The 54,946-nt window shown below is 67.5% G+C and carries 56 protein-coding genes (2 of these 56 cut by a window edge); 28 read left to right on the plus strand and 28 right to left on the minus strand.

Annotation, left to right across the window (positions count from 1 at the left end):
* Positions 1–38, minus strand: partial view of an MBL fold metallo-hydrolase gene (locus K3A84_RS08960; RefSeq protein WP_225009001.1) — the start only. It extends 1,561 nt beyond the left edge of the window; the window shows 38 of its 1,599 coding nt (coding positions 1–38); its start codon is at positions 36–38; the stop codon falls past the left edge of the window.
* Between the two features lie 159 nt (positions 39–197).
* Between K3A84_RS08960 and K3A84_RS08965 the strand changes: the two genes are divergently transcribed.
* Genes K3A84_RS08965 through K3A84_RS08990 form a run of 6 tightly spaced genes read left to right on the plus strand, consistent with a single transcriptional unit; the run spans position 198 to position 7,757 of the window.
* Complete coding sequence (locus tag K3A84_RS08965; RefSeq protein WP_225009002.1) at positions 198–875, plus strand: winged helix-turn-helix domain-containing protein; 678 nt, start codon at positions 198–200, stop codon at positions 873–875.
* Entirely contained in the window at positions 872–1,888 is a 1,017-nt protein-coding gene (locus K3A84_RS08970) for a sensor histidine kinase (protein ID WP_225009003.1), read from the plus strand. Before K3A84_RS08965 ends, K3A84_RS08970 begins: the two co-directional genes overlap by 4 nt.
* 55 nt (positions 1,889–1,943) lie before the next feature.
* Complete coding sequence (locus K3A84_RS08975; RefSeq protein ID WP_225009004.1) at positions 1,944–3,050, plus strand: efflux RND transporter periplasmic adaptor subunit; 1,107 nt, start codon at positions 1,944–1,946, stop codon at positions 3,048–3,050.
* Between the two features lie 10 nt (positions 3,051–3,060).
* Positions 3,061–6,162 carry an efflux RND transporter permease subunit gene (locus K3A84_RS08980; RefSeq protein WP_225009005.1) on the plus strand — a complete coding sequence of 1,034 codons (3,102 nt, stop codon included), beginning with the start codon at positions 3,061–3,063 and terminating at the stop codon, positions 6,160–6,162.
* The gene (locus tag K3A84_RS08985) at positions 6,155–7,402 is read left to right on the plus strand and encodes a TolC family protein (protein ID WP_225009006.1); all 1,248 of its coding nucleotides are present in this window, start codon (positions 6,155–6,157) and stop codon (positions 7,400–7,402) included. The genes K3A84_RS08980 and K3A84_RS08985 overlap by 8 nt, the downstream gene beginning before the upstream one ends.
* Positions 7,389–7,757, plus strand: a complete 369-nt coding sequence (locus K3A84_RS08990; RefSeq protein ID WP_225009007.1) for a hypothetical protein — start codon at positions 7,389–7,391, stop codon at positions 7,755–7,757. Before K3A84_RS08985 ends, K3A84_RS08990 begins: the two co-directional genes overlap by 14 nt.
* 262 nt (positions 7,758–8,019) lie before the next feature.
* Here the strand turns inward: K3A84_RS08990 and K3A84_RS08995 are convergent, their stop codons facing one another.
* The 5 genes from K3A84_RS08995 to K3A84_RS09015 all read right to left on the minus strand — a co-directional run bounded on the left by K3A84_RS08995 (position 8,020) and on the right by K3A84_RS09015 (position 14,041).
* A complete protein-coding gene (locus K3A84_RS08995) occupies positions 8,020–8,703 on the minus strand; it encodes a response regulator transcription factor (RefSeq protein WP_225009008.1) in 684 nt (227 codons plus the stop codon).
* The gene (locus K3A84_RS09000; RefSeq protein ID WP_225009009.1) at positions 8,700–10,133 is read right to left on the minus strand and encodes a sensor histidine kinase; all 1,434 of its coding nucleotides are present in this window, start codon (positions 10,131–10,133) and stop codon (positions 8,700–8,702) included. The genes K3A84_RS08995 and K3A84_RS09000 overlap by 4 nt, the downstream gene beginning before the upstream one ends.
* Positions 10,134–10,140: 7 nt before the next feature.
* Positions 10,141–12,060: a potassium transporter Kup gene (locus K3A84_RS09005; protein WP_225009010.1), complete on the minus strand. Its 1,920-nt coding sequence runs from the start codon at positions 12,058–12,060 to the stop codon at positions 10,141–10,143.
* Between the two features lie 125 nt (positions 12,061–12,185).
* Positions 12,186–13,181 carry an aldo/keto reductase gene (locus K3A84_RS09010; RefSeq protein ID WP_225009011.1) on the minus strand — a complete coding sequence of 332 codons (996 nt, stop codon included), beginning with the start codon at positions 13,179–13,181 and terminating at the stop codon, positions 12,186–12,188.
* 23 nt (positions 13,182–13,204) lie between these two features.
* Positions 13,205–14,041, minus strand: coding sequence for an SDR family oxidoreductase (locus tag K3A84_RS09015; RefSeq protein ID WP_225009012.1), 837 nt, complete (start codon positions 14,039–14,041; stop codon positions 13,205–13,207).
* A gap of 98 nt (positions 14,042–14,139) precedes the next feature.
* On the opposite strand from K3A84_RS09015, the gene K3A84_RS09020 reads away from it, so the two are divergent.
* A complete protein-coding gene (locus K3A84_RS09020) occupies positions 14,140–15,057 on the plus strand; it encodes a LysR family transcriptional regulator (RefSeq protein ID WP_225009013.1) in 918 nt (305 codons plus the stop codon).
* Here the strand turns inward: K3A84_RS09020 and K3A84_RS09025 are convergent.
* Positions 15,039–16,409, minus strand: coding sequence for a S8 family serine peptidase (locus tag K3A84_RS09025; RefSeq protein WP_225009014.1), 1,371 nt, complete (start codon positions 16,407–16,409; stop codon positions 15,039–15,041). The genes K3A84_RS09020 and K3A84_RS09025 overlap by 19 nt on opposite strands.
* A gap of 138 nt (positions 16,410–16,547) precedes the next feature.
* Here K3A84_RS09025 and K3A84_RS09030 point away from each other — a divergent pair, with 138 nt between their 5' ends.
* Positions 16,548–17,072: an RNA polymerase sigma factor gene (locus tag K3A84_RS09030; protein ID WP_225009015.1), complete on the plus strand. Its 525-nt coding sequence runs from the start codon at positions 16,548–16,550 to the stop codon at positions 17,070–17,072.
* The gene (locus tag K3A84_RS09035; protein WP_225009016.1) at positions 17,069–17,761 is read left to right on the plus strand and encodes a hypothetical protein; all 693 of its coding nucleotides are present in this window, start codon (positions 17,069–17,071) and stop codon (positions 17,759–17,761) included. Before K3A84_RS09030 ends, K3A84_RS09035 begins: the two co-directional genes overlap by 4 nt.
* Positions 17,762–17,771: 10 nt before the next feature.
* Here K3A84_RS09035 and K3A84_RS09040 read toward each other — a convergent pair whose 3' ends face one another.
* The 8 genes from K3A84_RS09040 to K3A84_RS09075 form a co-directional block, all read right to left on the minus strand.
* The gene (locus K3A84_RS09040) at positions 17,772–18,914 is read right to left on the minus strand and encodes a hypothetical protein (protein WP_225009017.1); all 1,143 of its coding nucleotides are present in this window, start codon (positions 18,912–18,914) and stop codon (positions 17,772–17,774) included.
* Positions 18,915–18,995: 81 nt separating this feature from the next.
* Positions 18,996–21,053, minus strand: a complete 2,058-nt coding sequence (locus tag K3A84_RS09045; protein WP_225009018.1) for a protein-disulfide reductase DsbD family protein — start codon at positions 21,051–21,053, stop codon at positions 18,996–18,998.
* On the minus strand, positions 21,038–21,901 hold the full coding sequence (locus K3A84_RS09050) for an FAD:protein FMN transferase (protein ID WP_225009019.1): 864 nt from the start codon (positions 21,899–21,901) through the stop codon (positions 21,038–21,040). The genes K3A84_RS09045 and K3A84_RS09050 overlap by 16 nt, the downstream gene beginning before the upstream one ends.
* Before the next feature lie 10 nt (positions 21,902–21,911).
* The gene (locus K3A84_RS09055; RefSeq protein ID WP_225009020.1) at positions 21,912–23,261 is read right to left on the minus strand and encodes a DUF3570 domain-containing protein; all 1,350 of its coding nucleotides are present in this window, start codon (positions 23,259–23,261) and stop codon (positions 21,912–21,914) included.
* Positions 23,252–23,500: a DUF4266 domain-containing protein gene (locus K3A84_RS09060; protein WP_225009021.1), complete on the minus strand. Its 249-nt coding sequence runs from the start codon at positions 23,498–23,500 to the stop codon at positions 23,252–23,254. The genes K3A84_RS09055 and K3A84_RS09060 overlap by 10 nt, the downstream gene beginning before the upstream one ends.
* Positions 23,501–23,524: 24 nt before the next feature.
* Positions 23,525–23,989, minus strand: coding sequence for a TlpA disulfide reductase family protein (locus K3A84_RS09065; RefSeq protein WP_225009022.1), 465 nt, complete (start codon positions 23,987–23,989; stop codon positions 23,525–23,527).
* 14 nt (positions 23,990–24,003) lie between these two features.
* A complete protein-coding gene (locus tag K3A84_RS09070) occupies positions 24,004–25,062 on the minus strand; it encodes a calcium-binding protein (protein ID WP_225009023.1) in 1,059 nt (352 codons plus the stop codon).
* A gap of 386 nt (positions 25,063–25,448) precedes the next feature.
* Entirely contained in the window at positions 25,449–26,114 is a 666-nt protein-coding gene (locus K3A84_RS09075) for a TetR/AcrR family transcriptional regulator (protein WP_225009024.1), read from the minus strand.
* Positions 26,115–26,285: 171 nt separating this feature from the next.
* Between K3A84_RS09075 and K3A84_RS09080 the strand changes: the two genes are divergently transcribed.
* The 4 genes from K3A84_RS09080 (at position 26,286) to K3A84_RS09095 (ending at position 31,779) form a co-directional block, all read left to right on the plus strand.
* Positions 26,286–28,667: a TonB-dependent receptor gene (locus tag K3A84_RS09080; RefSeq protein WP_225009025.1), complete on the plus strand. Its 2,382-nt coding sequence runs from the start codon at positions 26,286–26,288 to the stop codon at positions 28,665–28,667.
* Between the two features lie 62 nt (positions 28,668–28,729).
* A complete protein-coding gene (locus K3A84_RS09085) occupies positions 28,730–29,788 on the plus strand; it encodes a nuclear transport factor 2 family protein (RefSeq protein ID WP_225009026.1) in 1,059 nt (352 codons plus the stop codon).
* 22 nt (positions 29,789–29,810) lie between these two features.
* Positions 29,811–31,010, plus strand: coding sequence for a cytochrome P450 (locus K3A84_RS09090; RefSeq protein ID WP_225009027.1), 1,200 nt, complete (start codon positions 29,811–29,813; stop codon positions 31,008–31,010).
* 28 nt (positions 31,011–31,038) lie between these two features.
* Positions 31,039–31,779 carry an SDR family oxidoreductase gene (locus tag K3A84_RS09095; protein WP_225009028.1) on the plus strand — a complete coding sequence of 247 codons (741 nt, stop codon included), beginning with the start codon at positions 31,039–31,041 and terminating at the stop codon, positions 31,777–31,779.
* A 79-nt stretch (positions 31,780–31,858) separates the two neighbouring features.
* Here the strand turns inward: K3A84_RS09095 and K3A84_RS09100 are convergent, their stop codons facing one another.
* From K3A84_RS09100 to K3A84_RS09105, 3 genes are all read right to left on the minus strand, one after another.
* Positions 31,859–34,174, minus strand: coding sequence for an O-linked N-acetylglucosamine transferase, SPINDLY family protein (locus tag K3A84_RS09100; RefSeq protein ID WP_225009423.1), 2,316 nt, complete (start codon positions 34,172–34,174; stop codon positions 31,859–31,861).
* A gap of 93 nt (positions 34,175–34,267) precedes the next feature.
* Entirely contained in the window at positions 34,268–34,399 is a 132-nt protein-coding gene (locus K3A84_RS20365) for a hypothetical protein (protein WP_263626224.1), read from the minus strand.
* Positions 34,392–34,910 (minus strand): helix-turn-helix domain-containing protein, encoded by a 519-nt coding sequence (locus K3A84_RS09105; protein WP_225009029.1) that lies wholly within the window; start codon positions 34,908–34,910, stop codon positions 34,392–34,394. Before K3A84_RS09105 ends, K3A84_RS20365 begins: the two co-directional genes overlap by 8 nt.
* Positions 34,911–35,343: 433 nt before the next feature.
* On the opposite strand from K3A84_RS09105, the gene K3A84_RS09110 reads away from it, so the two are divergent.
* A complete protein-coding gene (locus K3A84_RS09110) occupies positions 35,344–35,514 on the plus strand; it encodes a hypothetical protein (RefSeq protein WP_225009030.1) in 171 nt (56 codons plus the stop codon).
* 17 nt (positions 35,515–35,531) lie between these two features.
* On the opposite strand, the gene K3A84_RS09115 is transcribed toward K3A84_RS09110, so the two are convergent.
* Entirely contained in the window at positions 35,532–36,113 is a 582-nt protein-coding gene (locus tag K3A84_RS09115; protein WP_318248296.1) for a TlpA family protein disulfide reductase, read from the minus strand.
* A 19-nt stretch (positions 36,114–36,132) separates the two neighbouring features.
* On the opposite strand from K3A84_RS09115, the gene argH reads away from it, so the two are divergent.
* Genes argH through K3A84_RS09135 form a run of 4 tightly spaced genes read left to right on the plus strand, consistent with a single transcriptional unit; the run spans position 36,133 to position 39,844 of the window.
* A complete protein-coding gene (gene argH / locus K3A84_RS09120; protein ID WP_225009031.1) occupies positions 36,133–37,536 on the plus strand; it encodes an argininosuccinate lyase in 1,404 nt (467 codons plus the stop codon).
* A gap of 4 nt (positions 37,537–37,540) precedes the next feature.
* Positions 37,541–37,792, plus strand: coding sequence for a hypothetical protein (locus K3A84_RS09125; protein ID WP_225009032.1), 252 nt, complete (start codon positions 37,541–37,543; stop codon positions 37,790–37,792).
* 19 nt (positions 37,793–37,811) lie between these two features.
* Positions 37,812–39,071, plus strand: a complete 1,260-nt coding sequence (lysA, locus tag K3A84_RS09130; protein ID WP_225009033.1) for a diaminopimelate decarboxylase — start codon at positions 37,812–37,814, stop codon at positions 39,069–39,071.
* Positions 39,071–39,844, plus strand: a complete 774-nt coding sequence (locus K3A84_RS09135) for a precorrin-2 dehydrogenase/sirohydrochlorin ferrochelatase family protein (RefSeq protein ID WP_225009034.1) — start codon at positions 39,071–39,073, stop codon at positions 39,842–39,844. The genes lysA and K3A84_RS09135 overlap by 1 nt, the downstream gene beginning before the upstream one ends.
* A 90-nt stretch (positions 39,845–39,934) precedes the next feature.
* Here the strand turns inward: K3A84_RS09135 and K3A84_RS09140 are convergent, their stop codons facing one another.
* The 9 genes from K3A84_RS09140 to pyrE form a co-directional block, all read right to left on the minus strand.
* A complete protein-coding gene (locus K3A84_RS09140) occupies positions 39,935–40,345 on the minus strand; it encodes a PaaI family thioesterase (RefSeq protein ID WP_225009035.1) in 411 nt (136 codons plus the stop codon).
* Positions 40,345–40,836, minus strand: a complete 492-nt coding sequence (locus K3A84_RS09145) for a PaaI family thioesterase (RefSeq protein WP_225009036.1) — start codon at positions 40,834–40,836, stop codon at positions 40,345–40,347. The genes K3A84_RS09140 and K3A84_RS09145 overlap by 1 nt, the downstream gene beginning before the upstream one ends.
* Positions 40,837–40,897: 61 nt before the next feature.
* A complete protein-coding gene (gene ruvX / locus K3A84_RS09150; protein ID WP_225009037.1) occupies positions 40,898–41,365 on the minus strand; it encodes a Holliday junction resolvase RuvX in 468 nt (155 codons plus the stop codon).
* Positions 41,362–42,492: a DUF3089 domain-containing protein gene (locus tag K3A84_RS09155; protein ID WP_225009038.1), complete on the minus strand. Its 1,131-nt coding sequence runs from the start codon at positions 42,490–42,492 to the stop codon at positions 41,362–41,364. Before K3A84_RS09155 ends, ruvX begins: the two co-directional genes overlap by 4 nt.
* A gap of 4 nt (positions 42,493–42,496) precedes the next feature.
* Positions 42,497–43,561: an AI-2E family transporter gene (locus tag K3A84_RS09160; RefSeq protein WP_225009039.1), complete on the minus strand. Its 1,065-nt coding sequence runs from the start codon at positions 43,559–43,561 to the stop codon at positions 42,497–42,499.
* A 16-nt stretch (positions 43,562–43,577) separates the two neighbouring features.
* Entirely contained in the window at positions 43,578–44,480 is a 903-nt protein-coding gene (gene lepB / locus K3A84_RS09165) for a signal peptidase I (protein ID WP_404823132.1), read from the minus strand.
* Complete coding sequence (gene acpS, locus K3A84_RS09170) at positions 44,477–44,890, minus strand: holo-ACP synthase (protein WP_225009040.1); 414 nt, start codon at positions 44,888–44,890, stop codon at positions 44,477–44,479. Before acpS ends, lepB begins: the two co-directional genes overlap by 4 nt.
* Before the next feature lie 16 nt (positions 44,891–44,906).
* Positions 44,907–45,650, minus strand: coding sequence for a pyridoxine 5'-phosphate synthase (locus K3A84_RS09175; RefSeq protein WP_225009041.1), 744 nt, complete (start codon positions 45,648–45,650; stop codon positions 44,907–44,909).
* Positions 45,651–45,666: 16 nt separating this feature from the next.
* A complete protein-coding gene (gene pyrE, locus K3A84_RS09180) occupies positions 45,667–46,251 on the minus strand; it encodes an orotate phosphoribosyltransferase (protein WP_225009426.1) in 585 nt (194 codons plus the stop codon).
* Between the two features lie 242 nt (positions 46,252–46,493).
* On the opposite strand from pyrE, the gene coxB reads away from it, so the two are divergent.
* The 10 genes from coxB to thrC form a co-directional block, all read left to right on the plus strand.
* The gene (coxB, locus tag K3A84_RS09185) at positions 46,494–47,567 is read left to right on the plus strand and encodes a cytochrome c oxidase subunit II (RefSeq protein WP_225009042.1); all 1,074 of its coding nucleotides are present in this window, start codon (positions 46,494–46,496) and stop codon (positions 47,565–47,567) included.
* A 27-nt stretch (positions 47,568–47,594) separates the two neighbouring features.
* A complete protein-coding gene (gene ctaD, locus K3A84_RS09190; protein WP_225009043.1) occupies positions 47,595–49,280 on the plus strand; it encodes a cytochrome c oxidase subunit I in 1,686 nt (561 codons plus the stop codon).
* A gap of 131 nt (positions 49,281–49,411) precedes the next feature.
* Entirely contained in the window at positions 49,412–50,377 is a 966-nt protein-coding gene (locus K3A84_RS09195; protein ID WP_225009044.1) for an alpha/beta fold hydrolase, read from the plus strand.
* Positions 50,378–50,451: 74 nt separating this feature from the next.
* Positions 50,452–51,366 carry a heme o synthase gene (locus tag K3A84_RS09200; protein WP_225009045.1) on the plus strand — a complete coding sequence of 305 codons (915 nt, stop codon included), beginning with the start codon at positions 50,452–50,454 and terminating at the stop codon, positions 51,364–51,366.
* Positions 51,363–51,521 (plus strand): cytochrome oxidase small assembly protein, encoded by a 159-nt coding sequence (locus K3A84_RS09205; RefSeq protein ID WP_404823133.1) that lies wholly within the window; start codon positions 51,363–51,365, stop codon positions 51,519–51,521. Before K3A84_RS09200 ends, K3A84_RS09205 begins: the two co-directional genes overlap by 4 nt.
* On the plus strand, positions 51,521–52,150 hold the full coding sequence (locus K3A84_RS09210) for a cytochrome c oxidase assembly protein (protein WP_225009046.1): 630 nt from the start codon (positions 51,521–51,523) through the stop codon (positions 52,148–52,150). The genes K3A84_RS09205 and K3A84_RS09210 overlap by 1 nt, the downstream gene beginning before the upstream one ends.
* A 70-nt stretch (positions 52,151–52,220) precedes the next feature.
* The gene (locus K3A84_RS09215) at positions 52,221–53,045 is read left to right on the plus strand and encodes a cytochrome c oxidase subunit 3 (protein WP_225009047.1); all 825 of its coding nucleotides are present in this window, start codon (positions 52,221–52,223) and stop codon (positions 53,043–53,045) included.
* Between the two features lie 110 nt (positions 53,046–53,155).
* Positions 53,156–53,416 carry a DUF983 domain-containing protein gene (locus K3A84_RS09220; protein ID WP_225009048.1) on the plus strand — a complete coding sequence of 87 codons (261 nt, stop codon included), beginning with the start codon at positions 53,156–53,158 and terminating at the stop codon, positions 53,414–53,416.
* Positions 53,413–54,021, plus strand: coding sequence for an SURF1 family cytochrome oxidase biogenesis protein (locus tag K3A84_RS09225; RefSeq protein WP_225009049.1), 609 nt, complete (start codon positions 53,413–53,415; stop codon positions 54,019–54,021). The genes K3A84_RS09220 and K3A84_RS09225 overlap by 4 nt, the downstream gene beginning before the upstream one ends.
* A gap of 28 nt (positions 54,022–54,049) precedes the next feature.
* On the plus strand, positions 54,050–54,946 hold the 5' portion of the coding sequence (thrC, locus tag K3A84_RS09230) for a threonine synthase (RefSeq protein WP_225009050.1). The gene runs 510 nt beyond the window's last position; the window shows 897 of its 1,407 coding nt (coding positions 1–897); its start codon is at positions 54,050–54,052; the stop codon falls past the right edge of the window.

Here is a 54,946-nt window from a genome sequence, read left to right on the forward strand (position 1 = left end):
GTCTGCGCCGCCCCATGAATCGTCAGCGAAAGCGACATCGACCGTTCCTCTCCTGCGCGCTTGGAGCATGGATCATCGGCCAAGCGCGGTCGTTGCGCCAGCGCAAAGGTCGGTGCGCGGCGCTTCGTCTTTGCCGTCAGGACAGCGTCAGGTATCACCGGCATGTCGGATGGTCATGGCAGGGGATGGGAAGACCGATGCGGCTGCTGATCGTCGAGGACAATGCGCGGTTGGCCGAACTTGTCGCCGAGGCGATGGGGCGGCGGGGCATGGCCTGCGACGTGGCGCCGACGCTGGCCTTCGCCGACGACGCGCTCGCCTGCGCGGCCTATGATGCGGTGCTGCTCGACCTGGGCCTGCCCGATGGCGACGGGCGGCAGTGGTTGCAGCGTCAGCGCGTTCGCGGCCTCGACGTGCCGGTGCTGATGTTGACGGCGCGCAGCGCGCTCGACGATCGTATCGGCGGGCTGGACGCCGGGGCCGACGACTATCTGGTCAAGCCTGCCGAAACCGAGGAAATCGCCGCGCGGCTGCGCGCGCTGCTGCGCCGACCGGGGCCGCGGGCGCACCCGGTGATCGAGGTGGGAGCGGTGCGCTTCGATACCGGCAGCCAGCGCACGACGGTGAACGGCACCGCCATCGACCTGACCCGGCGCGAGACCGCGCTGCTCGAACTGCTCATGCGGCACGCCGGGTCGGTCGTGCGTCGGCAGCAGATCGAGAACTCGCTCTATGGTTTCGACGACGAGGTTTCGGCAAACGCGGTTGATGCGATCGTTTCGCGCTTGCGGCGGCGGCTGGTGGAAGCGGGCGCGCCGCAGATCCTGCATACGATCCGCGGGCTGGGCTACCTGTTCGAGGAACGCGCGGCATGACGCACTCGCGTTCGGTCACGCGCCGGATCGCGCTGGGGCTGGCGGCCATCGCGGTGTTCGCGACCGTGACGCTGTGCGCGGCGGTGATGGCCGAATACGGCTTTTCGCTGGCCGATCTGGTGCACGAGGCCACCTGGCAGGCCGCCGGGCAGGAGATCATGGACCACGTGGGGTTGCCGATCCTGGTGGTGCTGGGACCGACGGTGCTGGCCACCAATGTCCTGCTGCATCGCGCGTTCCGGCCGCTGCGACAGGCGGCGGCCAAGATCGAGGCGACCCCACCGGGGCGCGGGGTGCGCGTGGGCGGCGCGGACCTGCCCGAAGAAGCCGCCCCCTTCGTCGAGGCGGTCAATCGCCTGTTGGGCCGACTGGACGCAACCGCCGAGCAGCAGGAGGCGTTCGCCTCGGACGTGGCGCATGAACTGCGCACGCCGCTGACCATCCTGTCGATGGAACTGGAACGCCCCGACCCGCTCGACCGCGCGCAATTGCAGGACGAGGTCCTGGCGATGCGGCGGCTGGTGGACCAGCTGCTGCTGCTGGCACAGGTCAACGCCGCCGCGACTGCGCCGCTGCCCCCGGCGCGGTTCCGGCTGTCCGACGTGGCCGAGGACGTCACGGCACGCCTTGCGCCGCAGGTCATCGCCGATGGCCGGATGATCGAGATCGAGGTGCTGGACCCGGCAGCTTCGGTCGAAGGCCATCGCGAGGCGGTCGCGGCGGCGCTGCGCAACCTCGTCGAGAACGGCGCGCGCGTCTCGCCGCCGGGCGGGACGGTCACGGTGCTGTGCGGGCCGGGGCCCGCACTGCGCGTGCGCGACGAAGGGCCGGGGCTTGCTCCCGACCAGCTCGCCCGGCTGGTGCGGCGGCATGAGCGGGCCGACCACGCCAGCCTGAACGGCGCGGGGCTTGGCCTCGCCATTGCCGACCGGATCATGGCCGCACACGGCGGGCGGCTGGCGACCGATCCCGCCGCGCGCGAGATCGCCATGGCCTTCCCGTCCGCACACTGAAAAGGGCGGCGCGCCGTCAGGTCCATGTCAGGTGCTCTCCTTAGGGCGAGCCTTCATGAGCAGACATCGCCTTATCCTTGCCATCGGCGCGGCCACAGCGGTTGCGGTGAGCAGCTACTACGGCCTTGCCGACCGATCCGCGCCAGAAGTGACGCCGGGCCCGCAGGCGGCGGCGCCTGCGTCCGACCTGATCGCGGTCGATGCGGCGAAGGCCGAAGCGCTGGGCCTCACGCTCGCGCCCGCAACGCCTGCCACGCAGGCGCCGCTCGCCGATCTTCCCGCGACGATCGCGCCGCCGCCCAATGCGCGCGTGGCCGTGCCCGCGACGCTGCCCGGCGTGGTGCTGCGCACGTTCGTGGTCGAAGGCGATCAGGTCGTGCGCGGGCAACCGCTGGCGCAAGTGGCGAGCCGTGACGTGCTGACGCTGGGCGCCGATCTTTCGCGGGCCAGCGCCCGGCTGGGCGTGGCGCAATCGGGCGCGGCGCGGTTGGGGCAGTTGAGCCGCGAAGGCATCATCGCAGGCGCACGCGCCGACGAAGCGCGGGCGCTGGCGGCCGAAGCCCGCGCCGACGTATCCGAAAAGAGCCGCATCCTGCGCATGGTCGGCGGCCATGCGGCGAGCGGCAGCTACACGATCTCCGCGCCGATCGCGGGCCGGGTGACCAAGGCCGAGATCCTCGCCGGAAGCCCGGTAGATGGTGCCAGCGCGCCGTTCGTGATCGACGCGGACGGTCGCTACGAAGTGACGGCGCAAGTGCCCGAACGCCTGCTCGGCACGATCCGCCCGGGCATGACGGTGCGCATCGGCGAGGCCAGCGGCACGGTGACCTCGGTCGGCACCGCGCTTGACCCCATGACCCGTTCCGCGCTGCTCAAGGCCCAACTCCCCGCAGGGCCGGGCATGATCGCGGGACGGGCGGCGACGGTGACCGTCCTTGGCCCTGCCCCGGCCGGGGCGGTCACCGCGCCAACCGGAGCGGTGACGCGCCTCGATGGCGCCGACGTGGTGTTCGTGGCCGCTCAGGGTGGCTTCAAGGTGCGCAAGGTGCGGCTTGCCACGGGTTCGGGTGGCGCTCCGGTGATCCTGTCGGGCCTCGCGGTGGGTGAGCGCGTGGTCGTTTCGGGCACCAGCGCGCTCAAGGCGCTGGCGCTGGCGAAGTAAGGGCGGAGCGATGCTGAACAAGCTCGTCGCGCAGGCGCTGGCCTACCGCATGATGGTGCTGGCTCTGGCGCTGGTCGTCGCAGGCCTTGGCGCATGGGCGTTCGTGCGCCTGCCGGTCGATGCCTATCCCAACATCGTCCAGACCCAGGTCAAGATCATCCTCAAGGCCCCCGGCATGACGCCCGAGGAGGTCGAAAGCCGGGTGATCGCGCCGATCGAGATGGAGATGCTCGGCATTCCGGGGCAGGCGGTGCTGCGCTCGACCGCCAAGTACGCCATCGCCGACGTGACCATCGATTTTCAGGATGGCACGGACCTCTACTGGGCGCGCAACCAGGTGGCCGAACGCCTGACCGGCGTGCTGGCCGATATGCCCGCCACGGTCAGCGGCGGCCTTGCGCCCATTTCGACGCCGCTGTCCGATGTCTACATGTTCACCATCGAGGGGCCGCTGTCGCTTCAGGAGAAGCGCGAGCTGCTCGACTGGACGATCCGTCCGGCGCTGCGCACGGTGCCGGGCGTGGCCGACGTCAACGCGCTGGGCGGCTTCGTGCGCACCTTCGAGGTGCGGCCCGATCCGGTAGCGCTGGCCTCGGCGCGGCTGTCGGTCTCGGACATCGAGACCGCGATCGAGGCGGGCAACCGCAACGATGGCGCGGGCCGACTGGTCAGCGGCGAGGAATCGCTGATCGTGCGCTCGGTCGGCGCGATCCGCACGGTCGAGGACTTGCAGGCGCTGGTGCTGGCGAGCCGTGACGGGCGCATCCTGCGCCTCGGCGACGTGGCGCAGGTCACGACCGGCAGCCTCACCCGCTATGGCGCCGTGACGAAGAACGGCGCGGGCGAGGCGGTCGAAGGGCTGGTGATCGGCCTGCGCGGCGCAGATGCGCGCGCCGTGGTCGACGGGGTCAAGGCGCGGCTCGCCGAAGTCGAGGCGGGGCTGCCCAAGGGCACGAAGATCGACGTGTTCTACGATCGGTCGGACCTGATCGGCCACGCCGTGGGCACGGTCGAGGAAGCGCTGCTCGAAGCGACGGTGCTGGTGATCGTGCTGCTGGTGGTGTTCCTGGGCGACTGGCGCGCGGCGGCGATCGTGGCGGTGACGCTGCCGATGGCCGCGCTCATCACCTTCCTGTTCATGGGCATGGCGGGGCTGACCGCCAACCTGATGAGCCTGGGCGGCCTTGCCATCGCCATCGGGATGCTGGTCGATGGCGCGGTGGTGGTGGTCGAGAACGTGGTGGAACGGCTGCAGGGCGAACACCATGAAGGCGCTCCACGGCTCAATTCGGTCTATCGCGCCACCAGCGACGTCGTCGTGCCGGTTTCGGCGGGCATCCTGATCATCGCGCTGGTGTTCCTGCCGCTGCTGTCGTTGCAGGGGCTGGAGGGCAAGCTGTTCGCGCCGGTGGCGCTGACCATCGTGTTCGCGCTGGCAGGCTCGCTGCTGTTGGCGCTGACGCTGGTGCCGGTGCTGGCCTCGCTGGGCCTGAAGGCGGGCGGCGGCCACCACGAACCCTGGATCATGCGCCAGCTGACGCCGCGTTACCGCGCGCTGCTGGTTGGTGCCTTCGCGCGCAAGAAGATGGTCTATGGCCTGTCGGGCGCGGGCCTGGTGCTGGCGGCGCTGGCCTATGTTTCGGTCGGCAAGACCTTCATGCCGACGATGGACGAAGGCTCGGTGATCGTGCAGCTGACCAAGCTGCCCTCGATCAGCCTTGCCCGGTCAGTGGAAGGCGACATGGCAGTGCAGCGCGCGCTCAAGCGCGTGCCCGAAGTGCAGGATGTGATCGCGCGCGTCGGTTCGGACGAGCTGGGGCTCGATCCGATGGGCCTCAACGAAACCGACACATTCGTGCGGCTGAAGCCGCGTTCGGAATGGCGCGGCGACAAGGACTTCGTGGTCGAGGAACTGCGCAAGGCGACTGAGGGCCTGCCCGGCATCCAGACCAGCTTCACCCAGCCGATCGAGATGCGCGTTTCCGAAATGCTCACCGGCGCGCGCGGCGACCTGGCCGTCAAGATCTTCGGGCCCGACCGCGAGGTGCTGGCCGATCTGGCGGGGCAGGTGCGCCAGGCGCTGGGCAAGGTGCGCGGCGCGACCGAGGTCCTGACCGTGGCCAACGACCGCGTCGATTACTTTCAGCTCGATATCGACCGTGCTGCCGCCGGGCGGTTCGGGATGCCGGTCGACCAGTTGCAGGATACCTTGCGCGCGCAGGTCGAAGGCGTCCGCGCCGGGGTCGTCGCCGAAGGGCAGCGCCGCGTGCCCATCGTGATCCGGGGCGACGATGTCGTGCGCAACGATCCCGCGCGCTTTGCCGACCTGCAGATGCTCACCCCCACCGGCACGCTCGCCCGCGTCAGCGACATGGCGCGGATCGACCGCACCGAAGGCCCGGTGAAGATGGAGCACGAGAACGGCTCGCGCTTCGCTCTTGTGCAGGCCTTCGTCTCGGGCCGCGACCTTGTCGGTTATGTCGACGAGGCCAAGGCCGCGGTGGCGAAGGGCGTGCGCCTGCCCGCCGGATACCGCCTTGTCTGGGGCGGGCAGTTCGAGAACCAGCAGCGCGCTTCGGCGCGGCTGATGCTGGTGATCCCGGTCGCGCTGCTGCTGATCTTCTTCGTGCTGCTTGCCACCTTGCGCTCGCTGCGCGCTTCCACGCTGATCCTTGCGAACATTCCGTTTGCGATGGTCGGCGGGGTGATCTCGCTGTGGGCGTCGGGCGAATACCTCTCGGTGCCCGCTTCGGTGGGCTTCATCGCGCTGCTGGGCATCGCGGTGCTCAACGGGCTGGTTCTGGTCTCCTACTTCCGCCAGCTGAGTTATGAAGGCCGCCCGATGGCCGAAGCGGTGCGGCTGGGGGCAGAACGCCGCCTGCGCCCGGTGCTGATGACGGCAAGCATCACCGCGTTCGGCCTCGTGCCGCTGCTGTTCGCCTCGGGCCCCGGCTCTGAAATCCAGAAGCCGCTGGCCATCGTGGTGATCGGCGGGCTGGTCAGCTCGACGCTGCTCACCCTCGTCCTTCTGCCCATCCTGTTCGAACGCTTCGGGGAATCCCCGGCAGAGCGCGACGACGACATGCCCGAGGAGGCTGCGGCCCATGGCTGACCTTTCGCCCCGGCCGCTGCTGGCCGCCATGCTGGCGCTGCTGCCCGTCGCGGCGCAGGCGGCACCGTCTCTTCCGCCTGAAGGCGCGGTCGTCGCCGTGCTCGACAACGCGCCCTCGGTCGCTGCGGCACGGGCCCGGCTGGGCGCGGCGCAGGCGGGGGCGACGATGCTGGCCAAAGGCACCCACGAAGTGACCGTGATGGGCAGCTACGTGACCCGCGACGTGACCGGCGAGCGCCGCTTCGACGAGTTCGACGCCACGGTGACGCGCGCCTTTCGCCTGCCCGGCAAGGCCGCGCTCGATCGCAAGGCGGGCGCGCTGGGCGTCGAAGTGGCGCAGAACCGGATGGAGGACACCCGCCACCAGGCCGCGCTGATGCTGTCGCGCCTGTGGTTCGACTGGCTGACCGCAGGTGAGCTGGCGCGCTGCGACGATGCCAATGTCACGCTGCTGGAACAGGCCTTGCACGCGGTGGAACGCCGCGCGCAGTTGCGCGATGCCGCCGCGCTCGAGATCGACCAGGCCCGCGCCGCGCTCGATCAGGCGCGCGCGCTTTCGGCAGGCTCGCACGCGGCGAGCGAAGAGGCCCGGGCCATGCTCGCCGCGATCTTCCCCGACCTGCCGCTGGGGGCAGAGCCGCCTGCGCTCGGCACGCCCGAAGCGCCGCCGCAATCGCTCGACGCCTTGCGCGATCTCGTCATCGCGCGCAGCCATGAAGTTCGTGCAGCGGACCGCGAGGCGGCGCGGCTGGGCACGCTGGCCGAGCGCGCGCGCCGCGATCGCACTGCCGACCCGTCGATCGGCTTGCGCGCGTTCAGCGAACGCAGCGGCATGGAGCGTGGCGGCGGCATCGTGCTGTCGATCCCGCTGGGCGGGGGCTATCGCCGGGCCGTGGCCGAGCAGGCCGGGGCCGAGGCCAATGCCGGGCTGATGGACCTAGCCGAAGCGCGGCGCGTGGTCGAATCGACCGCAGATGCGGACCTTGCCGCCGCGCGCAACCGGGAAGGCGCGTGGCGACGCCTTGCCGCCGCCGCCGACTCTGCGGGAGCCGCGGCAGAGCGAACCGCGCGCGGCCATGCGCTGGGCGCGATCGACCTTGCCGATGTGCTGTCGGCAAGGCGGCTGGCCCGCGATGCGCAGCGGCTGGAGATCACCGCGCGGGCCGATGCGATCCGCGCGCTGCTCAAGCTGCAAATCGATTCCCACACGATCTGGATGGGTAGCGATGTCGAACCCTAGGATGCTTTCGTGGCTCGCTGCGGCGTGCGTGGGGTGCGCTGTCCTTCCCGTGCAGGCGCACGACAGCGCCGCCGCACGTGACGGGCTGGTGGAATTGCGACAGACGAAGCTGGAGCGGCGCGGCGACGGGATTGTCGCCGAAGCCCACGTTCGCGCACGGCGTTTGCGGACCGGGTTTCTGTCCGGCCACTTCGTGTTGCGGGCAAAGGCGACCGATGGAACGCCATCGCGGGTTGTTGCCAGCACGCCTTGCGTGGCGCAGCGCTGGCCCACGCATTGCGCGCTGGTGCTGGGCGGTTCGGATCTGTCGCCCGAAGATCTGGTCGTCGGCTTCGAGCGGCGGCTCGAACGCTAGGCCGTAAACTCATAACCGGCACCATCGAGGCGCCAAAATGGCGAACAGCTCGGGCCAAGGCGCCCGCCGGGAGGGCTGGTTGCCCTTCCAAGGGCGGCTTGGTTCGAGATGGAAGCCATTTTGGCGTCCCGCAGGGATTTGACCAGAAGGGCCATCTGCCGCGTCAGGAAAGCTTGAAATATCGACATATTCCTGCGCTTTCCTTCCTTGCACATGGCCCTTCTGCCTCAAACCTCGATGGTGCCGGTTATGAGTTTACGGCCTAGGTCGCGCCGCCGCCCAGCCGATAGCCGATGCCCGGCTCGTTGCGGATCAGCATTGGCTGTGAAGGGTCGGACTCGACCTTCAGCCGCAGCGCGCGCACGGCGACGCGCAGGTATTCCACATCGTCGCGATGCGCCTTGCCCCAGACCTGTTCGAGCAGGGCGGCATGGGTCAGCACGCGCCCCCTTCCTTCGGTCAGGGCGCGCAGCAGCGCGAATTCCTTGGGCGTGAGCGTGACCGGTTGGTCGTGAACCAGCGCGCGGTGATGGTCGATCTCAAGCCGCACCGGGCCGAATTCGACCACGTCGGCCACCGGGGCGACCTCGCGGTTGCGCAAGGCTGCGCGCAGGCGGGCGCGCAGTTCGTCGCCGTCGAACGGCTTGGTCACGTAGTCGGTCGCGCCAAGATCGAGCGCCGTCACCTTTTCGCGCACATCGTTGCGGGCCGAGACCACGACGATGGGCAAGGGCGCGATGCTGCGGATCGCACCAAGCAGTTCCAGTCCGTCGCGATCGGGCAGGCCCAGATCGAGCAGCACCGCGTCGATACCCCCCCTTTCGAGCAGCACGATCGCATCGCGCGCATTATGGGCGTGGGAAACCTCGTGACCATCAACCGCCAGCACCACCGTCAGCAGGCGCAGGATGGCAGGCTCATCGTCGACGCACAGGATGCGGCTCATGCCGAGGGGGCCTTCGCCAGCGGCATGGCCAGCGTGAAGCGCGCGCCGCCGCCGGGCGCCTGATCGACCGAAACCGTCATGCCCATGGCATCGGACAGTCCCTTGACGATGGCAAGGCCAAGGCCGCTGCCGCTGGTACGGTCGCTGCCTTCGGCCCGCGCGAAACGCTCGAAGATGCGATCGCGTTCGGCTTCGGGCACGCCGGGCCCGTCATCGACGATGGACAGCAGCACAGCATCGGCGATGGCCCGCCCTTCCACGCGGATCAGCGCCCGGGCATGGCGCTGCGCGTTGTCGAAAAGGTTGGCGAGGATGTGGTCGAGCAGGACCGCATCTGCCCGCACGAAGGGCAGGTCGGCGCGGATGTCCCGCTGCAGCGCAACGCCGGGCCGCAGGGCCAAGCGGCCCAGCGCTTCGGTCACGGCATCGACCGGGTCGATGCTTTCCAGCGCGGGTTGCAGCGCACCGTCTTCGATCCGCGCGGCTTCGAGCAGGTCGGACAGGCTGTGTTGCAGGTGTACGGCGGCGGCCATGGCCTCGGCGGCGGAGGGGTGGTCCCGCGCCAGCAGTTCGAGCCGCCCGACCAGCACCGTCATCGGCGTGCGCAGATCGTGCGAAAGCGCGGCAAGAAGCGTCTGGCGCAGGCGGTTGCTTTCGGCCAGCAATTCGCGCTCGCGGCGCTCGGCTTCCAGCGCGTCGCGGTCGCGGCATTGGCCCAGCAGCAGCGCCAGTTGTGCAAGGTGGTCGATCTCCTGCCGTGAACGGGTGGTGCCGTCGGGCCGCTGCGCGATCGCGGCGACCGCGCGATCGCGCCGGTTGCGTGGCGCGAGCGGCAGGAACGTCCAGTCGGCGGCGGGCATCACTTCGGTGCCATGTCCGGTCACGTCGCCATTGTGCTGCGCCCAGGCAGCGGCGGCCTGATCCAGCGAGGACAGCAGGACGGAGGGCCTGATCTGCGATGGATCGGCCAGCACCTGCATCTGGCCATACCGTTCGGCGACGAGGGCGACCCCGCGGTCGAACGCGCTGGCGGCGGGATTGCCCGCGAGCGCCGCCGACAGTTCCGCAAGTTCCGCGCTCAGCCGCGCGCGGTCCAGCGCTTCGATCTCGCGGGCCTTCAGCCGCGTGGCGAGGCGGCTGGTGACCAGCGCCACGGCCACCAGCACGATCACGCTGACCAGATTTTCCGGCGCATGGATGCGGAACGTGTAGCGCGGCGGCAGCAGGAAGAAGTTGTAGGCGGCAGCGCTCGCCAACGCGGCGAACAGCCCTGGCCCAAGGCCCCCGCGTGCGGCGGCGAACAGAACCGGCAGCAGGAACAGCAGCGCCGCCGAGGCAAGGCCCAGTACCGGCAGGAAGGTGGTGGTCGCCCAGACCACGCCACCGACGGCGACAAGGGCGGCGAGGTAGAGGGTGAACGGGCGTTGCATCGTGCTGCTATAGCTCGATCTGGCTGCCGAGTTCGACCACCCGGTTGGGTGGGATCGAGAACCAGGCCGTCGGATCTGCGGCGTTGCGGTGCAGGAACATGTAGAGGATCGTCATCCAGCGGGGCATCGCCGCCTGCGTGCCGAAGCGGATGGCGCTGCGCCCGACGAAGAACGACGTGCCGCCGGGCCCTGAAAGCAGGCCTTCATGCCGGGCCAGATCGCTCGGAACGTCGACCGTGTCCATGTAGCCATAGCGCAGCCGGGCCTTGAGGAAGTGGTCGCTCACCCGTTCTGTCAGCAGTCGCTGCTCCGGTGCAACCCACGGGGTGGGCAGGGTTTCCACCTTCAGAAGTACGTTCGTGCGGTGCAGCGCCTTGTTGTGCTTGAGGTTGTGCAGCAACGCGGAAGGCGCGACGGTGAGATCCTGCGTGAGGAAGACGGCGGTGCCCGCGATCATCACCGGGGGGCGTGCGGCGAGCGCTGCCACCATGTCGTCGAGCCCCGCGCCTTGCGCCGCGATGCGTTCCTGCGATACGCGGCGGCCGCGCAACCAGGTGAAGATGACAATGCCCACGCCACCTGCCACCAGCAGCGGCACCCAGCCGCCTTCGGTCACGCGCAGGATGTTCGCGCCGAAGAAGAACAGGTCGAGCGACAGGAACGGCGCGATCAGCAGCGCTGCCCAGACCGGACTCCAGTGCCAGAACTTCCACGCGATGATGTAGGCAAGGCAAGTGGTGACGACCATCGTGCCGGTCACGGCGATGCCATAGGCCGCCGCCATCGCCGTGCTCGACTGGAAGCCCATGACGAGGATCAGCACGCCGATCAGCAGCAGCCAGTTGATGCCCGGCATGTAGATCTGCCCCATCTGGTGGGCCGAGGTCTGGCGCACGGTCATGCGCGGCAGCAGGCCCAGCGAGATCGCCTGATGCGTCAGCGAATAGGCGCCGGTGATCACCGCCTGGCTGGCGATGATCGTGGCCAGCGTGGCCAGCACCACCAGCGGCGCGCGCAAGCTGTCGGGCGCCATGATGAAGAACCAGTCGGCATTGGCCAGCGCATGCCCGCTCGCCTGCGCGGCGGCCAGCGCCTTGAGCGCGAGCGCGCCCTGGCCCAGATAGTTCAGCGTCAGCGCGGGCCAGACGAAGGCGAGCCAGCCGAACTGGATCGGCCGACGACCGAAATGGCCCATGTCGGCGATCAGCGCCTCGGCCCCGGTCACGGTCAGGAACACCGCGCCCAGCACGAACAGCCCGGCGATGCCGTGGCTCGACAGGAAGGCGATCGCTTCGCGCGGGTCGAAGGCGGCCATGACCTGCGGCGCTTCGGCCACGTGCCACATGCCGAGCGCGGCCAGCACCACGAACCACACCGCGCAGACCGGGCCGAACAGCCCCGCCACGCCCGACGTGCCGCGCGCCTGGAACGAGAACAGCCCGATCAGGATGCCCATGGTGATGCCAAGGATGATCGGCTGGCTCATCCCGCCAAGGCCGGGGATCGTCTTCAACCCTTCGACCGCGGACAGCACCGACAACGCCGGGGTGATGATCGCATCGCCATAGAACAGCGCGGCACCGACTGCGCCCAGCAGCAGCACGATCGTCCAGCCCAGCGCCTTGCCCGGACCTGCCGTGGCGCGCCGGGCCAGCGCCATCAGCGACAGCACGCCGCCTTCGCCGTTGTTGTCCATCCGGCTGAGGAACAGCACGTACTTCATCGTCACGACAAGGATCAGCGCCCACAGCGCCAACGACAGCACGCCAAGGATCTCGCCCCGGTCGATCCCGTCCGAGGCGGTCTGCGCCAGCGCCTCGCGAAAGGCGTAGAGCGGGCTGGTGCCGATGTCGCCATAGACGACGCCGATCGCGCCAAGCGTCAGGGTGGACAGGCTGTTGCGGCGATCGTGGGGCAGGTCGTGCACGGTGGCGAGGCTCCGGTTGAAGGCCCCGCCATGGCGCCGATCCGCATTAAGACGCCATGGGCAAGCGCGCGCGCAGGCATAAAATTTGCGTGAAATCGCAATCGCCTGCGAGCGCGCTTTCCGCGTCAGAGCCCCGTCATCGCCTCGCCCGCCGCCGTATAGCGCGTGCCTTCGACCGTCACCGTGGCCAGCAGCGCGTCGATCCCTTCGATGTCGGCGGGGGGCAGCGCCACGTCTGCCGCGCCGAGGTTTTCTTCCAGCCGGTGCAGCTTGGTGGTGCCGGGGATCGGCACGATGAACGGCGCCCTCGCCAACAGCCACGCCAGCGCGATCTGCGCCGGGGTTGCGCCCTTGTCGGCGGCAATCTGCTTCACCAGCGCGAGCAGTTGGAGGTTGTGGGCGAAGGCTTCTTCCTGGAAACGAGGCAGCGTTCCGCGGAAGTCACCTTGCGCTACCTGCTCGGCGCTGGTGATGCCGCCCGCAAGGAAGCCCTTGCCGAGCGGCGAATAGGGGACGAGGCCGATGCCGAGTTCGGTGCAGGCCTCGAGGATGCCGTTGGTTTCGACCTGACGGCTCCACAGCGAATATTCGTTCTGCAGCGCGGCGACCGGCTGGACCGCGTGGGCGCGGCGGAGCGTGGCGGCAGCGGGTTCGGACATGCCGAAGTGCTTGACCTTGCCCTCGGCGATCAGGTCGCGGACCGTGCCCGCCACGTCTTCGATCGGCACCTTGGGATCGACGCGATGCTGATAGAACAGGTCGATCGCATCGACGCGCAGGCGCTTCAGCGAGGCTTCGCAGACGCGGCGGATCTGCTCGGGCCGGCTGTCCACACCGCGCATCGCGCCGCTGTCGGGATCGATGTCGAAGCCGAACTTGGTGGCGATCACGGCCTCGCCCTTGAAGGGTTCGAGAGCTTCGCCGACCATGTCCTCGTTGGTCCACGGGCCATAGACTTCGGCGGTGTCGAAGAAGGTCACGCCGCGTTCGTAGGCGGCGCGGATGATGGCGATGCCATCTTCGCGGCTGAGCTTGCTGTTGTAGCCGAAGTCGATGCCCATGCAGCCATAGCCGAGGGCGGAAACGGAAAGGCCGGACTGGCCGAGGGTGCGCTTTTGCATTGAAGGGCTCCTTGAAGGTGGGATCAACCCGGCAACTGGATCTTGCCGGCGAACATGGCGGCGATCACGCCGCCATCGATGAGCAGGTCGGTGCCGGTGACAAAGCCCGCGTCAGGGCCGAGCAGGAAGGCGCAGGCGAGCGCGATCTCGTCGGGCGGGGCCATACGCCCGGCAGGCGACGCGGCGATCATCGCGCGGTAGCCATCGCCGATCGGCGAGGCCAACTCGTGGCGGGCGAGCGGGGTGACCACGATGCCGGGGCTGATCGCGTTGACCCGCGCGCCACGTGCCCCCCACGAAAGCGCCGCCGCGCGGACGCGCAGGGCGTTGGCGCGCTTGGCCATGCAATAGGCGGTCATCGAATCCGGGACGGCCTCGGGGCCAAGGAAGGGCAGTGCCAGCAGCGCGTCGGCGGGGGTGAAGGCGAGCGCCTGTTCCTGTTCGAGCGGAAGCTGGCGGATCATGTGCCCTGCCATGCTCGATACGATGAGGCCCGCGCCGCCGGGGGCGATCACGCCTTCGAACACCTCGAACACCAGCGCGGTGCCGTAGAGGTCGACTTCCAGCACGCGCCGGGCAGAGGCCATGTTGGGCGAAACGCCGGCAGTGTTCACCATGTGAACGACCGGGCCGAGCGCTGCGGCGCGGGCTGCGAGCGCTTCTACCGAGGCGCGCGCGGTGGTGTCGACCGCCTGCGTTTCGACCCGATGGCCTGCTTCCTCCAGCCGCGTGGCGGCGGCCTCAAGCACATTGGCGTTGCAATCGGCGAGCAGGATGGTGCGGCCGGCGCCCTGGCGGCGGGCCACAGCTTCTCCGATGCCGCCTGCGCCAATGATCGCGATGACGTCTTGCGGTTGCATGGAAATCTCTCCTGAAGCGGTGTGTGGCGGAGATAGACGTGTCAGACCGTTTCGATTAGACGGGTATTCCTGCATGAACTTATATCTAATGGTGATGAATGCTGCGCGATGAGCTGGGCGATCTCGCCATCCTGCTGGCCGTGGCGGAAGAGCGCAGCTTCACCCGCGCGGCCTCGCGACTGGGGACGTCGCAGTCGGCGGTGAGTCAGGCCGTGCGGCGACTGGAGGCGCATCTGGGCGTCCGGCTGCTGGCGCGCACCACGCGCAGCGTCGCGCCGACCGAGGCGGGCGAGCAATTGCTCGACACGCTGCGCCCCGCGCTGGGCGATATTCGCGCGCGGCTGGCGCAACTGACGCAATTTCGCGATGCGCCCGCGGGGCTGGTGCGCATCACCACCAGTCGCCACGCTGCCGAAACGCTGCTGTGGCCTGCCATCGACGCGGTGGTCACGCGCTGGCCCGACATCGAGGTCGAGCTGTCGGTCGACGGCGCGCTGACCGATATCGTGGCCGAGCGCTTCGATGCGGGGGTGCGGCTGGGCGAAAGCGTGGAAAAGGACATGATCGCGCTGCGCATCGGCCCGGACCTGCGCATGGTGGTGGTGGGCTCGCCCGCATACCTGGAAGGCCGCGCTCGCCCGGAAACCCCGCGCGATCTGCTGTCGCACCGCTGCATCAACTTGCGCATGGCAACGCGCGGCAATCTCTATGCCTGGGAGTTCGAGAAGGACGGGCAGGCGCTGAACGTGCGCGTCGAGGGGCCGATGGTGTTCAACGATCCCACGCTGAGCATATCGGCGGCGCTGGCCGGGCATGGCCTGGCCTGCACGATCGAACATGACGAGGTGCTGCGCCACATTGCGGCGGGGCGGCTGGTCCGGCTGCTGGAGGACTGGTGCGAACCCTTTGCCGGGCACCACCTCTACTACCCGGACCGGCGCAACCTTTCCCCCGCCTTCCGCGCGGTGCTGGACGAATTGCGCGCCCGCGCGCGGGCCTATTCTACCAGGCCGTAGCCGAAGGTGGTGTCGAAGCCCGGCGTGCCGAGATCGCGCGCGCTGGCCTGAAGGCTGGCGGTGCAGGCGGCAGGCGACAGGCGCGTGCGGCAACGGGCGAGCGAGGCGGCGACGGCGGGCGCGGCGAACGAGGTGCCGGTGAAGCGCGAGAAGCCGCCCATCGCGTCGGCGGCGGTGACATCGACGCCCGGCGCGGCGAAATCGACGTAAGGCCCGCGATTGGCGTAGCGGTAGATATGCATGGTCTTGTCGACGGCGGTGACCGCGACCACGGGCCCGAGCGCGGCGGGATAGACCGGCGGCGCTGCTGGCCCGGCGTTGCCGGCGGCGGCCACCACGATGCGCCCGCGCGCGGTGGCGGCGGCCACGATCTGGTCGAGGATGGCGTTGCGGGGGCCGGCGATGCTCATGTTGATCACCGGCGCATCGGTGCCGACCAGCCATTCCAGCGCATCGGCCACCACGTCGATCGAGGTGAACGGCCTGTCGGGCGTGCCGCGAAAGATGTTGGCCGAATAGACCGTGCGCGCCCCGCCCGCGACGAGGATCGAGGCGACCGCCGTGCCATGGCGCGCAGCCTTGCCAGCGGCCGGCAGGCCTTCGCGCGCGCCCTTGGGCCAGGCGACGAGGCGCGCGCCGGCGATCGCGGGATGCGGCGCGACGGCGGTATCGAGCACGCCGACCGAAAAGCCTGCCGTCGCAGCAGGCGCGCCGCCGTTCGCGCCCTTGAGCTTGCGCGGGCGCTGGCCCGAAGCGAGGCCGAGGCCGTAGTAGTGGTCGAAATCGATCGTCGCGCCGGGCGCTTCGGCGCGCACGCGCTGGACGGCCGCGCGGGTGGAGAGGCCGGACGGCGCGCCGAGCCGGGTGAGGTCCGCGCCCAGCGCGGCAAGCTGCTTGCGCTCGATCACGCGGAAGCCTGCGCGCAGCAGCCGGTCGAGCGCTTCGGGGGGCAGCGCGCTCACCACCACTTCTCCCGCGCGCACCGCTGCGCCTTCGTCGTCGCGTTCGAAGGCTTCGTCGCGCACCGCGTCGGCGATCCAGCCATAGTCGCGGTCGGACAGGCCTTCGGCCGTATCGGACCTTTCCGTACTGGTTTCCGCAGCCTCGCTGTGGCCAGAGTCTTCAGAGATGCCGTGCGATTCCGTTTCGGGGGCCTCCACCTCGCGCGTCTCGACTTCCGGGGCCTCGACTTCGGGCGTTTCGACTTCGCGGGGTTCTACTTCCGGCGTCTTCACTTCCGGAACTTCCACCTCCGGAACCTCGATCTCGCGGTCTTCGGGCTCGGCAATCGCGGCAGACCACGCACTGATGGACAGCGCGAGGAAGGCGATGCGAAGAGGGCGAAGGCGCATGGGAAAGGAACCGGACAGAAATGAGCAAGACGGATGTAGCCATCCGGGGATGCGGGGACAACGTTGTGGTAGCCTGCCCTATTCCATCCATGCATTCACGATGGAATAAGCACGTACAGGGGACGTTGTGACGGCGACATGACCACAGGGCACGGGGCAGGCAGGGATTTCAGGGCGCGCGTCGTCGCTGCACTCCCGCGTCTGCGCCGGTTCTGCGAGGCCATGGCGGGTGGACCGCATGATGGAGACGATCTGATGCAGGCGACGGTGGAACGCGCCCTTACCCGACAGGACCGCTTCGATCCGGCGACCCGGATCGAAAGCTGGATGTTCCGCATCGCGCAGAACCTCCACATCGACCGCGTGCGCGCTGCCAGGCGACGGGGCACAAGCGTGGAGATCGAGGAAGCCATGGACCTGACCGGAGACGACGGGCGCGCGGTGGTGGAGGGACGCTCCGACCTGGACCGCGTTCACGCCGTGCTGGCCGAACTGAGCGAGGACCAGCGCGCGACCTTCCTGCTCGTGGTGATCGAAGAGATGACATATGCCGAGGCGGCGGAAACGCTGGGCGTGCCGATCGGCACGATCATGAGCCGCATCGCGCGGGCGCGGGCGCGGATCAACGCCAGCCTGCGCCCCGAAGCGGAGATGCGGTCATGAGCGACGCCCGTGACGAACGTCTGGCGGCCTATCTCGACGGGGCGATGAGCCCGGAGGAGGAAGCACTGTTCGACCGCGAACTGGAGCGCGATCCCGAGCTTGCGCGGCAGGCCCTGCAATGGCGCGGGAACGACCGCTTCATCGCCGATGTTCTCGCTCCGCGCGCGCGCGCGGTCGAGCCGGAACTGCTGGCGCGGATGGGGCTGCTCGATGCAGAGCGCCCCGCGCCGGTTGCTGCCAACGACAATCCGTGGGGCTGGCGCCGCATGATCGCGAGCGCGGCGGCGCTGACGCTGGTGCTGGGCGGCACGATGCTGGCGCTGCGCCCGGCGGGCGTGACTCCGGGGGAAGACCCGGTGTCGCTGGCGCTCGAAACCACGCCTTCGGCCAAGGCGGCGCGGCTGGCGGACGGGCGCGTGCTGACGCCGGTGCTGACCGTGCGCGCGGCCGACGGGCGCTGGTGCCGCGAATATACGCTGGCGGGCGAAGCGGCGCTCGCTTGCCGCAACGACGGGCGCTGGACCACCGAAGCGCGGGGGCCTGCGGGCCGACCTGCGGCGGACAGCGGCGACTTCGCGATGGCGGGCGGGTCAGAAGCACCCGCGCTGGAAGAGGCCTATCGCCGGATCGGCGCGCAGGAAGCGCTGGGGCCCGAGGATGAGGCGGCCTTGCTCGGCAAGTGGCGCTGAACGGCCCCTATCACATCCTGAGCGACACCGAGAGGCCTGCAAGGAGCGCCGAACTGCGCGACGAGAACCCCGTCCCGGCATAGGCCTGAAGCCGCAGCCGCTGGTCCAGCGGCAGGCTGATCCAGCCGGTCGCCTCGCTCAGCGGTGCGCGGCCGGGGGTGGCCGATTGCAGCCAGTCGTAGTCCACGCCAAACGACACGCCCTTGCCCAGCGCATAGCTCGCGCCTGCGCCGACACCCCAGCCGTCGCGGATCGTCCAGCCCACGGGCCGACCGAGGAAACGGCGACGTGCGCCTGCGTGGACGCTGGCGGCGCCGAAACGGGCGATCGCTTCGGCGGCCAGCGTAGTGTCAACCTTGCCCGTGCCGATGCCGCGGCTGCGCGAGGCGGTGGGCAGCTTTACCCGGCCGCTCGCCTGCAAGGTCAGCCAGGGCAGGGGATCGGCAGCGTAGGCGAGCGTGACCGTGATATCGCCAAGGCCGGAGCGTTGGCCCGAGGAGGCAGGGGCAGGCGCGGCTGCAAGGGGCGGTGCCGGATAGGTGGGCTCGATGCGCGGCGGCCCGCCGGGATCGTCGCTACCGCTGCCGCCACTTCCGCCGCTCCCCGAGCCCGACCCGGATCCGGAGCTGCCGCCATCGTCGCCGCCGCCCGAACCGGAACCGCCTCCCGAGCCGCCCGACCCCGAGCCATCATCCGAGCCACCAGATCCGCCGCCGCCCGATCCGCCATCGTCGGAGCCGCCGCTGCTGCCGCCGTTGTCGTCGATCGCGCCATTGTCGTCACTGATCGCATCGCCGCTGCCGCTGGCCGCATCATCCGAGCCGCTGACGTCGCCGCCGCTGGTCGCGCCGGTGCTGCCGCTGGTGGAGCTGCGCGCGCCATCGAGCAGGGTGCCGGGGCCATCGATGCTGACGAAGGGCACGCTGATGCGCAGCGAAAACCGCCCGCGCGTGACGCGGACGGTGATCGGCGCGGTGAGTACCCGCGTCCTGGCGCTGCGGCCGTAATGGCCTTCGGAATAATTGACGCCCGCGCTGACCTTGATGGAGGTCGCCGCCGGCGGCCCTTCCTCTTGCGCGTGAGCTGCCAGCGGGCAGGCAAGCGCCATCGCGCCCGCCACCAGCGCCAGCGTGTTGCGCTGTGCCTCGATCATGTCCGTCCCCTGTCGGCCTCGATCGCCGATCCCGTTCAGGGAAGTGCGACGAACCGAGGCGCGGCGCAAGCAGGGATTGCGCTAGCTTGGATGGACCAGCGAGAGCAGCATGTCGGGCGAAAGCACCTGCGGCAGTTCGCGCGTCGCCCCCGTGGCATCTACGTAGAGATACAAGGGCACGCCCGCGCGGCCCTGCTGCGCGAGGAAGCGGCCGATCGCCGGGTCCTGCCGTGTCCAGTCGCCGCGCAGCACGGTGACACCTGCCTGCGCGAAAGCAGCGGCAACGCGCGGACTGGTGAGGGTGGTGGCCTCGTTGACCTTGCACGACAGGCACCAGTCGGCGGTGAGGTAGAGGAACACCGGCTTGCGCTGTGCGGAAAGCTGCGCGAGCCGTTCGGCGCTGAAGGGCTGGCTGTGCAGCGCGTCGGCTTCGGCCACGGCAGCGCCTGCGCGCACTTCCTCGGGCCGCACACCCACGCCGAGAATGGCCACGGCAGCAAGCGCGGCGGGCCAGAACACGTGGCCACTGCGCCCGGCGGCGCGGCGCGCGCCGTACCACCACAGGCCGAGAGCGAGGACGGTGGCGGCGGCGAGCGCGGCGGTCATGCCGGTAACGCCGCTTTGCCGTCCGACGATCCAGGCAAGGCCCAGTGCGGTGGCGAACATCGGCAGGCTGAGCGCGCGGCGAAGCTTGTCCATCCACGCGCCGGGGCGCGGGATCCAGCGGCGCGTGGCAGGCACGAAGCCCAGCACGAGGAAGGGCAGCGCGATGCCAAAGCCAAGGCCCGCCATGACGCCGAGCGCGGGCAGCACCGGCATGACCATCGCGGCCCCTAGCGCGCCTGCCATGAACGGCCCGGTGCAGGGCGTGGCGACGAAGGCGGCGAGCGCGCCGGTGCCGACCGAGCCGGCAAAGCCGCTGGTATCGCCCGAGCGCGAAACGCTGATCGAGGGCAGTTCGAACAGGCCCGCAAGATTGAAGGCGATCGCGGTGACGAGCAGGAACAGCGCGCCCACCACCAGCGGGTTCTGCAACTGGAACGCCCAGCCTGCACTGCTGCCGCCTTCGCGCAGGGCCACCAGCACCGCGCCCAGCGCGACGACGGTGCCGATCACGCCAAGCGCGTACCCCAGCGCCTCGCGCCGGGCGTGGCTTTCACCGCTGTTGTAGCGGGCGAGCGCCATCGCCTTGAGGCTGAGGATCGGGAACACGCAGGGCATCAGGTTGAGGATCAGCCCGCCCAGCACGGCGGTGCCGAAAGCGATCAGGAAGGTGGTGTCGAAGCCCGACTTGTGCGGGCTGGCGGGAAGGGCAGCCACTCGGTGCGCGGCAAAGGCCTGCGCCTGGCCATTGGCGACGACCACGCCGGACAGCGTGGTGCCGGGCGCCTGCTGCACGGACAGCGTCAGGTCGACGAAACCGTCGCCCGCCTTGGCCAGTGGCGCGGCCTGCGTGGCGGCAAGGCCGGGCTGGTCAAGGAACAACATCGGCTTGGCTGCCGGATCGAGGCCGGGGCGAAGGTCGGGCAGGCGCAGGACCAGCGTGTTGCCGGCGGCCACGAACTGGCTCGCGCCGGGAAGGGTCTGCGGCAGCGCGGCGCGCGCGGCGGCGAACAGGGATGCGGCTGCGGGGTCCTTCATGCCGGTTCCGACCGGCAGCGTGAGATCGAGATCGACCGGATCGGGCACGCACGACCCTTCGGAGCAGATCAGCAGGTCGAGATGGACGGCAAGCCGCTGCGGCCCGCCTTCCGCGCCGAGCGCGGGCGTCGCGATATCCTGCAGCAGCGTGACCGGGCCTTCGTGGACGTAGCTGACGAGGCCCTGCAGCACGAGGCGCGTCGGTGCGGGATGCTGCAACGGTCCTGCGCGAAATCCGCTGGCCACGGTCCAGTCGGTGGCGGGCGCGTAGCCGGTGTCGCCGGGGTTGGACCAATAGATGTGCCACCCGGCCTTGGGTTCGATGCGGAAGGCGAGCGAGAGGCGTCCGCCGTTTGCGGCAAGGCTCGTCTGTTCGGCGACGAGGCGCACGGCGTAGTGGTCGCGCTGCGCCGACGAGGCGGCGAGCGCGGGCAGCGCGAACAGCGCGAGGACGAGGCAGGCGAACGTGCGCAAGGCGGCGATCAACGCGCGATCCATGACTGCACTCCTTCGTTTTCGAGAAAGGCTTCCGCGCCCGCGCCCTGCAGCATGGCGAGCGTCGCCAGCGTGCCGGCCTGAAGACAGGTGGAGGACGCGACCGTGACCGAGCGCGGCGGATCGTCCACCGGCCAGCCGCTGCGCGGATCGAGAATGTGGCTGAAGCGCTTGCCGTCCTTCAGCAGGAAGCGGCGCGCATCGCCGCTGGTGGCAAGGCCCGACGCGGCGAATTCGAGCATCCCGCCCGCGGTCCGGGCCGGATCGACGGATTCGATCGCCACCTTCCAGCGGCCGGTCGACTTGGGCGCGGTGGTACGCAGATCGCCGCCGAAGTTGATCAGCGCGGGGACTTTGGCCTGGTCAAGGATGACCTGCGCCGCGCGGTCGACCGCATATTCCTTGCAGATGCCGCCGAGGTCGATTTCCATGCCCACCGGCAGCGTCAGCACCGGGCTGTCCCAGCGTACCTTGTCCCAGCCGACCAGCGGCAGCAGCGCGGCGACCTGTTCGCAGGCGGGCACGTTGGCCGAGCCATCGAACTTCCACGCGCGGCGCAGGACGCCCGAAGTCACGTCGAACCGGCCTTCGCTGAGGCTGTGCAGTTGCGCCGCATAGTCGATCAGCCCCGCCGTTTCGGCATCGAGCGTGACGGGCGCGCCACCGGCATTGTTGATCTGCCAGACGATCCCCGTGTCCTTGTAGCGGGTGAACTTCGCCTCGATCCGCTTCGCCTCGGCCTCGGCTGCGCGGGCGAGGCGCACCGCGAGCGCGCTGTCGTCGCACTCGATCTGCACCTCGCACGGGCTGGCCATGGCGGAAAAGCGGTGGTGATGGACGGTCATCGCCATGGTCTCCGGCTCAACGCAGCTTGAAGCGCAGGCCAGCGACGACGCTGATCGAACGCGATCCGGCGAAGAGATCGACCTTGGCCATGTTGCCCGGCGCATTGGCGTAGAAGCGCTGGCCGTTCTGCACGTAACGCTGGACCGAGCCGTACAGCTCGATCCGGTCGTTGAGGTGGACGCCGCCCTTTACGCCGAAGGTCCACGCGTGGAACGCGCCCAGCCGGCTGTCGGCGCTGACGTACGTGGGCGTCGGCTCGTCCAGCAGCAGGTAGTTGCGGAAGAAGTCCGCCTTGCCCTGATGGTAATAGCGCACCAGCGGCTCGACATAGGCCTTGCCGCCCACCGGCACGTGTTCGGACAGGCCGAAGGTCCACGCGGTGATGCCCCAGCTATCGTGATACCAGCGCGCCGAAGCGTCGGTCACGTAAGAGCCGAGCGCGAGCTTGCTCGACAGGAACACGCTGTTGCGGATGCGGCGGCGCGGGCGGCTTTCGTAGATGTAGAAGAACGGATCGCCGCTGGCGCTGTCGGTCAGCGTGACCAGCTTGTACGGATCGGTGTGATAGCCGCGGCTGTTGCCCGTGCTCCAGTTGAGCTGGACGAGCCAGTTGGGCGTCAGCACTTGCGTGATGCCTGCCACGAAGCTGTCGACGCGCTTGATCCGCTGCTTGCCGATGGGCCGGTCGCCCATGCTGCCCAGCGGCATGGGAATGCCGGTGATGGGCTTGGATTCATCGTGTTCGTAGTTGTAGCCCACCGACAGCGTGGTGTTCTTGTCGAACAGTTCCTTGGCCAGCCCCACGCGCCACGACCACGAGGTGTAGTCGCCTTCCCACGAGCCGTTGCCGCCGAGGCTCAGCTTGAACCCGGCGAGCGGGGGCAGGGTGACGCCCAGGTCCACCGCCTTGCGCTCGTCCTTGAAGTTGGGATCGACCGGCAGCGTGCCCGCAGGCGCGGAATAGGCGCCCGATGCGCCGGTGCTGGAATCGCGCTCGCCCTCGCGGCGCGGCTGTGCGGGGCCGATAAACTCCCGCGGTCGGTTCGCCCGCGTCGCGCCGTTGGGGGTCGCGCCGGTCAGGCTGTCGTAGGTGAAACGCCCCGCGATCGACAGGCCGTTGGCGCCGTTCCAGACAAGGCCGGTCTCGGCCTCGATCGCGCGGACGCGGCCTGCGTCTTCCTGATAGAACAGCACCGCGCTGTCGGAGACGAGGCTGTCGACTTCGCTGGCGGTCTGGTCATAGGCGTTGCCAGCGGGCGCGGGCGCCTGCGCGGCATCCTGCTGCTGCGCGGTGGCAGGCGTGGAAAGCAGCCCGGCGGCCAGCGCGCCGAGCGTTGCGGCAATGCTGCCGGACTTCAGTTGCATCCGCAGCCTCCGCCATCGAAGCTGCGCCCGCCCGAGGCCGCTTCCTTGCTGAAATAGGTGTGGTCATCGAAGGCGAGCAGGGCCGGCTCCTTGGCCAGCTGCATCGACTTGCGCGCGAGAACGTCGCGCTCCCACGGGGCGGCGCCGAGCTTGGCGCCCTGATGTGCGCAAGCCGACAGGGCGAGCGTACTCGCGGTGAGCGCCAGCAGAGCGATCCGGCGGCGATTGCAGTTCAACATGATGTTCCCCCTCCGCCGCAGCGGTTACTTTTCGCGCACGAGGCTGGCGATGTGGGCGTCGTATTCGCCGGTCTTGCCGGGGAAGAAGCCCTGATGGCGGAAGCGCATCTGGCCCTTGCGGTCGAACACGAGCGAGGTTGGCATGTCGGCCACCTTCCACGCCTTGGCCGAAGCGCCTTGCGCATCGAATACTACCGGAAGGGTCGAATGGACCTGCCGCAGGAAGGCATCGGCCTGCGGCTTCTGCCGGTCGAGGTTGACCGTCACCACCGCGACATCGTTGGGGTAGCGCGCGGCAAGGCCCTGCATCCAGGGGAACGAGAGCTTGCACGGCCCGCACCACGAGGCCCAGAAATCGACATAGACCACCTTGCCGCGATAGCGCGCAAGGTCGATCAGCGCGGCTTGCGCGCTGGCCGCCACAGGCGCGAGCGCCAGGGCAGCCAGTGCGACCAGGGCGGCGCGGCGGCGAACGGGGGCAAGGGCCATGCGCGCTCGCTCCTTCACAAGACGAAGTCGGTGGACGTCAGGGTGTGCGCCCCGTCGATCTTGATGCACCAGTCCGCGGTCGTGTCGCCGTCGCTGTTGCCATAGACGTAGGTATTGCCGCCCGACACTTCGTAGCGCAGTTCCCGCCCGGTGTGGTTGTGGAACTGGTTGGTGCCGATGAACAGGTAGGCCTGATCGCCCGCCATGCCGAAACCGCTGGCCGAAGCGAGCGCGTCGATCTGGCTGACATCGACTTTGTCGCCGCTGGTGAAGTCGACAATCTCGTCGGCGTTGGTCGACGTGCGGCTGGAAAAATCGCCGGTCGCGAAAACGAAGTTGTCGTTGCCCGCGCCGCCCGTCATCACGTCGTGGCCCGTGCCGCCGATCAGATAGTCGTCGCCCGCGCCGCCCGAAAGCGTGTCCGACCCGGCAAGGCCGCGCAGCATGTTCGATGCGCCGTTGCCGGTCACCGTGTTGGCAAGTTCGTTGCCCGTGCCGTCGATCGCGCCGGTGCCGACCAGCACCAGCTTTTCGACGTTGGCGGCCAGCGCGTAGCTGATGGTGGCCTTGACCGTATCGACGCCTTCGCCCGCGTTTTCGATCACCTTGTCGCCCAGGGTGTCGAAGAAGTAGGTGTCGTTGCCGGTGCCGCCGTACATCATGTCCGCGCCAGAGCCGCCGTTCAGGATGTCGTTGCCCCCCAGCCCCATCAGCGTGTTGGAGCCCGAATTGCCGGTGAGCGAATTGGCAAGGTCGTTGCCGGTGCCATCGATCGAGGCGGTGCCCGTCAGGATCAGCTTTTCGATGTTGGCGGCCAGCGTGAAGCTGACCTTGGCCTTGACCGTGTCGATCCCTTCGCCCGCGTTTTCGACCACCAGGTCGGTGATGTTGTCGACGACGTAGGTGTCGTCGCCCGTACCACCCATCATGGTGTCGGCGCCCGACCCGCCATCGAGCATGTCGTTTCCGTCGAGCCCGTACAGGGTGTCGGCCTTGGCGTAGCCGTAGATCAGGTCGTTTTCGATCGAGCCGTTGAGCGTATCAACGCTGCTGGTGCCTTTCATCGTCGCCATGCTTGTCTCCGAAGGTGTGCGACCCGAAACGCGGGCGCGATATTGTCGCGGCGACCCGGTTCCGGAGTACTATCGCCCCCACAACGAGGGCGGCTAAGAGTTATTCCGTCGGCGATGGTGAAATTCGGCGAAAGCCCGATCACGGGGAACTACGCAAGACATGCGCGCACAAGCGCCGTCCAGCCCGGAAAGCGGGGCCGACGGGCCAGATCGCGAGGCTGGTCCTCCATGCAATATAAATCGTAGGCAACAACGGTTAATCTGGATTTATGCGCGGCATCCGCCATGCTTCGGATGCATCCGCTGCCCGGCCATGTGCGCGCCGACTTGGCCGGGCTTCCGCCTTTTTCAGATATTCAATTGAAATATAGGGAGATATTTTCAAACTACCGCCGGTAGAGTTCGCGCAGCACCTGCGAGACCAGCGCGTTGATGCGCTCGATTCGCTCAGGCCCGATCACCGAGTTGTGCAGCGACATGCCCATGTGCGCGCAGAACACGAAGTCATTGGCCAGCTTCATCGTTTCCCACTGGTCGCGCCACTGCGGAAAGCTTTCGATCATCTCGGAAACCCACACCTGGTCGAAGCGGCAGGCGGCTGGTTCGAAGTGTTCGCGCAAGTCCGCATCGGTGCGCGCCGCCACGGCCAGTTCGACGTAGGCGGCATATTCCGGCGTCTGAACGCTGCGCCAGTGCGCAGCGGTAGCGATTTCGACCAGCGAATCCTCGTCAGCACCGGCGGCGTGCGCCAGGTAATCATCGAGGAAGCGGCGCATCCGCGTAAAGAACACGTGCTCCACCACCGCGGCGACCAGATCGAGGCGCGCGGGGAAGTGGTGCTGCATCGCCCCGCGCGACACGCCGGTCAGGGCTGAGACCTTGTGCGTGGTCAGCCCTGCATAGCCGCCTTCGAGCAGGCAGGTCATTCCTGCCTCGATCAGCTTCTGCCGGGTGCGCGCGCTTTTCTGCTGCTGCCAGCGTTGCGGATCTTCGGCGAGATCCGCCGGAATCAGCGCGCTGAGCATACGTTGTTGCATCGTGGTTCGTGCCATGCGCGCGTTCCTGACAGATTTGTGCCTGTTTTCCCACACCCCACGCGCACCTGACCAAACATCCAGTAGGCGCGGACACCGTTTTGCGTGAGAAACAGTCTGACCGGATTGTTATCCGGCAGAAGATGTCGGGCCAAGATGCACCGGCCCGTCGGGAGGGGGAGTGAGATCATGAAACTGCACACCAGGTTCGCCTGCCTTTGCGGCCTTTCGGCCATCGCCATGGCGGCGCCCGCCTATGCGGCCGAAGCTGCGGCCGAAGACACCGGCGGCATTGCCGAAATCGTCGTCACCGCGCAGAAAAAGGCCGAAAACCTTCAGGACGTTCCGATTTCCGTTGCCGCGATCGGCTCGGAAACGCTGGAATCGACCCACGCGGTAAACCTTCAGGGCCTGCAGGGCGCAGTTCCCAACGTGGAAATCGGCACCTTCTCGAACACGCCGAACACCGCCGTGTTCACCATTCGCGGCATCGGCGTGATCGAGCCCGATCCTTACGCAGGCAACACCGTCGGCATCGTCGTCGACCAGGTGCCGCAGTACTTCTCGATGGGCGCGCTGCTGGACCTGTTTGACGTGGAGCGCATCGAAGTGCTGCGCGGCCCGCAGGGCACGCTGTTCGGCGCGAACACCACCGGCGGCGTCGTCAACGTGGTCAACCGTCGTCCCGATCTCGACAAGACCGGCGGCACCATCGGCGTCAGCTACGGCAACTACAACCACGCCACGATCAACGGCGTGGTCAACACGCCGCTCGGCGAAGGCCTCGCGCTGCGCCTCGGCATCAACCACGACAAGCGCGATGGCTATGTCACCAATGTCGTCAACGGCAAGGACATGGGCAAGCGCAACGTCACCATCTTCCGCGGCGCGCTGCGCTATTCGGCGGGTGATTTCGACGCCACGCTGACCGGCGAATACGACCGCGCGCGCAACGGCTCGCCGATCGTCGTCGCGGGCGACCTTCCGGGCGAAGCCGAATTCGTGCCCGAAGGCTTCCTTGGCATGTACAGTTCGCCCTGCCTTCCGGCGGGCAGCGTCTGCAAGGCGCCCGATCACTACTACTCGGCGCAAGATGGCGGCATCAACGGCGACCTGCCCGACCAGTCGGACATGGACACCTATCGCACCAGCCTTGAAATGAAGCTGGCGAACACCGCGATCGGCGACCTCGTCTCGGTCACCGGCTACAAGCACTTCAAGCTGTTCGAATACACCGACCAGGACGGCACCCCGATTCCGCTGATCGACACCCGCCGCCAGACCAAGGGCTGGCAGTTCAGCCAGGAACTGCGCACTGACGTCAAGATCGGTGATATCGGCAACGTGACGCTGGGCGGCTTCTTCCTCAAGACGCACTATGATCACTACCAGAACCTGCGCATCAACTTCGCAGGCGGCGCGTTCTACAACCAGGAGGCGGGCACCTATGTCCTCGGCCTGCCCGGCCTGTTCCAGCAGAACCTGCAGAATCAGGACAACCACTCGATCTCGGCCTTCGCGCAGAGCTATTTCAACGTGAGCGATCGCCTGCGCCTTCAGGCCGGTATCCGTTACACGCATGAAAAGACCAGCATGCTGGCCTCGACCGAGACGCGTCTCGCCACGGCCACCATCGACTGGCTGACCGCGCTGGGTGAAGGTGCAGAAGATCCGGGCCAGCCGGGCTTTGCCAACCTCGATGGCACCAACACCCTGCCGTTCGGCGCCAGCCCGATGGTCGCGCCGCCCCGCGGCACCAAGAGCTGGAACAACGTCGGCTGGAAGCTGGGCTTCGACTACAAGGCCACCGACGATGTCATGCTCTATGGCTATTGGGCGCGCGGCTTCAAGTCCGGCGGCTTTACCGGCCGCATCGGCATCACGGACGACCTCGGACCGTACAATCCGGAAAAGGTCGATACGTTCGAAGCAGGTGTGAAGACCGAGTTGTTCGATCGTCACGTGCGCTTCAACCTGGCGGGCTTCTACACCAATTACCGCGGAATGCAGCTTGCCCAGATCTACTTCAAGGGCAGCGGCGCGGATCTGGTGCAGGGCAACACCATCCTCAACGCGGCGGGCTCGCACATCAAGGGCTTCGAAAGCGAACTGACGATCGTTCCGGCCAAGGGCGTGACGTTCACCGGCGCGCTGGCGTACCTCGATGCGAAGTACTCGAAGTTCAACTTCCTGCTGCCCAACAAGTCGACCCTCGACCTCAAGGGCGAACGTCTGCAGAATGCCCCGAAGTGGACGGCCAGCACCACGCTGGCCTACGACTTCCCGGTCGCCAGCAACGTCGATGGCCGGTTCAGCGCCACCTACAACTACACCGGCGAAAAGCTGCTGACCTCGATCATCGACACCCCGCGTGCCACGATCCGTCCGCAGCACATCGTCAACGCCAACTTCGACCTGAAGTTCGACGATCGCTACACCTTCAGCATCTGGGCGACCAACCTGCTCGACAGCCGGTACATCAACTCGGTGTTCGACAGCCCCGGCACGCTGGGTCTGACCAACTATGCCCAGCCGCGCATGTTCGGCGGCTCGGTCAAGGCCGAGTTCTAAACCTATCCTCCCTGACCCCGGCCGTCACCGAACGGCCGGGGTACTTTTTCACGGGAGCCTTCATGATCAGTCCCGAAGACTTTGTCGCCCGCCAGCAGATCCACAACGTGCTGAGCGTGCACAGTCGCGGCGTCGACCGCGCCGATGCCACCCTGCTCGGCAGCGCCTATCACGCGCACGCGACCGTCGATTACGGCTTCTTCAAGGGCGATGCGGCAACGCTCGTCGCCATCCTCGCCGATGCGCAGAAGAGCGCGCCGCCCACCACCCACCGCACCAGCAACTGCTGGATCAAGGTCGATGGCGACAAGGCGGTTTCCGAATCCTACGTCATCGCCCATGTCGAGGACGCCGAGACCCAGCGCATGGTGCTGGGCCGCTATCTCGATGCCCACGCCCGCATCGACGGGCAATGGCGCATGACGCACCGCCATTACGTGATCGAGGGCAACACCAACCGCCCCAACACCGCTGCGCGCGGCGATGGCAGCGCCGATCTCGCCCACTACGTCGCGCAAGGCGGCAAGACCGCCGCCGATGCAGGTCGCGCGCTGCTTTCGCTCTACACTGCCGAAATTGCCGCCTGCGCAAAGGGAACACCGGCCATGACCACCACTTCCGACACCGCACTTCACGATGCGCTTGCCCGCGCCGAGATCCACGACTTGTGCATGGCCTATGGGCGCGGGGTGGACCGTGCCGACGAAGCCCTGCTGCGTTCGATCTTCAGCGAGGACTCCGTCGTCATCAGCGGCGTCATCAACGGCAGCGGGGCGGAGTTTGCCGAAAAGATCTGCGCGTTCGTGCAGACCCAGCTCGACATGTGCTTCCATTCAGTCGCCAACGAATGGGTCGAAGTGAGCGGCGACAACGCCGTGGGCGAACATTACGCGCTCGCCCACATGGTGCTGGACGGGCAAGACGTGATGACCGGCGGGCGCTATCTTGATCGCTACGTCAAGCGCGATGGCAAGTGGCTGATCCGCAACCGGACTTTCGTCACCGATTGGAATACCTCTCACAAATCCTCGTTGCAGCGCGACGGCTTCTATGAGGCATTGGACACGTGGGGCCGCTTCGGTCCGACCGACCCGGTCTATAAGCACTGGGCCAGTCTCTGAATAAGACAACCGGGAGAGAAATATGACGGGCAGCATCCCCGCAAACGTGCCGCACGACCGCATCGTCGACGTGGATGTCTACCTGCCGCCCGAGATCGAGAACCTCGGCTTCCACCGCGCCTGGGCGAAGGTCCAGGCCGGCCGCCCGGCAGTGGTGTGGAGCCCGCGCAACGAAGGCCACTGGATCGCCCTGTCGGGAGAGGCGATCCAGCAGATCCAGACCGACCCGGATCGCTTCTCCTCGCGCGTGATCGTGCTGCCCAAATCGGTGGGCGAACAGCACGGGCTGATCCCTACCACGATCGACCCACCCGAACACCGTCCCTATCGCGCGCTGCTCAACGCCCGGTTGAACCCGGCGACCGTGCGCGGGCTGGATCAGACGATCCGCGCGACCGCAGTTGACCTGATCGAAGGATTCATCGGCGAAGGGCACTGCAACTTCACGACGCAATACTCGGAAATCTTCCCGGTGCGCGTGTTCCTCGCCATGGTCGATCTGCCCGAGGCCGATGCTCCCACCATCCGCCACTGGGCCGCGTGCATGACCCGCCCGGGCATGCCGATGACCTTCGAGGAGGCCAAGCAGGCGTTCTTCGACTACCTCGGCCCGGTGGTGGACGAACGCAGCGCTCACCCGGCAGATGACATGCTCAGCCAGATGATCACCGCTGACATGGACGGGCGCAGGCTCGACCGCGACGAGGCCGTGCGTTTGTGTACGCAAGTGCTGATCGCGGGCGTCGATACCGTGGTCAACATCCTCGGCTTCATCATGGCCGAACTGGCGGCCGACAAGGGTTTGCGCCAGCAGTTGATCGCCATGGGCGATGCGCTGACGCCCGCCGTCAACGAACTGTTCCGCCGCTTCGGCCTCGTCACCATCTCGCGCGAGGTGCGCCACGATACCGAGTTCCATGGCGTTTCGCTCAAGGCGGGCGACATGATCTGCACGCCCACACAGCTGCACGGGCTAGACCCGGCGCAGAACGACGATCCGCTGGCGATCGACTTCACCCGCCGTCGCGCGCGCCATTCGGGCTTCGGCAGCGGGCCGCACATGTGCCCCGGGCAGGAACTGGCGCGCAAGGAAGTGGCGATCACGCTGCGCGAATGGCTCGCGCGCATTCCCGATTTCGCGCTGGGCGAGGATGCCGACCTGTCGCCCGTGCCGGGCATCGTCGGGGCGCTGCGCCGCGTCACCCTCTCTTGGGACAAGTGATCCCCCAAACCAGCAAGGACGATTTTCGATGGGCAAGATGGATGGCAAGGTCGCGCTGATCACCGGCGCGGCATCGGGCCTAGGTGCGGAAGACGCGCGCGTGCTCGCGCGCGAGGGCGCAAAGGTGGTCGTCACCGACCTTCAGGGTGACCTGGGCCGGGCGGTCGCCGCCGAAGTGGGCGGGCTGTTCCTTGAACACGACGTCAGCGACGAAGCGCGCTGGAACGAGGTCGTGGCAGAAACGCTCAAGGCCTATGGCCGGCTCGATACGCTGGTAAACAACGCAGGCCTCGTGAAATTCGGCAATGTCGAGACGCTGTCCTACGCCGACTTCAAGCTGCAGGTCGACGTGATGCTCGGCGGCACGTTCCTCGGCTGCCACGCGGCGCTGCCGCACATGAGCAAGGACGGTTCGGGCTCGATCATCAACATGGCCTCGGTCGGCGGCATGAAGGGTATCAGCACGATCCCTGCCTATGCCGGCGCGAAGGCGGGCATCATCGGCATGACGCGCTCGATCGCGATCCATTGCCGCGAACAGGGCTACCGCATCCGCTGCAACTCGATCGCGCCGGGCGGCATCGTCACGCCGATGACCGCGCAGGCGCTGGCGCAACTCCCCAAGGACGCGGCGGGGCTCGATCAGATCCAGAACCACGGCATGGGCCAGCCGATCGATATCGCCAACATGGTGCTCTACCTCGCCTGCGAGGATGGCCGCCACATCACCGGCACCAACATCGTCATCGACAACGGTGAAATCGCCTGACGGCGCGTGGGTGAAACCGCCTGACGGAGAGCAGGGCAAGATCGCCTGATGCCACGACGGGGGTGCGCTGGCAGCCCCGTCAGTCGATCACGATGTCGTCCGGTGGCGATCCTGCCAGCCGCCGGGCGTGGACCGCCGCATAGGCGCGTTCGAGCGCGGCGGTATGGCCTGCGGTGTCGAACAGCGCCGTCGTGTGGCGATTTGCCGCCAGCTTCGCCCGCAACGCCGCCAGCCGCTCCCGGTCGCGTGCCAGTTCCAGGGCCAGCGCTTCGTACGCCACATCATCCGCCGCGATCGTCTCGGGCAGGCCCACAGCGTGGAGCAGGCTTGCCGCCACGCGCGCGGCAAAGGCGCGGCCGGGGCGCGTGACCAACGGCACGCCCGCCCACAGCGCATCGCTGGCGGTGGTGTGCGCGTTGTAGGCGAACGTATCGAGGAACAGGTCGGCTCGCGACAGCCGCGCGAGGTGGTCGGCCGGCGCCGCCCAGTCGGCAAAGACCAGCCGTTCGGGCGCAATCCCGCGCAGCCCCGCCTCGCGCCGCAGGTTCGTTTCGCCCAGGGGATTCGCGCGCAGCAGCCACAGCACGCTGCCGTCCACCTGCGCCAGCAGCCGCATCCAGATGTCGAACTCGCGCCGCCCGATCTTGTAGAGGTTGTTGAAGCAGCAGAACACGAAGCCGCCGTCGGGCAGTCCCAGCTCGGTGCGGGTGGGCGCGTGCGCGGCGATGGCGCGCTTGTCGTCGTTGGGCTGGTAGCAACCCGGCAGCACGATCAGCCGCTCGCCATAGTGCGCGCGCTCCTCGGCCGGAACGACGTGGGCGTCGGCGACGAGGTAGTCGAGGAACGCCGCGCCGCTCGCGCCCGGATAGCCGAGCCAGCTCAACTGCACCGGCGCCGCGCGCTGCGCGAAGATGCCGCCGCGCGCCTGATGGGTGTAGCCCTTCAGGTCGACCGCGATGTCGAGGCCATGGCCGCGCGCCAGTTCGGCGACTTCTGCATCGGCCATGCCCGCCACGTCGACCAGCCGGTCGACCTGGCCTGCCAGCGTCTCGCGCACCGCGCCGCCGGGGCTGGTGCCATAGCTATAGGCGGTGATCTCGAACCGGCTGCGGTCGTGGGTGCGGAACGTGCCCGCCATAAGGTGCATCGTCGCATGGTCGTGGAAGTCGGCGGAGAAGTAGCCCACGCGGATGCGCCTGTCGGTGGACGGGGCGGGGGTGGGCAGGGGCGCCGTGCGCACATGCCACTTGCGCGCATAGAGCCTGGCGCGCGCCAGCTGGCGGGCGGGATCGTCGTCGATTGCCAGCAGTGAGCCGGGTGAGACCGGGGCGTTGTCCAGCCCCAGCCGGTCGGCATGGGCGGCAAATTCGTCGAGCGCGCGCCAGTCGCCGGTCTGCATCTGCAGGTTGATCTTCTGCGCGCGGTTGAAGTCGCTCTCGCCGTCGAGCGCGAGCGATGCCTCAAGCCCGGCAATCGCCGCTTCCAGTTCCTCTGCGTCCATCAGCGCATAAGCACGGTTGGCGTGGAGCGTCGCCTGAAGCTCGGGTCGGCCTTCCGCCTGCGTCAGCGCCACTTCGTAGCAGGCCACGGCGCGACCGAGGTTGCCCTTGCGGTGCTGCACCATGCCCAGCGAATTGAGCGCGTCCAGCCGCCCGGAATCGAGCGCCAGCGCCTGCTCCAGCACGTCCTCGGCAGCGTCGAGGTCGCCGGCTTCCAACAGGAGCCCGCCCAGCTTTTCGGGTAGCGACGCATCCTGTGGTGAAAGCGCGGCGGCCCGGCGCAGCGCGGCTTCCGCCTCGGCGATCTGGCCCCGCATTTCAAGGCCGGTCGCCAGGTTCGACAGCGCCTCGACATAACCGGGTTCGAATGCCAGCGCCGCGCGCAGCGTGTCGACCGATTCATCGGCCCGGCCCAGCGCCTGCAGGCTGATGGCGTGGTTGTTGCGGGCGCGCACGTTCTGCGGATCGGCTGCAACGACCCGTTCCAGCACCTCGGCCGCTTCCGCGAAGCGGTCCAGCGCATGCAGCGACAGGCCGGTCAGATGATCGGCTTCGAGCCGCAGCGACGATCCGGCAGGGGCGGCCGCCGCCGCCCGCGCCAGCGCGTCCAGCGCCGATTCATGCCGTTCCAGCTGTTGCAGGGCCGCGCCGTGGACGAGCTGCGCCTGCGCATCGTCCTGCTTCGCACGCGCGGCCAGGGCCAGGGCGGGTTCGGCTAGATCGAAGCGCCCGATCGCCGCATAGAGCGCGCCCAGCAAGTCCTGCGCCTCGGCATTGTCGGGCCAGGCTGCGCCATAGGCGTGCGCGCGGGCGAGAAAGGCGTCCAGCGGTCCGCGCTGGAACAGCGCGATCAGGGCATTGGCATCATCGGGAGAAGGGGCGATCGATTGGGGCATGGTCACGCGGTCGGCCTGGGTTGAACGGGCCGCAGGGCGCGCGACCTGCGGCCCGCCTATGGCAGTCGTGTTGCAGTGCTGTTGCGGGCGCGTTCACCGCAAAAGCGCGGACACCGCGTTGACGAACGAACTGGAGATCACCGCGGTGACGAACAGCGCCTCGATTGCGCCTTCCTCACGCCACGCGCGCAGACGGGCCTTGAGGCCCTGCGTCGGTTCAGGCACGACCGTCGCGTACCAGCTTCTTCACGCGCAAGTGCCCGTTCTGATCGCGCACGTATTCATGGCAGGTTGCGATCGAATCCTCGAGGAAGCGCGTCATCTGCTGCCAACCCTGATCGCTCAGGCGGATAAAGCTGGCGCGTCCGTCGCTGAGATCGGGCGTGCGTTCGACCAGGTGCCGTGCTTCGAGATTGGCGATCCAGCGTAGCCCCGTCGACGTGGAATGCGAGGCCACGCGGCAGGCGCTGGTGATGCGCACCGAGCGGTTCTCGGCTTCGGCGATGTAGAGATCGAGCAGGACGTCCCAGGCCGGATCGCGGAACAGGTCCTTGGGCAGGAAACGCTCGCGGCGCCGGCGCGCGCTGTAGTGTTCGAGCGCCCACAGCGCCAGGTCCGACAGCACCCCGCGAGGGCGAGACGCGGGCCCTGCGTAAGAGTTGGGCAAGTGTGCGTCCGAATAGTCGCGATCGAGCACGTCGAAGGCGTCGGCGATCATGAGTGCGGATTCAACCATCGCTAAGTTAACCCCCCGATAACAAAGCATTGCTTCGTTCTCGCGGTGCGTTCAGTCAATGCAACCGATGGATGGCGGATATGATCCGACAATCTATTGGGGTAGTCGTTCGGTTTACGACGTGTGATTTATGGGGATTAACATGTATAAATCAAAAATTCATTATTTATAGTAATTTACACTTTTGTGTCAGGCATTTTCAGTGGCTTGGTGCTGCATGGCGCGCTACCAGTATAGCCAAATTGGTGAGTGCCAGATTGGCCGAGATGGCCAACACTACGTGCATTCCGCAAGCGCCATGTCGGCCATGGCGGCCATGGCGGCCACGACGTCGTAGTCTGGGGGACCGACCGGTGGATTTACTCAAGATAGCGCTGCAACGGTCGAAAGCGGGGGCTGCGCCGGCTTCGCCGTCGCGCGCCGATGGTGCCCGATGATGACCAACATCTGGCTCAAGGTCTGCGTCTCGGTCCTTGCCGGATCAGCGCTGCTCGCCGCGTCCAGCCTTGCACTGCTGGCGCGGCGCGCGATCGGCGCGGCCGAGATGGCGGCACACGCGTCGTCGGGCTGCGGGCCGTTGATCCCCGTCCCGATGTCCGGCTAGGGCGACCTGCGCCAGGCCTACCGCCCCAGCGTGTCGGCCAGCAGCGCGCTGGTGCGCGGGCCCGCCCAGTCGTGCGCGCCGATCATGCGCCACACTTCTCGGCCCTTGGCGTCATAGAGCACGCTGGTCGGCAGCAGGCCGGTATTGTAATGGAATCCCAACTGGTTCTCCGGGTCCAGCCAGGGCTCCAGATGCGCGAACTTCTTGCTGGAGAACAGCGCCTTCACCTTCTCTGGCTGGCCCATGTCCTGCGACACGGTGACAACGCGCAGCTTGCCCGCATGGCTGGCGGCCAGCTGGTCGAGCATCGGCATCTCCAGCACGCATGGCCCGCACCATGTCGCCCACAGGTTGATCAGCACCGGCTGGCCTTTCAGGTCCGCGCTGCGCAGCGTCTTGCCGTTGACGTCCTGAAACGCGAAATCCGGCATCGCCGCGCCGCGATTGGCGATGTCGAGCGTGCCGTTGAAGCCCTTGTGGTCGCTCTCGGTGTCGTTCTGTGCGGTTTCGGTGCCGCTGGCCGCGCTCTGCGGTTGCGCGTTTTCCGGGCTTTGCCTATCGCACGCGGCAATCCCCAGCATCAGGGGAAGCAGCAGCAAGACAGGCGGACGTAGCGAGATGAGCGGCAATTCAGGCTCCAACCAGATGTGGGGCGGGCGCTTCGCCGCCGGCCCTTCGGCCATCATGCGCGAGATTAACGCCTCGATTCCCTTCGACAAGGCGCTGTGGCGGCAGGACATCGCCGCGTCAAAGGCCCATGTGGGAATGCTGGCGGCGCAAGGCATCGTTTCGGCCGAGGACGCGGCGCTGATCGCAGGCGGGCTGGATCAGGTCGCCGCCGAATACGAAGCCAGCGGAGTCCCGGAAAACTGGGATCTCGAAGACATCCACATGACCACCGAAAGCCGCCTTGCCGAACTGATCGGCCCTGCGGCGGGGCGCCTGCACACCGCGCGCAGCCGCAACGACCAGGTGGCGACCGACTTCCGCCTGTGGGTGCGCGATGCGATTGACCAGGCCGATGAAGGGCTGCGCCAGTTGCAGACCGCGCTGGTCACCCGCGCGGGCGAACACGCCGACAGCATCATGCCCGGCTTCACCCACCTGCAGACTGCGCAGCCGGTCACGCTGGGCCACCACCTGATGGCCTATTACGAGATGAGCGGCCGCGATCGCTCCCGCTTTGCCGCTGCGCGAACGCGTATGAACCGCAGCCCGTTGGGTGCCGCAGCGCTGGCCGGAACCGGCTTTCCCATCGATCGCTTCCGCACCGCCGAGGCGCTGGGCTTCGACGGGCCTACCGACAACAGCCTCGATTCGGTGTCCGACCGCGATTTCGCGCTCGATTACCTGATGGCCGCGGCGCAATGCTCGCTGCACCTCTCGCGCTTGGCCGAAGAGTTCATCATCTGGGCGAGCCAGCCCTTCGGTTTCGTCACCTTGCCCGACAGCCTGTCGACCGGCAGCTCGATCATGCCGCAGAAGAAGAACCCCGATGCCGCCGAACTGGTGCGCGGTCATTCGGGCCGGATCGTGGGTTGCCTGACCAGCCTGATGATCACCATGAAGGGCCTGCCGCTCGCCTATTCGAAGGACATGCAGGACGACAAGCCGCCCGTGTTCGAAGCCGCCAGCCTGCTTGCGCTGTCGATCGCGGCGATGACCGGCATGGTGGCTGAAGCAACGTTCCGCACGCAGCGCATGCGCGCCGCCGCCGAACTGGGCTATGCCACGGCCACCGACCTTGCCGACTGGCTGGTGCGGCAGGCGAACATCCCCTTCCGCGAAGCGCACCACATCACCGGTAGCGCGGTGAAGCTGGCTGAAAGCCGGGGCGTGGCGCTCGACCAGCTGCCGCTTGAAGACCTTCAGGCGATCGACGCGCGCATCGATGACCGCGTCTATGCCGCGCTGTCGGTCGAAGCGAGCGTGGCCGCGCGCGCCAGCCATGGCGGAACCGCGCCGGTCGAGGTAAGGAAGCGCGTGGCCGAAGCGCGCATGGCGCTGGGGCTGGAGGACTGACGTCTTGACCGTTGCGCGCTCTTTTCTGGTTCTGGCCGTCATGGCGACGGCATTGTCCGCCTGTGGCAACCGGCGCGCGCTGAAACCCGTGGCCGGGCAGGCGCTGCCGCCGGCACCCTATGGTCGCGAGGTCAAACCCGACGCGGACGATCTGCTGCAGGTGCCGGTGCAGGCCAAACCCGAACGCAGCGTCGAGCTGCGCAGCCGCTCGCAGGACCGGGACGACGATCCCTTCAACCTGCCGCCCCAAGACTGATTTACTTCAAGGTTTCCCAATGGATCACTTTCACTATGTCGGCGGCGTCCTCCATGCCGAGGACGTGCCGTTGCCGTTGATCGCTGCCGAAGTCGGCACGCCGGTCTATGTCTATTCGCGCGCCACGCTGACGCGCCACGCCCGTGTGTTCCGCGATGCGCTGTCGATCCTGCCTGCCGCGCGCATCGCGTTTGCGGTCAAGTCGAACCCCAACCTTGCCGTGCTCAAGGTGCTGGCCGCCGAAGGCTATGGCGCCGACGTTGTTTCGGTGGGCGAGCTGGAGCGCGCGCTGGCTGCAGGCATGGCCCCGGACAGCATCGTCTTTTCGGGCGTGGGCAAGACCGAGGCGGAAATGCGCCGCGCGCTGCAGGCCGGCTGCGGCCAGTTCAACCTCGAAAGCGAGGAAGAAGGGCTGGAACTGGCCGAGATCGCGCGCGAACTGGGCCTGACCGCGCGCTGCGCGCTGCGCGTCAATCCCGATGTTGATGCGGGCACGCATGGCAAGATCTCGACCGGCAAGGCTGAGAACAAGTTCGGTGTCCCCTATGACCGCGCCGCTGCGATCTATGCGCGTCTGGCCGGGACCGAAGGTTTGCAGATGCGCGCGCTGGCGCTGCACATCGGCAGCCAGCTCTCGAAGCTGGATCCGCTGGAAGCCGCTTTCACCAAGGTCGGCGTCCTGATGAAGTCCATTCGCGCGGCGGGCCATGCGGTCACGCACATGGACCTCGGCGGCGGCGTGGGCGTGCCGTACAAGGCGGGCGAGGTGTTCCCGCAGCCGGAAGAATACGCCGCGATGGTGGCGCGCGTCACCGCCGACTGGGGCGTGACGCTGATGTTCGAACCGGGCCGCGTCATCACCGGCAACACCGGCGTGCTCGTCACGCAGGTGGTCCGCGTGAAGGAAGGCGTAGGCCACCCCTGGGTGGTGGTCGACGCCGCGATGAACGACCTTGCGCGGCCTGCGCTCTACGACGCCTGGCACGATTTCGCCGCCGTAGCACCGAATGGTGCGAAGATGACCGCCAACATCGTCGGTCCGATCTGCGAATCGAGCGATACCTTCGCCATGGCGCGCGACATCGACCAGGTCGCGCGCGGGGATCTCGCCGTGTTCCGCACCGCCGGCGCTTATGGCGCAACGATGGCCAACACCTACAACTCGCGGCCGCTGGTGCCTGAAGTCATGGTCGATGGCGCGAAGTGGGCCGTTGTGGCCGATCGCATCGAACCCGCCACCATCCTGTCCGCCGAACGCGTGCCGGACTGGCTCGCCTGATGCTTGCCAGCCTCCCCCTGTTCCACCGCCTTGCCGGCCAGCCGGTGATCGTGCTGGGGCAGGGCGAGGCCGCAGATGCCAAGCGCCGCCTCGTCGAACGCGCCGGGGCGCTGGTGCTGGACGACCTCGCCGAAGGCATCGACAAGGGCGCCCGCCTCGCCTTCATCGCGCACGAGGACGAGGGCAGCGCGCAGGCCGACGCCATTCGCGCGCGCTGCGCCGGGCTGCTGGTCAACGTGGTCGACCGCCCCGCGCTGTGCGATTTCACCACGCCTTCGATCGTCGATCGCAACCCGGTGATCATCGCCGTGGGCACGGCGGGCGCGTCCGCCGGGCTGGCAAAAGCGTTGCGCCTGCGGCTGGAACGCCTGCTCCCGCAAGGGCTGGGCGCGCTCGCGCAAGCCCTGTTCGACGCCCGCGCCGCGCTGAAAGCCCGATTCCCCACCGGCAGCGACCGCCGCCGCGCGCTCGACGCAGCGCTGGAAGAGGGCGGCGCGCTCGACCCGTTCCGCGAGTCCGCAGACGATGCCGTGCCTCGCTGGCTGGAAGGCGCGGACAAGGGGAACGTCGCGCATCATGTCGTCACGCTGCGCAGCCTTGATCCCGATGACCTGACCTTGCGTGAAGCCCGCTTGCTCGGTCAAGCGGATGCGCTGATTGCCCCGCCGGGCGTTCCGCAAGACTTGCTGGCGCGGGCGCGGGCGGATGCGGCGCGGCTGCCGGTAGGGGCTGCGTCAGAAGGCTTGACCGTCGAACTGCGCTTGCCGGAATAACCCGTTTCTTGCTGCATGAGGTAGAGGGCCATGTGAAGCCTGGTGGTAGGCTTCACGCCTTATCGCCTTCAATGTCGTGGTGGCCGCCCCCTACCCCTCGCTGCCCTTCTTCGGCGCGATCAGGAAGTTCATCCAGCAACTGGCCACCGGCTTGGTCCGATCGGCTTGCCAGGCTTCTACCCGCACGTTCGCCACGCGCCGCCCCGCGCGCACCACTTCGCCATAGGCGAAGATGCGTTCGGGCAAACCGCTGCGCAGGTATTCGATGCTGATGTTGACCGGCTTCAACCGCACCGTGGCGTCGATGCCCTCGCGCTCCAGATGCGCGTGGAGCGTTGCAAAGCCCGCCATTTCGAGCAGGCCCCCGATCGCGCCGCCATGCAGGAAGCCGGGCCGCCCGGTGTTGCGCTCGGAAAAGTCCATCGCGATGACCGGCGCGCCGTCTTCGTCGTGGTCGGTGAACATGCCCATCGACAGGGCATAGGGAGGCAGCGCCACCATCACTTCACCTTCATGAATTGGGGGGCCTGCACCAGCATGAAGATCCCGGCGGCATGCGCGACCGGGTCGGTCGGGTCACCATCGTGCGCAATGCCGCGCACGAACGCCATCGAGCGCGTCGTCTGGTAGCATTCCGCGCGCGCCACGATGGTACGGCCCGGTACGGCGGCGCGCACGTAATCGATGCGCAAGTCGAGCGTCACCTGCGGGCGGAACTTCTTCATCCGGGTCGAGGCGGACATCGAGGTCGCGTTGTCGAGCAGGCTGATGATCGGGCCCGACGCGAGCACGCCCGTCTCAGGATCGCCGACCAGATCCTCGCGCCAGGGCAGCGCCAGCTCGATCCAGTCGTCGCCATGCGCGACATAGTTCATGTCCAGAAAGCCGCTGTGCCCGCGCACGTTCATCATCTTCGACCATAGCGAAGGGTCGAAGTGGTCTGCCTGCAGCATCCGCGCGACTTCGGCGGCGTGTTCTTCGGAGAGTGCCATAGCTTGCTGTCCTGCGCCGCCGCCCGCGCCTTGGCAAGAATTTAATCGAACGACTAAATCGTTAGAACGCCGCGCCCGCCAGCGCATCGATCGCGCCTTGCAGGATCAGCGCGGCGGCGTGCGAATCGATGCGTTCCGCGCGCTTGGCGCGGCTGAAGTCCTGCTCGATCATCGCGCGCTCGGCGGCCTGCGTGGTCCAGCGTTCGTCCCACAGCAGGATCGGCAGGCCGAGGTCTTCGAGGTTGCGCGCCATGGCCCGCGCGCCCTGGCTGCGCGGGCTTTCGCTGCCGTCCATGTTGAGCGGCAGGCCCATGACGATGCCGACCACGCCGCGCTCGGCGATCAGGTCCTTCAGCACGCCCTTGTCCTGCGTGAACTTGCGCCGGATGATCGTCTTGCCCGCAGTGGCGAAGCGCCAGTCGGTATCGCACAGCGCCACGCCGATCGTCTTGGTTCCGGTATCAAGACCCAGCAGCTTGCCGCCTGTGGGCAGGGCATCGCGCAAGTCGCCGACGAAGGTGGTGATCATGGCTTCGCCTTCGCGGTTGCCGCCAGCCACGCCGCCTCGCGCCGCGCGACGTCGGCGCGCAAGTCCGCCCAGAACAGCGGGATGTCATAGACGTGGTAGTTGTTGCCAGGCAGCACGAACGGACCCATCTTCGGCGGATCGCCCAGCATCAGCAGGCCCGTCCCGGCATCGCACCGCGCAGGCACGGCACGCGCCACGATGGCACCGCTCTTGAGATCGTCTGCCGGAACCATGGCGCCGAGATTGGCCGAAGCGGGCGCGTTTCCGCCTGTCGCGCCGCGCAGGGGGTTGAAGCAGAGCATCGGTTCGATGGTGCGCTTGCCGCCGCCATCGGGCGTAGGCTGCGCGCGCCATGCATCGAGCATCATCGTCGGGTCGGCGGGTTCGGCAAAGCTCATCCAGCTGGCGACGCAGCCGGTGCGATCGGGCCGGTCGCAGGCGGGCAGGCCCATTGCGGGCAGGTCGCGCGTGGGCGAAACCGGCCAGCCGATCAGATAGGCCGCAATGATTCGCCTTTCGAGCGGAGTGCCGCGCACACGATCGCGAATCAGCGTGAGCAGATGGAGCGCGCCCTGGCTGTGCCCGGCCAGCACGATCGGCGCATCCGCCGGGATCTGGCGGACAAAGGTGGCGAAGGCCTGCTCGACGTCGCCATGCGCGATCTTCAGCGCGCGCTGCGCTTCGGGCCGGTCGGTCAGGAACGCGCCGAACGCGGCCTGCCGGTAGCGCGGCACATAGACCGCGCCCACGCCGTTGAAGGCGCTGGCCATGCTCTGGACGAAAAGATCGGCGCGGAAACGCGCGTCCTTGTCCTCGATCGGGCCGTTCCAGTGGTCGCGGGCAAGGTAGCTGGTGGGGTGGACGAAGAAGACATAGGCGCTGCCGACGGCCCCCCGCGCGGCGCCGGAGGGCAGGTATTGCGCAGGATCGTCCTTCACGCCGGGGCGCGAGATCCACGCATCGGCGCGGTCGTAGAATCCGGCGGGCAGGGCCGGTAGCTGTTCGAAAGCGCTGCGCGGCACGAAAGCGAAGCGCGTCAGCTCCTTCGACCAGAAGCGCAGCACAAGCGCGGCGGCCAGAACCATCACCACCAGCAGGGCGATTGCGTAGAGAAACTTGCGTGCCATTCGATCAGCCGTCCGCTTTCGCGATTTCCTTGTTCTTTTCCGCCTGCCGTTCGAGCGCGATCTTGAGCATGGCCACGATCGGGTCGGCGAGCGCGAGGCCGAGGATGCCGAACATCACACCGAAGATCAGCTGTGCCCCCAGCACCAGCGCAGGGGCAAGGTCGGCCGTGCGCTTGGCGACCATCGGCACGATGATATTGCCGTCCACCGTCTGCACCACGAAATAGACGATCACGCAGTAGATGCCCATCGCGGTGCCGCCCGAAAAGCCGACCATGACCATCAACAGCCCCGATATCGGCGCACCGATGTTGGGGAGGAAGGCCAGCAGGCCGGTCAGCAGGCCCAGCAGCGCGGCCATGGGTACGCCATAGACGGCCAGCGCAATCCACGTGGCAACGCCTTCCACCGCCATGCCGATCAGCCGCCCGAACAGCAGCATACGCAAGCTGCGCCCCATGCGATGCGCGGTGCCATGGAAACGTTCGCGGCTTTCCTCGGGCAGCATCCAGGCGATGCCGCGCCGGTAGATATCGGGCTCCAGCACGAAGTAGATGCCCAGGATCATGATCAGGAAGGCAGTGGTGAAGCCGCCGAAGATGCCGCCCAGCGCGCGCGTCACCGGGCCGACGCCGCCGATCACCTGTTCGGCGACCTTCGAAAAATCGGCGCGTTCGACAAAGATCCCGCGGTTGTGCGCCCAATCGAGCAGCACTTGCGACTGTGCCTTGACGATGGCCGGTAGTTCCGCCGCCTGCATCGCGATCTGGTTGCCCGCGAACGTGACGAGCCACAGCACGAACGCCACCGCCAACAGCATGATCACGGCAATGCGCGCGCCGCGCGGAAGCGGCACCACGCGACCGAGCAGGCGTTGCCCGCCATCGATCATCGAGGCGAAGACGACGCCGCCGAAGATCACCATCAGCGGTTGTGCGAGGAACACCGCCAGCGCCAGCAGCGCGGCCATGCCCAGCCAGACGGCCGCCTTCTTGGCCTCGTCGCGGACCGCATCGTCGCGGATGTCGGTCGGGCCGGGGCGCTGCGGCGGCCCGTTGCTGTCACTCATCGGGTGGTCCCCCATTTCAATCGCGCGGCTGCGATACGATCTGCGGGCGCAGTCTGTTCCACGCGCGATGGGGGCGCAAGGCGTTCCACCAGCTTGTCGGGCTCCAGCCTTCGCTGCCATCGAGCGAGAACGTCACGAACTCCGCGCGCCCGCCCACGCTGGACAGCGGGACGGGCCCGCCCAGGCCCTTTTCCTCGACCGGCGCGCGGCTGTCGGCCGAATGATCGCGATTGTCGCCCATCAGGAAGACGTGACCTGCGGGCACGCGCGTTTCGGGATAGTTGTCGAGCGGCTGCTGGCGATGGTCGATGATCCGATAGGTCGCGCCGTTGGGCAGCGTTTCGCGGAAGATCGGCAGCTCGCAATAGAACCGGCCATCGCTGGCGCGAAAACGCAGGCCGGGAAACTCCTCTGGCTCGCAGGGCTGGTTGGCATCGACGGGCAGGTCGAGCGGTGGCTCGACCGCTTGTGGTACGGGCCTGCCGTTGAGGACGATCTGCCCGTTCACCACCGCGATGCGGTCGCCCGGCAGCGCGACGACGCGCTTGATGTAGTCCTCGTCGCTTGTCGGCGGCACCACGATGACCACGTCGCCATATTCGGGCACCTGTCCGAACAGGCGGCCCGGCGAGCGCGGCAGTACGTGGAACGAGGCCGAGACCCACGACCAGCCGTACGGATACTTCGACACCACCAGCCGATCACCCACGAGCAGCGTCGGCATCATTGAGATCGACGGGATGTAGAATGGCTTGGCCACGAACGAATGGAAGCCGCTCACCGCCAGCAGCATCACCGCAAGGCCGCGCAGTTCCATCCACCAGTCGACCAGCCCCGCATCCTGCGGTGGCGATTCGGGGACCGGGGAAGGTGCGGGCGCGGGCAGGGGCGAGGACGGTGCCTGCGGCTCTTCGCTCACGCGCCACCTGCGATGGGGCGAGCCTCGATCACCACGAAGGCCTGCGCCCAGGGGTGGTCGTCGGTCAAAGTCAGGTGGACCACGGCTTCGTGGCCTGCGGGCGTGATCGCCGCGAGTCGCGCTGCCGCGCCGCCGGTCAGGGCCAGCGTCGGCGCACCGCTGCGGGCGTTCACGACGCCGATGTCCTTCATGAACACGCCTGCCTTGAAGCCCGTTCCGACAGCCTTGGAAAAGGCTTCCTTGGCCGCGAAGCGCTTGGCCAGCGTGCCCGCCTTGGTGAACGGCCGCCGCGCCGCCTTGTCGCGCTCGATCTCGGTGAAGACGCGCAGTTCGAATCGCGCGCCGAAGCGGTCGAGCGAGGCCTGGATGCGCTCGATGTTGCAGAGATCGGAGCCCATGCCGATGATCATGGCTTTGGCGTTGTCCTTACCGTGCCGCGTCCATCAGCTCGCGCATCCGCTGCACGCTGGCTTCCAGGCCGACGAAGATCGCCTCGCCGATCAGGTAGTGGCCGATGTTCAGCTCGGCGAGCTGGGGAATCGCGGCGATTGCCTGCACGTTGTCGTAGGTGAGGCCATGGCCAGCATGCGGTTCGATGCCGTTGCGCGCGGCGAGCGCCGCCATATCGGCGATTCGCTTCAATTCCACCGCCCGCGCTTCGCCTTCGGCATGCGCATATTCGCCGGTGTGCAGTTCCACGACCGGCGCGCCCAGCTTGATCGCGGCCTCGATCTGGCGGGCTTCGGGCGCGATGAACAGGCTGACGCGGATGCCGGCATCGGACAGCCGCGCGACCACGGGAGCAAGGCGGTTGTGCTGGCCTGCTGCATCGAGCCCGCCCTCGGTCGTGCGTTCCTCGCGGCGTTCGGGAACGATGCAGGCGGCGTGGGGGCGATGGCGCAGCGCGATCTCGACCATCTCGTCGGTCGCGGCCATTTCGAAGTTGAGCGGCAGCGCGGTGGCGGCCTGGATGCGGGCGATGTCCTCGTCGCGGATGTGGCGGCGATCCTCGCGCAAGTGCGCGGTGATGCCATCGCCGCCGACCGCCGCCACGATCTGCGCGGCCCGCATCGGATCGGGGTGGTCCCCGCCGCGCGCGTTGCGAACGGTGGCGACGTGGTCGATGTTGACGCCCAGCCGCAGACGACCGGGATTCAGCACACTGTTCATCGCCATACCTTTTCGTTCAGGCCGCCGCGCGGCTGCCGGGCTTGATCGCCGGAGTCGCCGCCAGTTCGGGCGGCAGTTCGTCGGGCGCATAGGTGGGGAAGTTGAGCGCGACGAGCGGGAAGAACGGCACGCCCAGATCGACGATGCCGCCCGAACGATCGACCAGCGAGGCTGCGGCGATCACCTGCCCGCCTGCGGCCTCGATCGCCTGAATCGCCTCGCGGCTGGACAGGCCGGTCGTCACCACGTCCTCGACCATCAGCACCTTGTCGCCGGGATTGAGCGCGAATCCGCGGCGCAGTTCGAACGTGCCGGTGGGGCGTTCGACGAACATCGCCTCGACTCCCAGCGCGCGACCCATCTCGTGGCCGATGATCACGCCGCCCATCGCGGGCGAAACGACCTTCTGGATCTGCTGGCGCAAGTCACGCGGGATGCGCTGCGCGGTCGCAGCGGCAAGCCGCGAGGCGCGCATCGGGTCCATCAGAACGCGCGCACACTGCAGGTAATGGGCGCTGTGGCGGCCCGAAGAGAGCAGGAAGTGCCCTTCGAGCAGGGCCTGGCTGGCCCGGAATTCAGCGAGAATCTCGTCTTCGAGCATGGTCATTCCGTCAGGTACCGTAGCAGGCCACGGCTATATATATAGGAGACGTGCCGCAATGGCCCGCAGCGCACATCGCGGCAAGCCTTTTGTACACGTTTCGCGTCTCCCAAAAATATGCTTTGGGGCGCTTGAGGGTTGGGACATCGGCGCGTATAGGCCGGTCCAATCGAGGGAATTAGAGGGGTTGCGTGCGCGCCACATTGACGCAGCGCAAACAGGGAAAAGCGGAACATTCGACGATGAGTCTTGCCGATACCGCCCGCCTCGCGGGCAATGCGATCCGGACCCTGGGCCTTGCCGCCGCGCTGAGCTTCGCCCCTGCGGCGATGGCAGCTCCGGCTGCTGCGCCCGCTCCGGCTGTGGCCGCCAGTGCCGCTCCTGCCGCCGCCGATGCGGCGGCGCCGACCGCTGAAAAGGCCGCGCCTGCGCCGGCCGGGGATTACGTCCCCATGAAGCCGACGGCGGGCAAGGGGATGCCGGTCGATGGTGGCATGACCTTCCAGGATCAGTATTCGCCGACCGGCCAGCAGGCCCTGGCGATGCACGACTACATCCTGTTCCCGGTCATCGTCGCGATCACCATCCTGGTGCTGGTGCTGCTGCTGGTCGTGATGGCCCGCTTCAACCGCCGCGCCAATCCGGTTGCTTCGAAGACCAGCCACAACACGCTGATCGAAGTCATCTGGACGCTGGTCCCCGTGCTCATCCTCGTGGTGATCGCGGTGCCGTCGATCCGCCTGCTGGCGCAGCAGTACAAGCCTGCCCCCAAGGGTGCGCTGACGGTCAAGGTGACCGGCTACCAGTGGTACTGGGGCTACACCTATCCCGACAACGGCGGCTTCGAAGTGATCTCGAACATGCTGCCCGACGAAGAAGCGCTCAAGCGTGGCGAGCCGCCGCAGCTTGCCGCCGACGCGCGCATGGTCGTGCCCGTGGGTGAGCCGATCCGCCTGCAGACCACCGGCGCCGACGTGATCCACTCGTTCGCCGTCCCGTCGCTGTGGTTCAAGCTCGACGCCGTGCCGGGCCGCATCAACGAGAAGGTGCTCTTCATCAAGGAGCCGGGCGTTTACTACGGCCAGTGCTCCGAACTGTGCGGCGTTCGCCATGGCTACATGCCGATCGTCGTAGAGGCCCTGCCGCGTCCCAAGTTCGAGGCGTGGGTCAAGGCCCAGGGCGGCACCGTTGGCGCCGCTGCGGCGGCTCCGGCTGCTGCTCCCGCCGCCGCCGCTGCGCCTGCCGCCGCGACGCCCGCTGCCGCTGCAGCGCCCGCCGCTCCGGCTGCCGACGCCTCCGCCGCGCCGGCCGCGTAAGAGAATCAAGGACAAGGTTCGCACGAGATGGCCAGTATTCCAGCCGAAGGCTTCGATGTGCACGATCATGCACACGACCACGATCATGATCACAAGCCGGCGTTCTTCGCCCGCTGGTTCATGTCGACCAACCACAAGGACATCGGCACGATGTACCTGATCTTCGCGATCTTCGCGGGGCTCATCGGTGGTGCCGTGTCGGGCATGATGCGCGCCGAACTGGCGCAGCCGGGGATCCAGTACCTCGGCATGTTCGCCCAGTTCCTGGGTGAAAAGAACCCGAGCTTCGACCAGCAACTCCACCTGTGGAACGTGCTGATCACCGCGCACGGCCTGATCATGGTGTTCTTCATGGTCATGCCCGCGATCATCGGCGGCTTCGGCAACTGGTTCGTGCCGCTCATGATCGGCGCGCCCGACATGGCGTTCCCGCGCATGAACAACGTGTCGTTCTGGCTCACGTTCGTCGGCTTCTGCTCGCTGATGCTGTCGGCGATCTTCCCCGGCGGCGTCGGCAACGGTGCTGGCACCGGCTGGACGGTCTATGCCCCGCTCTCGACCTCCGGGTCGGTCGGTCCGGCAGTCGACTTCGCGATCTTCTCGCTGCACCTTGCGGGCGCGGGCTCGATTCTGGGCGCGGTCAACTTCATCACCACCATCTTCAACATGCGCGCGCCTGGCATGACCCTGCACAAGATGCCGCTGTTCGTGTGGTCGGTGCTCGTGACCGCGTTCCTGCTGCTGCTCTCGCTGCCGGTTCTGGCCGCGGCGATCACCATGCTGCTGACCGACCGCAACTTCGGCACGACGTTCTTCGATCCTGCCGGCGGCGGTGACCCGATCCTGTACCAGCACCTGTTCTGGTTCTTCGGCCACCCCGAAGTGTACATCATGATCCTGCCGGGCTTCGGCATCATCAGCCAGATCATCTCGACCTTCTCGAAGAAACCGGTGTTCGGCTACCTCGGCATGGCCTACGCCATGGTCGCGATCGGCGTCGTCGGCTTCATCGTGTGGGCCCACCACATGTACACCACCGGCCTCGACGTGAACACGAAGATGTACTTCACCGCGGCCACCATGGTCATCGCGGTTCCCACCGGCATCAAGATCTTCTCGTGGATCGCGACGATGTGGGGCGGTTCGATCGAGTTCAAGTCGCCGATGGTCTGGGCGATCGGCTTCATCTTCCTGTTCACCATGGGCGGCGTCACCGGCGTCGTGCTCGCCAACGGCGGCATCGACGACAACCTGCAGGACACCTACTACGTCGTGGGCCACTTCCACTACGTGCTGTCGCTGGGCGCCGTGACCTCGCTCTTCGCCGGGTTCTACTACTGGTTCCCGAAGATGAGCGGCCGGATGCACTCCGAACTGCTGAGCCACATCCAGTTCTGGGTGTTCTTCGTCGGCGTGAACATGATCTTCTTCCCGATGCACTTCCTGGGCGTCCAGGGCATGCCGCGTCGCTACCCGGACTATGCCCCGGCGTTCGAGCACTGGAACAAGATCGCTTCGGATGGCTACATGGTCATGGCCGCCTCGATCGTGATCTTCCTGATCAACATCGCCTATGCGTTCACCGCCGGTCGCAAGGCCGAGGGGAACTACTGGGGTGAAGGTGCGACCACGCTCGAGTGGACGCTGTCCTCGCCGCCGCCGTTCCACCAGTTCGAGACCCTGCCCGTCATCGACGACGCGGCCCACCACTAAGACCTGGCCTTAGGGCTGCGTTTCGAAGCACCCCGGTGGCGACACCGGGGTGTTTTCGTTTCTGCGGCCGATTGCGGTTTGCAACCTCTCTATCGTGCGATAGGCAGCGCCAAACGCGAGAGGAGATCCCGATGCCCGAATTCCGCATGATCGATGCCGGCGAAGTGACCCTGCGCGCGGCCGTCGAAGGCAGCGGCCCGCTGGTGATCATGGTCCACGGCTTTCCGGAAAGTTGGTATTCGTGGCGGCACCAGATCGGGCCGGTTGCCGCTGCCGGGTTCACCGCCTGCGCCATCGACGTGCGTGGTTACGGCGGTTCGGACAAGCCTGCGCCGGTCGATGCCTATGCCATGGAGCACCTGATCCGCGATCTCGTGGGGGTTGCCGATGCGCTTCAGCCCGGTGCTCCGGCGATTCTCGTCGGGCACGACTGGGGCGCGCCCATCGTGTGGAACTCGGCCTTTACCCGCCCCGATCGCTTCAAGGCCGTCGCGGGTCTTTCGGTCCCGTTCGCGGGCGCGCCGACGCGCGCCTTCACCGATGTGTTCCGCGAACTGTTCACGTCGAAGGGCATCTTCTTCTACCAGGAATACTTCCAGCAGCCGGGCAAGGCCGAGGCCGAACTCGAAGCCGACGTGCGCCGCTTCCTGCGGGTATTCCTCCACTCGATCTCGGGCGAGGCGCCCGCCGGGGCCTGGCCGCTCAAGCCGGTCGATTCGCTGCTGCTCGATGGCCTGCCTGAACCGACTGCGCCTTCCGCCTGGCTCAGCGACGCCGATCTCGACTACTACGTCGCCGAATTCATGGCCTCGGGCCTGCGCGGCCCGCTCAATCGCTATCGCAACCACGAAAACGACTTCGCCTTCCTCAAGGGGTGGACGGGCAAGACTCTCGACCAGGCCGCGCTGTTCATCGGCGGCACCAAGGATCCTGCCAGCACGCTGTTCGGGCAGGTCAAGGACCCCACCGCGATGATGCGCAATTTCGCGCCCAACGTCGAAGGCCACATGCTCGAAGGCTGCGGCCACTGGACCCAGCAGGAGCGCCCCGAGGACGTGAACCGCCTGCTGCTCGACTGGCTGGCCCGCGTCCGCTGATCCGCTGCGCTGAACCGACCTCGCGCAGTACCTTTCCAGCGGGGGGCAACTGGCCTATGGGCGGCGGCAAGATCATGGAATCCACCAACACCCTGTCGCTGCCTGCCGATTGGCGGGACTTCTTCGCGCTCACCAAGCCGCGCGTGATGACGCTGGTCATCTTCACCGGCCTGTGCGGCCTGCTCGCTGCGCCGGGGACGATACACCCGGTGCTCGCCTTCACCGCGATCCTGTGCATCGCGGTGGGTGCAGGCGGCGCTGCCGCGCTCAACCAGTGGTGGGAAGCCGACATCGATGCGGGCATGAAGCGCACTGCCAACCGCCCGCTGCCTTCGGGGCGGATGGAGCGCAGTTCTGCGCGTGACTTCGGCTTTGCCCTGTCGGGCGGGTCGGTCATGGTCATGGGCCTTGCCAACGGTGTGCTGCCGGCTGCGATCCTGGCGCTGTCGATCTTCTACTATGCGTGGATCTACACCGTCTGGCTCAAGCCGCGCACGCCGCAGAACATCGTCATCGGCGGCGGGGCAGGGGCCTTTCCGCCGCTGATCGGCTGGGTGGCGGTGACCGGCCACATCACGCTGATGCCGGTGCTGCTGTTCCTCATCATCTTCATGTGGACGCCGCCGCATTTCTGGGCGCTCGCGCTGTTCGTGCAGACAGACTACGCCAAAGTAGGCATCCCGATGATGCCGGTGGTCGCGGGTGAGCGCGCCACGCGCCGCCAGATCCTCGCCTATGCCGCCCTGCTCCTGCCGCTGGCGGCCACGCCTTGGTTCATCGGCGGCGCGGGCGCGATCTACGGCGTCTCGGCGCTCGTGCTGGGTGGCATTTTCCTGGCGCTGTCGATCAAGGTCGGCTTGCGCACCAGCGTGCCGGGCGATGGTATGGTGCCCGAAAAGCGCCTGTTCGCCTTTTCGATCATCTATCTTTTCGCGCTGTTCGCAGTGCTGGTCGCGGATCGCTTCGTGACACTACAAGGCTGGCAATGATGGCTGACGATCCTCAAAAGACCGACCTCGAGATCTTCCGTGCGCGGCAGAAGGCGCGCAACCGCGTGATGGGGCTGGTGCTGGTGGCGCTGGCGGTGCTGTTCTTTGCCATCACCATCGTGAAGATGGGGCTGCACTCGGCGGGGCAGATGTGATGACCACGGCGGCTCGTCCCGATGCGGCGCGCAATCGCAAGGTCGCGATCCTTGCCGCGAGCGGCGCGCTGGCGATGCTGGGGCTCGGTTACGCGTCGGTTCCGCTCTACCGCCTGTTCTGTCAGGCGACCGGATTCAACGGCACGACGATGCGCGCGACAAGCGCGCAGGCGGCGGGGGTGAAGGCGACGACTCGGCCGATCACGATCCGATTCGACGCCAATGTCGCGCCGGGCCTGCCGTGGGTGTTCAAGCCCGAACAGGTGACCCAGGATGGCAGGATCGGCGAACGCAAGATCGCGTTCTTCACAGCGAAGAACCTGTCTGACAAGCCGATCGTCGGGCGCGCGGTGTTCAATGTCACGCCCGAGCAGACCGGTGCCTATTTTCACAAGATCCAGTGCTTCTGCTTCAACGAACAGAAGCTGGAACCGGGTCAGGAAGTGCGCATGCCGGTGATCTACTACGTCGATCCCGCGATGTTGCAGGACGCCAACGCGCGCGACACGCCCGAAATCACGCTCAGCTACACCTTCCTCCTCGCTGCGGACCAGAGCCTGGCGCAGAGTGCGATGAAGAGTTCGACAACTGGTGGAAAGCCACTGGACCGCGCCGCCTCTGCCCGATAAAGGCGGCTCGTTATGCGTCCGGGCAGGTGGCTCGGACTGACCGGAATTTCATTGGGGGAATTCGAGAACCATGGCCGGCGCAAAGAATCACGATTACCATATCCTGCCGCCCGACGTCTGGCCGCTCATGGGCGCGCTCTCGGCGCTCACCATGACCAGCGGTGGCGTGCTCTACATGCACAAGATCCCCAATGGGACCGCTGTCATGCTGCTGGGCTTCCTCGGCGTGATCGTCACCTTCTTCTCGTGGTTCGGGAAGATCGTGAAGGAAGCGCACGCGGGCGATCACACGCCGGTCGTGCAACTGCACCAGCGCTACGGCATGATCCTGTTCATCGCTTCGGAAGTGATGTTCTTCGTCGGCTGGTTCTGGGCCTTCTTCGATTTCTCGCTGTTCCCGTCGCACGTGAACACCGACGTCATCGGCGGTGTCTGGCCGCCGAAGGCGATCGAATCGGTCATGAACGCGTTCGACCTGCCGCTGCTCAACACGCTGATCCTGCTGTGCTCGGGCACGACGCTCACCTGGGCGCACCACGCGCTGATCCATGGTGATCGCGATGGTCTCAAGAAGGGCCTGTGGGCGACGATCGTGCTGGGCCTGCTGTTCAGCTCGATCCAGGCGTTCGAATACGCGCACGCGCCGTTCGCCTTCGGCAAGAACACCTACGGCTCGTCGTTCTACATGGCGACCGGGTTCCACGGCTTCCACGTCATCGTCGGCACGATCTTCCTGATCGTCTGCCTGATCCGTGCCTACAAGGGCCACTTCACCCCGCGCCAGCACTTCGGCTTCGAAGCGGCTGCGTGGTACTGGCACTTCGTCGACGTGGTCTGGCTGTTCCTGTTCGTCGCCATCTACGTGTGGGGCAACTGGGGCGCCGTGATCGAATAATGCTGCATGGCGCAAGCCCGGCAACGAAGGGGCAGCCCGGGGTAACCCAGGCTGCCCTTTTCGGTTTGTGCCCTGCGTGCGAGGCGCGCACGTTGTGGGCGGCGCCGGCGATGCTGGCGCCGTCGTGCCGGGCCTGCGGGCAGGATTTTGCAGGTGCGCAACCCAAGGGGCGCAGCCTGTTGCTTGTGGTGCTGCCCGTCACGGTGCTGCTGGTACTGGCCGCGTTGAAGCTGGACGAGGCCTTCCGTCCGCCGCTGTGGGCGCAGGCGCTGGGATGGGGCGTAGTGGTGCCGCTCGTCATGATCGGTGCGCTGAGGCTGGCCAAGGCGGCGGCGTTGATGCGCGCGCTGCGCAGGAGCAGGACGAGATGAAGCCAAGGTTCCCGGTCACCGCCACGATCGTCGTGCTCGCTGCGGTCATGACCATGATCGCGCTCGGTGTGTGGCAGTTGCAGCGCAAGGCGTGGAAGGAAGCGCTGATCGCGCGCTATGCCGCCGCGGCGCAACAGGAAGGCGAAGTGCCCTGGCCGATGAAGCCGCAGCAGGTGGAGGACGCGCTCTATCGCCGCTCGCACTTCAACTGCGCCAAGGTGGTGTCGATGACGTCGGTCTCGGGCCGCAGCGCGCTGGGCGATGCGGGGCTGGCGATCGTGGCAACCTGCCGTCTTGGTCTGAAGTCGGAGGTCGCGGTGTCGCTGGGCTGGACGCTGGCGCCCAAGGTGATCGAATGGCAGGGGGGCGACGTCCATGGCGTGATCGCCTCGGGGGGGGAAGGGCCGGATGGCAAGCTGCGTCCGCGCCTTGTCGCCTACCCGCCGGTGCCGGGACTGCAGCCGCTGGCGCGGCCGGACCCGAACGACCTGCCCAACAACCACCTCGCCTACGCGGTGCAGTGGTTCATCTTCGCGGCCATCGCGCTGGTCATCTATGGAATCGTGCTGGCGCGGCGGCTTGCCCCCGCGCCTTCGCGCCGCTAGGCGCGCGCGGGACAGATTGGGGAATGTGATGAAGTACGTCAGCACGCGTGGGGCCGCTCCGGCGCTGGATTTCGAGGAAGTGACGCTCGCGGGGCTCGCCTCCGATGGCGGCCTCTATGTGCCCGAAAGCTGGCCGACGTTCTCGGCGGACGAGATCGCCGCGATGGCGGGCCTGCCCTATGCCGAACTCGCGCAGAAGATCATGCAGCCCTTTGTCGGCGATTGCCTGACGCCCGAACGGCTGCTGGAACTGACGCGCACCGCCTATGGCCGCTTTGCCCATGCCGCCGTCACGCCCCTGAAGCAGCTCGACGAACGCCAGTGGGTGCTGGAACTGTTCCACGGACCCACGCTGGCGTTCAAGGACGTGGCCCTGCAACTGCTCGGCTTGCTGTTCGAGGAATTCCTTGGCCGCCGTGACGATCACCTGACCATCGTTGGCGCGACCAGCGGCGATACCGGATCGGCCGCGATCGATGCCGTGGCGGGTCGCGCCAAGGTCGATATCTTCATGATCCACCCGCATGGCCGGGTGAGCGACGTGCAGCGCCGCCAGATGACCACGGTGCTGGCCCCCAACGTCCACAACATCGCCATCGACGGCAGTTTCGACGATGCCCAGGCGATGGTGAAGCGGATGTTCAACGATGCCGCGATGACCGGCACGTTCGGCATCGCCGCCGTCAATTCGATCAACTGGGCCCGCCTGATGGCGCAGGTGGTCTATTACTTCGCCGCCGCGCTGCAGCTGGGGGCGCCGCATCGCAAGGTCGCCTTCTCGGTGCCGACCGGCAACTTCGGCGACGTGTTCGCGGGCTATGTGGCCGCGAAGATGGGGCTGCCGATCGAGCGGCTGATCGTGGCGACCAACGTCAACGACATCCTGCACCGCGCGCTGTCGACCGGCGACTATTCTGCCGGGACC

This window comes from Novosphingobium percolationis (assembly GCF_020179425.1).
GTDB classification, from domain to species: domain Bacteria; phylum Pseudomonadota; class Alphaproteobacteria; order Sphingomonadales; family Sphingomonadaceae; genus Novosphingobium; species Novosphingobium percolationis.

Bases quoted from the DNA above. Each gene is read 5' to 3' on its own strand.
- K3A84_RS08965 (WP_225009002.1), top strand. From the start codon at position 198: ATGCGGCTGCTGATCGTCGAGGACAATGCGCGGTTGGCCGAACTTGTC.
- K3A84_RS08970 (WP_225009003.1), top strand. From the start codon at position 872: ATGACGCACTCGCGTTCGGTCACGCGCCGGATCGCGCTGGGGCTGGCG.
- K3A84_RS08975 (WP_225009004.1), top strand. From the start codon at position 1,944: ATGAGCAGACATCGCCTTATCCTTGCCATCGGCGCGGCCACAGCGGTT.
- K3A84_RS08980 (WP_225009005.1), top strand. From the start codon at position 3,061: ATGCTGAACAAGCTCGTCGCGCAGGCGCTGGCCTACCGCATGATGGTG.
- K3A84_RS08985 (WP_225009006.1), top strand. From the start codon at position 6,155: ATGGCTGACCTTTCGCCCCGGCCGCTGCTGGCCGCCATGCTGGCGCTG.
- K3A84_RS08990 (WP_225009007.1), top strand. From the start codon at position 7,389: ATGTCGAACCCTAGGATGCTTTCGTGGCTCGCTGCGGCGTGCGTGGGG.
- K3A84_RS08995 (WP_225009008.1), bottom strand. From the start codon at position 8,703: ATGAGCCGCATCCTGTGCGTCGACGATGAGCCTGCCATCCTGCGCCTG.
- K3A84_RS09000 (WP_225009009.1), bottom strand. From the start codon at position 10,133: ATGCAACGCCCGTTCACCCTCTACCTCGCCGCCCTTGTCGCCGTCGGT.
- K3A84_RS09010 (WP_225009011.1), bottom strand. From the start codon at position 13,181: ATGCAAAAGCGCACCCTCGGCCAGTCCGGCCTTTCCGTTTCCGCCCTC.
- K3A84_RS09015 (WP_225009012.1), bottom strand. From the start codon at position 14,041: ATGCAACCGCAAGACGTCATCGCGATCATTGGCGCAGGCGGCATCGGA.
- K3A84_RS09020 (WP_225009013.1), top strand. From the start codon at position 14,140: ATGCTGCGCGATGAGCTGGGCGATCTCGCCATCCTGCTGGCCGTGGCG.
- K3A84_RS09025 (WP_225009014.1), bottom strand. From the start codon at position 16,409: ATGCGCCTTCGCCCTCTTCGCATCGCCTTCCTCGCGCTGTCCATCAGT.
- K3A84_RS09030 (WP_225009015.1), top strand. From the start codon at position 16,548: ATGACCACAGGGCACGGGGCAGGCAGGGATTTCAGGGCGCGCGTCGTC.
- K3A84_RS09035 (WP_225009016.1), top strand. From the start codon at position 17,069: ATGAGCGACGCCCGTGACGAACGTCTGGCGGCCTATCTCGACGGGGCG.
- K3A84_RS09040 (WP_225009017.1), bottom strand. From the start codon at position 18,914: ATGATCGAGGCACAGCGCAACACGCTGGCGCTGGTGGCGGGCGCGATG.
- K3A84_RS09045 (WP_225009018.1), bottom strand. From the start codon at position 21,053: ATGGATCGCGCGTTGATCGCCGCCTTGCGCACGTTCGCCTGCCTCGTC.
- K3A84_RS09050 (WP_225009019.1), bottom strand. From the start codon at position 21,901: ATGGCGATGACCGTCCATCACCACCGCTTTTCCGCCATGGCCAGCCCG.
- K3A84_RS09055 (WP_225009020.1), bottom strand. From the start codon at position 23,261: ATGCAACTGAAGTCCGGCAGCATTGCCGCAACGCTCGGCGCGCTGGCC.
- K3A84_RS09060 (WP_225009021.1), bottom strand. From the start codon at position 23,500: ATGTTGAACTGCAATCGCCGCCGGATCGCTCTGCTGGCGCTCACCGCG.
- K3A84_RS09065 (WP_225009022.1), bottom strand. From the start codon at position 23,989: ATGGCCCTTGCCCCCGTTCGCCGCCGCGCCGCCCTGGTCGCACTGGCT.
- K3A84_RS09070 (WP_225009023.1), bottom strand. From the start codon at position 25,062: ATGGCGACGATGAAAGGCACCAGCAGCGTTGATACGCTCAACGGCTCG.
- K3A84_RS09075 (WP_225009024.1), bottom strand. From the start codon at position 26,114: ATGGCACGAACCACGATGCAACAACGTATGCTCAGCGCGCTGATTCCG.
- K3A84_RS09080 (WP_225009025.1), top strand. From the start codon at position 26,286: ATGAAACTGCACACCAGGTTCGCCTGCCTTTGCGGCCTTTCGGCCATC.
- K3A84_RS09085 (WP_225009026.1), top strand. From the start codon at position 28,730: ATGATCAGTCCCGAAGACTTTGTCGCCCGCCAGCAGATCCACAACGTG.
- K3A84_RS09090 (WP_225009027.1), top strand. From the start codon at position 29,811: ATGACGGGCAGCATCCCCGCAAACGTGCCGCACGACCGCATCGTCGAC.
- K3A84_RS09095 (WP_225009028.1), top strand. From the start codon at position 31,039: ATGGGCAAGATGGATGGCAAGGTCGCGCTGATCACCGGCGCGGCATCG.
- K3A84_RS09100 (WP_225009423.1), bottom strand. From the start codon at position 34,174: ATGCCCCAATCGATCGCCCCTTCTCCCGATGATGCCAATGCCCTGATC.
- K3A84_RS09105 (WP_225009029.1), bottom strand. From the start codon at position 34,910: ATGGTTGAATCCGCACTCATGATCGCCGACGCCTTCGACGTGCTCGAT.
- K3A84_RS09110 (WP_225009030.1), top strand. From the start codon at position 35,344: ATGATGACCAACATCTGGCTCAAGGTCTGCGTCTCGGTCCTTGCCGGA.
- argH (WP_225009031.1), top strand. From the start codon at position 36,133: ATGAGCGGCAATTCAGGCTCCAACCAGATGTGGGGCGGGCGCTTCGCC.
- lysA (WP_225009033.1), top strand. From the start codon at position 37,812: ATGGATCACTTTCACTATGTCGGCGGCGTCCTCCATGCCGAGGACGTG.
- K3A84_RS09135 (WP_225009034.1), top strand. From the start codon at position 39,071: ATGCTTGCCAGCCTCCCCCTGTTCCACCGCCTTGCCGGCCAGCCGGTG.
- K3A84_RS09140 (WP_225009035.1), bottom strand. From the start codon at position 40,345: ATGGTGGCGCTGCCTCCCTATGCCCTGTCGATGGGCATGTTCACCGAC.
- K3A84_RS09145 (WP_225009036.1), bottom strand. From the start codon at position 40,836: ATGGCACTCTCCGAAGAACACGCCGCCGAAGTCGCGCGGATGCTGCAG.
- ruvX (WP_225009037.1), bottom strand. From the start codon at position 41,365: ATGATCACCACCTTCGTCGGCGACTTGCGCGATGCCCTGCCCACAGGC.
- K3A84_RS09155 (WP_225009038.1), bottom strand. From the start codon at position 42,492: ATGGCACGCAAGTTTCTCTACGCAATCGCCCTGCTGGTGGTGATGGTT.
- K3A84_RS09160 (WP_225009039.1), bottom strand. From the start codon at position 43,561: ATGAGTGACAGCAACGGGCCGCCGCAGCGCCCCGGCCCGACCGACATC.
- acpS (WP_225009040.1), bottom strand. From the start codon at position 44,890: ATGATCATCGGCATGGGCTCCGATCTCTGCAACATCGAGCGCATCCAG.
- K3A84_RS09175 (WP_225009041.1), bottom strand. From the start codon at position 45,650: ATGAACAGTGTGCTGAATCCCGGTCGTCTGCGGCTGGGCGTCAACATC.
- pyrE (WP_225009426.1), bottom strand. From the start codon at position 46,251: ATGCTCGAAGACGAGATTCTCGCTGAATTCCGGGCCAGCCAGGCCCTG.
- coxB (WP_225009042.1), top strand. From the start codon at position 46,494: ATGAGTCTTGCCGATACCGCCCGCCTCGCGGGCAATGCGATCCGGACC.
- ctaD (WP_225009043.1), top strand. From the start codon at position 47,595: ATGGCCAGTATTCCAGCCGAAGGCTTCGATGTGCACGATCATGCACAC.
- K3A84_RS09195 (WP_225009044.1), top strand. From the start codon at position 49,412: ATGCCCGAATTCCGCATGATCGATGCCGGCGAAGTGACCCTGCGCGCG.
- K3A84_RS09200 (WP_225009045.1), top strand. From the start codon at position 50,452: ATGGAATCCACCAACACCCTGTCGCTGCCTGCCGATTGGCGGGACTTC.
- K3A84_RS09205 (WP_404823133.1), top strand. From the start codon at position 51,363: ATGATGGCTGACGATCCTCAAAAGACCGACCTCGAGATCTTCCGTGCG.
- K3A84_RS09210 (WP_225009046.1), top strand. From the start codon at position 51,521: ATGACCACGGCGGCTCGTCCCGATGCGGCGCGCAATCGCAAGGTCGCG.
- K3A84_RS09215 (WP_225009047.1), top strand. From the start codon at position 52,221: ATGGCCGGCGCAAAGAATCACGATTACCATATCCTGCCGCCCGACGTC.
- K3A84_RS09220 (WP_225009048.1), top strand. From the start codon at position 53,156: ATGCTGGCGCCGTCGTGCCGGGCCTGCGGGCAGGATTTTGCAGGTGCG.
- K3A84_RS09225 (WP_225009049.1), top strand. From the start codon at position 53,413: ATGAAGCCAAGGTTCCCGGTCACCGCCACGATCGTCGTGCTCGCTGCG.